The organism is Actinokineospora xionganensis, from assembly GCF_014323725.1.
Taxonomy (GTDB): domain Bacteria; phylum Actinomycetota; class Actinomycetes; order Mycobacteriales; family Pseudonocardiaceae; genus Actinokineospora; species Actinokineospora xionganensis.
Map to the genome: position 1 here is coordinate 1 of NZ_JABVED010000028.1, position 48,298 is coordinate 48,298.

The 48,298-nt window shown below is 68.5% G+C and carries 42 protein-coding genes, 1 tRNA gene and 1 pseudogene; 18 read left to right on the forward strand and 26 right to left on the reverse strand.

Annotated features, from left to right (window positions below; genetic code table 11):
* Positions 1-125: 125 nt before the first annotated feature.
* The 6 genes from rho to argS form a co-directional block, all read right to left on the reverse strand.
* Entirely contained in the window at positions 126-2,222 is a 2,097-nt protein-coding gene (rho, locus tag GPZ80_RS29590; protein WP_187224407.1) for a transcription termination factor Rho, read from the reverse strand.
* A gap of 436 nt (positions 2,223-2,658) precedes the next feature.
* On the reverse strand, positions 2,659-3,531 hold the full coding sequence (gene thrB / locus GPZ80_RS29595) for a homoserine kinase (RefSeq protein ID WP_312880649.1): 873 nt from the start codon (positions 3,529-3,531) through the stop codon (positions 2,659-2,661).
* Positions 3,528-4,598 carry a threonine synthase gene (gene thrC, locus GPZ80_RS29600; protein ID WP_187224408.1) on the reverse strand — a complete coding sequence of 357 codons (1,071 nt, stop codon included), beginning with the start codon at positions 4,596-4,598 and terminating at the stop codon, positions 3,528-3,530. Before thrC ends, thrB begins: the two co-directional genes overlap by 4 nt.
* A gap of 73 nt (positions 4,599-4,671) precedes the next feature.
* Positions 4,672-5,982: a homoserine dehydrogenase gene (locus GPZ80_RS29605; RefSeq protein WP_187224409.1), complete on the reverse strand. Its 1,311-nt coding sequence runs from the start codon at positions 5,980-5,982 to the stop codon at positions 4,672-4,674.
* On the reverse strand, positions 5,979-7,415 hold the full coding sequence (gene lysA / locus GPZ80_RS29610; RefSeq protein ID WP_187224410.1) for a diaminopimelate decarboxylase: 1,437 nt from the start codon (positions 7,413-7,415) through the stop codon (positions 5,979-5,981). Before lysA ends, GPZ80_RS29605 begins: the two co-directional genes overlap by 4 nt.
* 7 nt (positions 7,416-7,422) lie before the next feature.
* On the reverse strand, positions 7,423-9,078 hold the full coding sequence (gene argS, locus GPZ80_RS29615) for an arginine--tRNA ligase (RefSeq protein WP_187224411.1): 1,656 nt from the start codon (positions 9,076-9,078) through the stop codon (positions 7,423-7,425).
* Positions 9,079-9,151: 73 nt separating this feature from the next.
* On the opposite strand from argS, the gene GPZ80_RS33095 reads away from it, so the two are divergent.
* The 3 genes from GPZ80_RS33095 to GPZ80_RS29630 all read left to right on the forward strand — a co-directional run bounded on the left by GPZ80_RS33095 (position 9,152) and on the right by GPZ80_RS29630 (position 11,447).
* Positions 9,152-9,847 (forward strand): thioredoxin-like domain-containing protein, encoded by a 696-nt coding sequence (locus GPZ80_RS33095; protein ID WP_187224412.1) that lies wholly within the window; start codon positions 9,152-9,154, stop codon positions 9,845-9,847.
* A gap of 107 nt (positions 9,848-9,954) precedes the next feature.
* Complete coding sequence (locus tag GPZ80_RS29625; protein WP_187224413.1) at positions 9,955-10,779, forward strand: thioredoxin-like domain-containing protein; 825 nt, start codon at positions 9,955-9,957, stop codon at positions 10,777-10,779.
* The gene (locus GPZ80_RS29630) at positions 10,776-11,447 is read left to right on the forward strand and encodes a DUF305 domain-containing protein (RefSeq protein WP_312880650.1); all 672 of its coding nucleotides are present in this window, start codon (positions 10,776-10,778) and stop codon (positions 11,445-11,447) included. The genes GPZ80_RS29625 and GPZ80_RS29630 overlap by 4 nt, the downstream gene beginning before the upstream one ends.
* Before the next feature lie 87 nt (positions 11,448-11,534).
* On the opposite strand, the gene GPZ80_RS29635 is transcribed toward GPZ80_RS29630, so the two are convergent.
* A complete protein-coding gene (locus tag GPZ80_RS29635; RefSeq protein WP_187224414.1) occupies positions 11,535-12,440 on the reverse strand; it encodes a cation diffusion facilitator family transporter in 906 nt (301 codons plus the stop codon).
* A 188-nt stretch (positions 12,441-12,628) separates the two neighbouring features.
* Here GPZ80_RS29635 and GPZ80_RS29640 point away from each other — a divergent pair, with 188 nt between their 5' ends.
* From GPZ80_RS29640 to GPZ80_RS33520, 3 genes are all read left to right on the forward strand, one after another.
* Positions 12,629-14,059, forward strand: a complete 1,431-nt coding sequence (locus GPZ80_RS29640; RefSeq protein WP_187224415.1) for a lytic transglycosylase domain-containing protein — start codon at positions 12,629-12,631, stop codon at positions 14,057-14,059.
* A gap of 62 nt (positions 14,060-14,121) precedes the next feature.
* Positions 14,122-14,193, forward strand: a tRNA-Arg gene (locus GPZ80_RS29645).
* Between the two features lie 186 nt (positions 14,194-14,379).
* Entirely contained in the window at positions 14,380-14,505 is a 126-nt protein-coding gene (locus GPZ80_RS33520) for a hypothetical protein (protein ID WP_281401522.1), read from the forward strand.
* Between the two features lie 570 nt (positions 14,506-15,075).
* Here the strand turns inward: GPZ80_RS33520 and GPZ80_RS34145 are convergent.
* A pseudogene (locus GPZ80_RS34145) lies at positions 15,076-16,446 on the reverse strand (recombinase family protein); the annotation flags it as partial.
* Positions 16,446-17,510, reverse strand: a complete 1,065-nt coding sequence (locus GPZ80_RS29660) for a DNA-methyltransferase (protein ID WP_312880651.1) — start codon at positions 17,508-17,510, stop codon at positions 16,446-16,448. The pseudogene GPZ80_RS34145 and the gene GPZ80_RS29660, both read right to left, overlap by 1 nt.
* 285 nt (positions 17,511-17,795) lie before the next feature.
* Here GPZ80_RS29660 and GPZ80_RS29665 point away from each other — a divergent pair, with 285 nt between their 5' ends.
* From GPZ80_RS29665 to GPZ80_RS29715, 11 genes are all read left to right on the forward strand, one after another.
* Complete coding sequence (locus GPZ80_RS29665) at positions 17,796-18,578, forward strand: hypothetical protein (RefSeq protein ID WP_187224417.1); 783 nt, start codon at positions 17,796-17,798, stop codon at positions 18,576-18,578.
* A gap of 172 nt (positions 18,579-18,750) precedes the next feature.
* Positions 18,751-19,110 carry a pilin gene (locus tag GPZ80_RS29670; protein WP_246477616.1) on the forward strand — a complete coding sequence of 120 codons (360 nt, stop codon included), beginning with the start codon at positions 18,751-18,753 and terminating at the stop codon, positions 19,108-19,110.
* 17 nt (positions 19,111-19,127) lie between these two features.
* Positions 19,128-20,912: a TrbL/VirB6 family protein gene (locus GPZ80_RS29675; protein WP_187224418.1), complete on the forward strand. Its 1,785-nt coding sequence runs from the start codon at positions 19,128-19,130 to the stop codon at positions 20,910-20,912.
* A gap of 3 nt (positions 20,913-20,915) precedes the next feature.
* Positions 20,916-21,809: a PrgI family protein gene (locus GPZ80_RS29680; protein WP_187224419.1), complete on the forward strand. Its 894-nt coding sequence runs from the start codon at positions 20,916-20,918 to the stop codon at positions 21,807-21,809.
* 2 nt (positions 21,810-21,811) lie between these two features.
* On the forward strand, positions 21,812-23,575 hold the full coding sequence (locus GPZ80_RS29685; protein ID WP_222720059.1) for a VirB4 family type IV secretion system protein: 1,764 nt from the start codon (positions 21,812-21,814) through the stop codon (positions 23,573-23,575).
* A gap of 14 nt (positions 23,576-23,589) precedes the next feature.
* Entirely contained in the window at positions 23,590-26,067 is a 2,478-nt protein-coding gene (locus GPZ80_RS29690; protein WP_187224420.1) for a DUF8128 domain-containing protein, read from the forward strand.
* A gap of 2 nt (positions 26,068-26,069) precedes the next feature.
* Positions 26,070-26,927: a replication-relaxation family protein gene (locus tag GPZ80_RS29695; protein ID WP_187224421.1), complete on the forward strand. Its 858-nt coding sequence runs from the start codon at positions 26,070-26,072 to the stop codon at positions 26,925-26,927.
* Positions 26,927-27,901, forward strand: a complete 975-nt coding sequence (locus GPZ80_RS29700; RefSeq protein ID WP_187224422.1) for a lytic transglycosylase domain-containing protein — start codon at positions 26,927-26,929, stop codon at positions 27,899-27,901. The genes GPZ80_RS29695 and GPZ80_RS29700 overlap by 1 nt, the downstream gene beginning before the upstream one ends.
* Positions 27,902-28,529: 628 nt before the next feature.
* Positions 28,530-29,294 (forward strand): Hachiman antiphage defense system protein HamA, encoded by a 765-nt coding sequence (locus GPZ80_RS29705; protein WP_222720060.1) that lies wholly within the window; start codon positions 28,530-28,532, stop codon positions 29,292-29,294.
* An 85-nt stretch (positions 29,295-29,379) separates the two neighbouring features.
* The gene (locus tag GPZ80_RS29710) at positions 29,380-29,622 is read left to right on the forward strand and encodes a hypothetical protein (protein ID WP_222720061.1); all 243 of its coding nucleotides are present in this window, start codon (positions 29,380-29,382) and stop codon (positions 29,620-29,622) included.
* Positions 29,606-32,836, forward strand: a complete 3,231-nt coding sequence (locus GPZ80_RS29715) for a DEAD/DEAH box helicase (RefSeq protein ID WP_187224425.1) — start codon at positions 29,606-29,608, stop codon at positions 32,834-32,836. Before GPZ80_RS29710 ends, GPZ80_RS29715 begins: the two co-directional genes overlap by 17 nt.
* A gap of 95 nt (positions 32,837-32,931) precedes the next feature.
* On the opposite strand, the gene GPZ80_RS29720 is transcribed toward GPZ80_RS29715, so the two are convergent.
* From GPZ80_RS29720 to GPZ80_RS29800, 17 genes are all read right to left on the reverse strand, one after another.
* A complete protein-coding gene (locus GPZ80_RS29720) occupies positions 32,932-33,390 on the reverse strand; it encodes a hypothetical protein (RefSeq protein ID WP_187224426.1) in 459 nt (152 codons plus the stop codon).
* A 3-nt stretch (positions 33,391-33,393) separates the two neighbouring features.
* Positions 33,394-33,861 carry a hypothetical protein gene (locus GPZ80_RS29725; protein ID WP_187224427.1) on the reverse strand — a complete coding sequence of 156 codons (468 nt, stop codon included), beginning with the start codon at positions 33,859-33,861 and terminating at the stop codon, positions 33,394-33,396.
* Positions 33,858-34,577: a hypothetical protein gene (locus GPZ80_RS29730; protein WP_187224428.1), complete on the reverse strand. Its 720-nt coding sequence runs from the start codon at positions 34,575-34,577 to the stop codon at positions 33,858-33,860. The genes GPZ80_RS29725 and GPZ80_RS29730 overlap by 4 nt, the downstream gene beginning before the upstream one ends.
* Positions 34,578-34,592: 15 nt before the next feature.
* Entirely contained in the window at positions 34,593-35,480 is an 888-nt protein-coding gene (locus tag GPZ80_RS29735) for an ArdC-like ssDNA-binding domain-containing protein (RefSeq protein WP_222720062.1), read from the reverse strand.
* 20 nt (positions 35,481-35,500) lie between these two features.
* Positions 35,501-36,316, reverse strand: a complete 816-nt coding sequence (locus tag GPZ80_RS29740; protein WP_187224429.1) for a class II glutamine amidotransferase domain-containing protein — start codon at positions 36,314-36,316, stop codon at positions 35,501-35,503.
* Positions 36,304-37,422, reverse strand: coding sequence for an amidoligase family protein (locus tag GPZ80_RS29745; protein ID WP_222720063.1), 1,119 nt, complete (start codon positions 37,420-37,422; stop codon positions 36,304-36,306). Before GPZ80_RS29745 ends, GPZ80_RS29740 begins: the two co-directional genes overlap by 13 nt.
* A gap of 137 nt (positions 37,423-37,559) precedes the next feature.
* Entirely contained in the window at positions 37,560-37,955 is a 396-nt protein-coding gene (locus GPZ80_RS29750; RefSeq protein ID WP_187224430.1) for a hypothetical protein, read from the reverse strand.
* A 725-nt stretch (positions 37,956-38,680) separates the two neighbouring features.
* The gene (locus GPZ80_RS29755; RefSeq protein ID WP_187224431.1) at positions 38,681-41,458 is read right to left on the reverse strand and encodes a BTAD domain-containing putative transcriptional regulator; all 2,778 of its coding nucleotides are present in this window, start codon (positions 41,456-41,458) and stop codon (positions 38,681-38,683) included.
* A complete protein-coding gene (locus GPZ80_RS29760; protein WP_312880652.1) occupies positions 41,458-41,865 on the reverse strand; it encodes a hypothetical protein in 408 nt (135 codons plus the stop codon). The genes GPZ80_RS29755 and GPZ80_RS29760 overlap by 1 nt, the downstream gene beginning before the upstream one ends.
* Positions 41,862-42,296, reverse strand: coding sequence for a TadE/TadG family type IV pilus assembly protein (locus GPZ80_RS29765; RefSeq protein WP_187224432.1), 435 nt, complete (start codon positions 42,294-42,296; stop codon positions 41,862-41,864). The genes GPZ80_RS29760 and GPZ80_RS29765 overlap by 4 nt, the downstream gene beginning before the upstream one ends.
* On the reverse strand, positions 42,293-42,688 hold the full coding sequence (locus tag GPZ80_RS29770) for a TadE/TadG family type IV pilus assembly protein (protein WP_187224433.1): 396 nt from the start codon (positions 42,686-42,688) through the stop codon (positions 42,293-42,295). Before GPZ80_RS29770 ends, GPZ80_RS29765 begins: the two co-directional genes overlap by 4 nt.
* A 42-nt stretch (positions 42,689-42,730) precedes the next feature.
* Complete coding sequence (locus GPZ80_RS29775) at positions 42,731-42,979, reverse strand: hypothetical protein (protein WP_187224434.1); 249 nt, start codon at positions 42,977-42,979, stop codon at positions 42,731-42,733.
* A gap of 30 nt (positions 42,980-43,009) precedes the next feature.
* The gene (locus GPZ80_RS29780; protein ID WP_246477617.1) at positions 43,010-43,906 is read right to left on the reverse strand and encodes a type II secretion system F family protein; all 897 of its coding nucleotides are present in this window, start codon (positions 43,904-43,906) and stop codon (positions 43,010-43,012) included.
* Positions 43,903-44,754 carry a type II secretion system F family protein gene (locus tag GPZ80_RS29785; protein WP_187224435.1) on the reverse strand — a complete coding sequence of 284 codons (852 nt, stop codon included), beginning with the start codon at positions 44,752-44,754 and terminating at the stop codon, positions 43,903-43,905. The genes GPZ80_RS29780 and GPZ80_RS29785 overlap by 4 nt, the downstream gene beginning before the upstream one ends.
* Entirely contained in the window at positions 44,751-46,181 is a 1,431-nt protein-coding gene (locus tag GPZ80_RS29790; protein ID WP_187224436.1) for a TadA family conjugal transfer-associated ATPase, read from the reverse strand. The genes GPZ80_RS29785 and GPZ80_RS29790 overlap by 4 nt, the downstream gene beginning before the upstream one ends.
* Positions 46,174-46,962 carry a CpaE/TadZ family protein gene (locus GPZ80_RS29795; RefSeq protein WP_187224437.1) on the reverse strand — a complete coding sequence of 263 codons (789 nt, stop codon included), beginning with the start codon at positions 46,960-46,962 and terminating at the stop codon, positions 46,174-46,176. Before GPZ80_RS29795 ends, GPZ80_RS29790 begins: the two co-directional genes overlap by 8 nt.
* A 5-nt stretch (positions 46,963-46,967) precedes the next feature.
* Positions 46,968-47,537 carry an SAF domain-containing protein gene (locus tag GPZ80_RS29800; protein ID WP_187224438.1) on the reverse strand — a complete coding sequence of 190 codons (570 nt, stop codon included), beginning with the start codon at positions 47,535-47,537 and terminating at the stop codon, positions 46,968-46,970.
* Between the two features lie 412 nt (positions 47,538-47,949).
* On the opposite strand from GPZ80_RS29800, the gene GPZ80_RS29805 reads away from it, so the two are divergent.
* A complete protein-coding gene (locus GPZ80_RS29805; RefSeq protein ID WP_187224439.1) occupies positions 47,950-48,261 on the forward strand; it encodes a hypothetical protein in 312 nt (103 codons plus the stop codon).
* Positions 48,262-48,298 lie beyond the last annotated feature (37 nt).

The window sequence follows — 48,298 nt, forward strand, 5'->3', positions numbered from 1 at the left end:
GATCTTACCGCTCAAACCGGCCGATTCCCGCAGGTGAAGCCACGACCACCCGATCGTGGCTCGCGCCTTCTGCAGATGAAGAAGCCCCCGCCGCGAGGCGAGGGCTTCTTCCTTGCAGCTTGCGACTAGTCGTCGTTGCTTGACGGGGTCGTCTTCGCCACCTGCATCAGGAACTCGATGTTGGTGCGGGTCTTGCGCAGGCGGTCGAGCAGCAGCTCGATGCCCGCCTGGTTGTCGAGCGCGTGGAGCACTCGGCGGAGCTTGACCATGACCGCGTGCTCGTCCGGCGGCAGCAGGAGCTCGTCCTTACGCGTACCCGACTGGTCGATGTCGACAGCCGGGAAGGTGCGCTTGTCGGCGATCTTGCGGTCGAGCTTGAGCTCGGCGTTGCCGGTGCCCTTGAACTCCTCGAAGATCACCGTGTCACCGGCGGAGCCGGTCTCGACCAGCGCGGTGGCGAAGATGGTGAGCGAGCCGCCACCTTCGATGTTGCGCGCGGCGCCGAGGAAGCGCTTCGGCGGGAACAGCGCCGTCGAGTCGACACCACCGGAGAGGATTCGGCCGGACGCCGGGGCCGCCAGGTTGTAGGCGCGACCCAGACGGGTGATCGAGTCCAGGAGCACGACCACGTCGTGGCCCATCTCCACCAGGCGCTTGGCGCGCTCGATGGACAGCTCCGCGACCGTGGTGTGGTCTGACGGCGGCCGGTCGAAGGTGGAGGCGATGACCTCACCCTTGACCGAGCGCTGCATGTCGGTGACCTCTTCGGGGCGCTCGTCGACGAGCACGACCATGAGGTAGACCTCGGGGTTGTTCGTGGTGATCGCGTTGGCGATCGCCTGCAGCACCGAGGTCTTACCCGCCTTCGGCGGCGAGACGATGAGCGCGCGCTGCCCCTTGCCGACGGGCATCACCAGGTCGATGACACGCGTCGTCAGGATGTGCGGCTCGGTCTCGAGACGAAGACGCTCGTTCGGGTAGAGCGGCGTCAGCTTGGTGAACTCCGGGCGGACCTTGGCCGCGTCCGGCTCCAAGCCGTTGATCGTCTCCACCCGCACCAGCGGGTTGAACTTCTGCCGCTGCTGCTCGCCGTCACGCGGCTGGCGGACCAGGCCGGTGATGGCGTCGCCGCGCCGCAGGTTGTACTTGCGGACCAGCGAGAGCGACACGTAGACGTCGTTCGGGCCGGACAGGTAGCCGGAGGTGCGGACGAACGCGTAGTTCTCCAGCACGTCGAGCACACCCGCCACGGGCAGCAACACGTCGTCCTCGCGGACCTCCGTGTCGTTCTGGCCGCCCACACCGTCGACTCGGCCGCCGCGGCGGCGACGGTCGCGGAAGCGACGGCCACGACGGTCGGTGCCGTCCTCGTCGTCGTCCGGGCCGTTGTCGCGGTCCTGCTGGCGGTCCTGCTGACGGCCCTGGTCACGGCCACCCTGGTCGCGGCCACGGTTGCGGTCGCGGTCGCCGCGCTGGCCACCACGCTCGCCGCGGTCACCACGGTCACCACGGTCACCACGGTCGCCGCGCTGGCGGTCCTGGCGGTCGCCCTGCTGGCGGTCCTCACGGGCCGGACGCTCGCCCTGCTGACGCTCGCCCTGCTGACGCTCACCCTGCTGACGCTCACCCTGCTGCCGGTCCGGACGCTCGCCCTGCTGGCGGTCGTCGCGGGCCGGACGGTCCTCACGGGCCGCGCGGTCCTCACGAGTGGGACGCTCCTCGCGAGCGGGCCGGTCCTCACGGGCCGGGCGCTCGGTGGTGGCGACCGAAGCCTGCTCCCCCGCCTCGGGGCTGCCCGCGGGACGGCTGGCGCCGCGACGGCGCCGGTTCTCGCGGCCACCCTCGGCGCGCGCGGTCTCCTGCGGCGCCTCGGCGGGCTTGTCGGCACCCTCGGCTCCCGCGGTGGGCCGGACCTCGGCGGGCTGGGTGGCCTTGGGCCGCTCAGTCTTGGCCGGGGTCTGCGCGGGCGCGGCGTCGGTGCCGGTTCGGGGCGTCCGCGCGGCGGCCCCGCCCGGGCCACCACCCTGACGCTCCTTGATGGCAGCGATCAGGTCGCCCTTGCGCATGCCCGTGGTGCCGGAGATTCCCAGCTCACCCGCGAGCGTGCGCAGTTCGGCGAGGACCATGCCGGACAGCCCGGCACGGCGCTTGGGAGCGCCGTTCTTGTCCGCGGACGCGGTGTCGGTGGCTGTCTCGCCGCTCAAAAGTTCGGTATTGCTCACACAAGTCCTTCCTGACCGGTCCCCGCCTCCTACGTGGACCAGCGGACCGCCGTCCGTCGGAATGCGAGACGGCGTATCTCTCCACTGCTGGGCTTTTGTCGCCAACCTGGCCACGATTCGGGCCAGCCGAGCGACTTTGTCGCCAACAGGGAGCATCTGGTCACCACGGTCGTCGGGTACCTCCGAGCCTCGGCTCGGACCTGATTAAGGACTGAGCCGACTACTCGGCAGATGATGCGACCCGGAAAGAATCCCGGGAACGACACCGGGCGCCCGTGCGCGCGGTGACTGAACGTCCCCGAGGGTAGACGGCCGTCACTGAAGGTGCAACAACCGGCCCACAGCGCGTCGCGTGGCGACGCCTCGGATCGCGGGTGATCTGAATCACGACCACCTGTCCATATGCAACAGGCTGATCACGAAGTTTGTTCCCTGTTCAGCCGAGTGGACTGATCTGGACACCCGTTCGGTCCACCGCGACGGGGAGCACGGTGAACGCGCTGACGTCGACCGCCCGCGGCAGGGCTCCGTCGGTGGTCAGCGCCAGCACCGTCGGACCCGCGCCGGACACCGCCGCCGCGACACCCTGGGCGCGCAGCTCGCGAACCACCCGAATGGTCGACGGCCAGGCGCTTTCCCGGTAGTCCTGGTGCAACTTGTCCGCGAGCGCGGGCAGCAGCAGGTCCGGCCGGGTGCTGATGGCGTGCACGGCCAGCGCGCTGCGGCCCGCGGCGAACGCGGCGTCGGCGTGCGAGACCTTGTCCGGCAGCAGGCCGCGGGTGACGTGGGTGGCCGACGACTCGGCCGGGATGATCGCGATCGGCTGGAGGTCGGCGTGCGGCTCGACCCGCGCCGCGCCGAAGCGGTCCTCGTCGCACCAGGCGACGACGAGGCCGCCCAGCAGGCTCGCCGCGACGTTGTCGGCGTGTCCCTCGAACTGCGCGGCGAGTTGCAGCGCCTCGTCGTCGAGCGGGCGTCCGGCCAGACCGTACGCTCCCGCGATGCCCCCGACGATCGCCGCGGCCGACGAACCGAGGCCGCGGGCGTGGGGAATCACGTTGGCGCAGTGCAAAGCGAGCCCGGCGGGCGCGAACCCGATCCGCTCGCAGGCGGCCCGGAACGCGCGCACCACAAGGTTGGACTCGTCACGGGCCACGTCCTCGGCGCCCTCGCCGCTGACCGTGACCGCCAGCCCGGACTCGGTCTCCCGCACGTCGATGACGTCGTGCAGCGCGAGCGCCATGCCGAGCGCGTCGAAGCCCGATCCGAGGTTGGCCGTCGAGGCGGGCACCCGAACCCGGACGCTCACCTCAGGTCCAACGCGGTGGCCACCGCCGAGGCGTCGACCGGGATGGCCTCGACCGCGGGCATGCTCGACAGCGCGGTGTCGGGGTCCTTGAGGCCGTGTCCGGTGACGGTGCAGACCACGACCGAGCCCGCGGGCAGCCGCCCGTCGGCGTGCGTGATCAGCAACCCGGCGACGCTCGTGGCCGACGACGGCTCGACGAAGACACCCTCGCGGGTGGCCAGAAGCCGGTACGCCGCAAGGATTTGCTCGTCGGTTGCGGCGTCGAACAGCCCCCCGGACTCGTCGCGCGCGGCGACCGCGCCCGCCCACGAGGCCGGGTTGCCGACGCGGATCGCGGTGGCGATGGTGTCCGGATTGGACACCGGCTCGCCGCGCACCAGCGGCGCCGAGCCCGCGGCCTGGAAGCCGAACATCTTCGGCGTGCCCTCGACGACGCCGTCGGCGGCGTATTCGCCGTAGCCACGCCAGTACGCGGTGATGTTGCCCGCGTTGCCGACGGGCAGGCAGTGGATGTCGGGCGCGCGGCCGAGCACGTCGCAGATCTCCCACGCGGCGCTCTTCTGGCCGATCAGCCGCACCGGGTTGACCGAGTTGACCAGGCCGACCGGGAACTCGGCGGCGGTCTTCTGGGCCAGTTCCAGGCAGTCGTCGAAGTTGCCGTCGATCTGCAGGATGCGCGCGCCGTGCACGACGGCTTGGGCCATCTTGCCGAGCGCGATCTTGCCGCGGGGCACCAGGACCGCGCAGGTCAGGCCCGCGCGGGTGGCGTACGCGGCGGCCGAGGCCGAGGTGTTGCCGGTGGACGCGCAGATCACCGCTTCGAGGCCGTTGGCCAGCGCGTGGGTCATGGCCACGGTCATGCCGCGGTCCTTGAACGAGCCGGTCGGGTTGGCGCCCTCGACCTTGAGGTACACCGTGCACCCGGTCAGCTCCGAGAGGTGCGGCGCGGGCAGCAACGGGGTGTTGCCCTCGCCGAGAGTGATCACCTTCGCGCCGTCGGGGACGGGGATTCTGTTGGGATAGGCCGCGATGATGCCCGGATGTCCGGGCAGCACACCGATGGTCATGATTCCTCGCCTTCGACCCGCATCACGCTGTGCATGTGGCGCACGAAGGGCAGCCCGGCGATCTGGTCGACGGTCACGATTCCTCGCCCTCGACCCGCATCACGCTGACCACGTCGTGCACGAACGGCAATCCGGCGATTTTGTCCACAGTGGACCGCAGGGCGGCGTCGGGCGCGGAGTGGGTGACGATCACCAGGCTCGCGTCCGTCGCGCGGCCTTCCTGGCGCACCGCCGAGATGCTCACTTCGTGTTCGGCGAACACGGCGGCCACGGCCGCCAGCACGCCTGCGCGGTCGGCGACGTCCAGGCTGATGTGGTACCTGGTCGACGCCTGCGCGATCGGGCGCACCGGCAGGTCGGCGTAGGCCGACTCACGCGGTCCGCGCCCGCCGACGACGAGGTTGCGGGCTACCGCAACAAGGTCGCCCAACACGGCGCTGGCGGTGGGTGCACCGCCGGCTCCCTGCCCGTAGAACATGAGCTGTCCGGCCGCCTCGGCCTCGACGAACACGGCGTTGAACGCGCCGTTGACGCCTGCCAGCGGGTGGGTGCGCGGGATCATCGCCGGGTGCACGCGCACCGCGACGGACTCGCCGTCGGGGGTGTCGACCCGCTCGCAGATCGCCAGCAGCTTGATCGTGCGGCCCAGGGCGCGCGCGGCCGACACATCCGCCGGCGTGACCGCGGAGATGCCCTCGCGGTAGACGTCGCCCGCGGTGACCCGGGTGTGGAACGACAGCGAGGCGAGGATCGCGGCCTTCGACGCGGCGTCGTAGCCGTCGACGTCGGCGGTCGGGTCGGCCTCGGCGTAGCCCAGCCGGGCGGCCTCTTCGAGCGTCTCGGCGTAGCCCGCGCCGGTCTCGTCCATCGCGGAGAGGATGAAGTTGGTGGTGCCGTTGACGATGCCCATCACCCGGGTGATGCGGTCGCCCGCGAGGGACTCGCGCAGCGGGCGCAGCAGCGGAATCGCGCCCGCGACAGCGGCCTCGAAGTAGAGGTCGCCGCCGAAGGTGTCGGACTCGGCGAACAGGTCGCCCGCGTGTTCGGCCAACAGCGTCTTGTTCGCGGTGACCACCGACTTGCCCGCGCGAAGGGCCTCGATCAGCCAGGTGCGGGTCGGCTCGATCCCGCCGATGACCTCGACGACGACGTCCACGTCCGGCCGGGTGACCAGCTCGGCGGCGTCGGTCGTCAGCAGCTCGGCGGGCACCCCCGGCCGCGCCTTGCCCAGCCTGCGCACGGCGATCCCGGCCAGCTCCACCGGCGCCCCGATCCGCGACGCGAGATCGGGCGCCTGCTCGGTGAGCAGCCGGACGATCTCGGTGCCGACCGTGCCGCAGCCCAGTAGCGCGACCTTGATCGGCTTGGCGGGCTCGCTCGTCACGGCATCTCCAGTCTCAGCAGGTCGTCGTCGGTTTCCCGGCGCAGCAGCAGCCGCGCGGCGCCGTCGAGCACGGCCACCACGGCGGGCCGCGGCAGCCGGTTGTAGTTGCTCGCCATCGAGTAGCAGTAGGCGCCGGTCGCGGCGACCGCCAGCAGGTCGCCGGGAGCAAGGTTCTCCGGTAGCCAGCAGTCTCGCACCACAACGTCACCGGACTCACAGTGTTTGCCCACTACTCGGGACAGCACGGCCTCGGTGCCCCGCTCCCCCTCGCCGCTGGAGCGCGACGCGAGGCGGGTGTCGTAGACCGCGTCGTACAGCGCGGTGCGGATGTTGTCGCTCATCCCGCCGTCGACGCTGACGTAGCGGCGGCCGGTGCCGTGGCCGAGCGAGACGTCCTTGGTGGTGCCGACCTCGTAGAGGGTGACGGTGCCGGGTCCGGCGATGGCGCGGCCGGGCTCGACCGCGATACGCGGCACGGGCAGGCCCTCCTGCTCGCACTCCTTGCTCACGATGGAGCGCAGCTGCTCGGCCAGCCACATCGTCGGCGGCGGGTCGTCCTGGGCGGTGTAGGCGATGCCGAGCCCACCGCCGAGGTCGACGACCGTCAGCGACTCCAGGGCGTCGGCCCCGTGCTCCTTGTGCAGCGCGGCCAGCAGGCCGATGACCCGGTGCGCGGCGACCTCGAAGCCGTCGGCGTCGAAGATCTGCGACCCGATGTGGCTGTGCAGACCCAGCAGCGACAGGCCGCCCGCCTTGATCACCCGACGGGCCGCCTCGGCCGCGGCGCCGCCCGCCAGCGAGAAGCCGAACTTCTGGTCCTCGTGCGCGGTGGCGATGAACTCGTGGGTGTGCGCCTCGACGCCCACGGTGACCCGGATCAGGACCGGCGCGACGATGTCGCGGTCGCGGGCGAGCTTGTCGAGACGGGCGATCTCGTGGAACGAGTCGACGACGATCGCGCCGACGCCGACCTCCAGCGCGGTGGTCAGCTCGGCGATCGACTTGTTGTTGCCGTGCAACGTGATCCGCTCGGGCGGGAAGTCCGCGCGCAGCGCCACGGCCAGCTCGCCGCCGCTGGCGACATCGAGGCTCAGGCCCTCCTGGGCGACCCAGCGGGCGATCTCGACCGAAAGGAAGGCCTTGGAGGCGTAGTGGACCAGCGCCGGGTCGCCGAACGCGGCGGCGTGCTCCTGGCAGCGGGCCCGGAAGTCGGCCTCGTCCACCACGAACAGCGGCGTCCCGTAGGTCTCGGCCAGCTCGCGCACGTCGACGCCCGCGATCCGGATGGCGCCGTCGTCGCCGCGCTCGGCGTTACGCGGCCAGACCGGCGGGTACAGGTCGTCGAGCGCGTCGACGGTGGTGGGCCGCTCGCTCTGGGTGTTGCTCGGCGGCAGCACTTCCGCGTGCCGCGGCCCTGCCGGGTGTGCCCTCATCGCTTGCCTACATCCGTTCCGGTGCTTCGATACCGAGGACGCCCAACCCGTTGGCGATGACCTGGCGGGCCGCGCCGCACAGCGCCAGCCGGGCGAAGTTCACCGGCTGCGGGTCCTCGTCGCCCTGGGGGATCACTCGGCAGTTCTCGTAGAACTTGTGCAGCGCGCCCGCGAGTTCCTCGAGGTACCGCGCGGCACGGTGGGGCTCCCGCAGTTCGGCGGCGGTGGCCAGCACGCGCGGGAACTCGCCGAGGGTGCGCAGCACGTCACCCTCGCGGTCGTGGGTGAGCAGGCCGAGATCGACGTCGTCCGGTCCGGACACGACCATGCCCAGGTCGCCGGCGTTGCGCTTGATGTTGCACAGCCGCGCGTGCGCGTATTTGACGTAGTAGACCGGGTTGTCACTGTCCTTCTTGCTCCACAGGTCCAGGTCGATGTCCAATGTGGAGTTCGCGGACGAGCGGATCATGGCGTAGCGGGCGGCGTCCACGCCGACGGCCTCCACCAGGTCCTCCATGGTGATCACGGTTCCGGCGCGCTTGCTCATCCGCACCGGCTTGCCGCCGCTGACCAGGTTGACCATCTGGCCGATGAGGACCTCGACGGTCGCCGGGTCGTCGCCGGTCGCCGCGGCGGCGGCCTTGAGCCTGCCGATGTAGCCGTGGTGGTCCGCGCCGAGCATGTAGATGCACAGGTCGAAGCCGCGGGCGCGCTTGTCCTGGAAGTAAGCGATGTCACCGGCGATGTAGGCGGGCTGCCCGTCGCTCTTGATGACCACCCGGTCCTTGTCGTCGCCGTACTCGCTCGACCGCAGCCACCATGCGCCGTCCTCGAGGTAGAGGCCGCCGGACTCCTTGAGCGCCGTGACGGCTTTCTCGACCGCGCCGGACTTGTGCAGCGAGTCCTCGTGGAAGTAGACGTCGAAGTCGGTGCCGAAGTCGTGCAGGTCCTTCTTGATCTGCTCGAACATCAGGCCGACACCGACGCGGCGGAAGATCTCCTCGCTGTCGGGGTCGGTCAGCGCGCCGGGCTCCTGCTTGATGACCTCGGCGGCGATGTCGGAGATGTAGGCGCCCGCGTAGCCGTCCTCGGGGGCGGCCTCGCCCTGCGCGGCGGCGATCAGGGACCGGACGAACCGGTCGATCTGCGCGCCCGCGTCGTTGAAGTAGTACTCGCGGGTGACCTCGCCGCCCTGCGCGGACAGCACCCGGCCCAGCGCGTCGCCGACGGCGGCCCAGCGGGTGCCGCCGAGGTGGATCGGGCCGGTCGGGTTCGCCGAGACGAACTCCAGGTTGATCTTGCGTCCGGCGAGCATGGCGCCGTTGCCGTAGGACGTGCCCGCGGTGAGCACCTCGCGCACGATCTGCCCCTGCGCGTCAGCGGCCAGGCGCAGGTTGATGAACCCGGGCCCGGCGACCTCGGCGGAGGCCACACCGGTCGTCTCCGCGAGGGCCGCGGCCAGCGCGTCGGCCAGCTCCCGCGGCGCCAGCCCGACCCGCTTGGCGACCTGCAGCGCGAGGTTGGTCGCGTAGTCGCCGTGCTCGGGATTGCGGGGTCGCTCGACGGTCACGACGGCCGGGACGACGGAGGTGTCGAGGCCGCGCTCGCCCAAGATCGACAGGGCGGCGGAACGGACCAGGTCAGCGAGAACGTCGGGAGTCACCTGCACAAGTCTAGGTAGGGGGCTTTCACAGGGCGTCACCGCCTCGGACCGACCGTTCCCTACACTCCCGGGGGTGAAGAGGATCGCCGCGCTCGTGGCCGTCGCCTGTCTTGTCGTCACCGGCTGCACCACGGCTGAACAGGGCAAACCTGTCGCCGCCGGGACCACCACCGCCAAGGCGCCCGCGAGCAAGAAGGCGGCCTCGCGGGAGTACGTGCCGACCGAGGGCAACAAGGACCCGACGAAGAAGATCGACGGCGTCGTCGCGGTCGACTACGAGCCCGGCCTGCACGTCGACCCGACGAAGCGGGTCGCCTACGACAAGGCGCCCCCGTTCGGCGGCGCCCATGACCAGGCCTGGGCGGCGTGCACGGGGGTCGTCTACCCGAAGGCCGTGCGCACCGAGTCGATCGTGCACTCGCTCGAGCACGGGGCGGTCTGGATCAGCTACGCGCCCGATCTCGGCGAGGACGACGTGGCCGCGCTGGCGAAGCTGGTCGACGGCAAGCCGTACCTGCTGATGTCGCCCTACCCCGGCCAGGACACGGCGGTCTCCGTGCAGTCCTGGGGCAGGCAGCTCAAGGTCGACTCGGCCGACGACGAACGCATCGGCCAGTTCATCACCGCCACGCTGCGCAACAAATACCTCACGCCCGAGCCAGGCGCGCCCTGCGACGCGCTCGGCGCGCCCCACTTCGACCAGGACGATCCGCCGCCGTTCGACCCGACCCCGCCGGGTCCCGACGCGGTGCCCGTGACCGGGGGCTGACGGGGACCGAACATCGGTTCCTTAGACTGTCCGCGCACTACCATCCCTGTGCAGGTTCGCCCCCACCCGGGTCGAACCTCCCCGTCGACGAGAAGTCCGAGGACGGCATGGCCAGCGGCACCAAGAACAAAGGCAGCAAGGGCAGCGTGAAAGCGGCACGCGCGTCCGTCGTCGCCAAGAAGGGCGCGCCCTGGGGCACGATCGCCGCGGTGGTCGCCATCGTCCTGCTGGCGGGCGGCATCTTCGGCTACGCGTATACCCAGATCTCCGCGGCGAAGAAGTTCACCGTGTCCGAGGAGAACAAAGACCCGTCGGTCAACATCGACGGTGTCGTGCGCAAGGAATACCCGGCGGGCCAGCACGTCAAGGGCACGCAGCGGGTCGCCTACGACCAGAGCCCGCCCTTCGGCGGACCGCACGACGAGGCCTGGGCCGCCTGCGAGGGCGTCGTCTACCCGACCGCCGTGCGCAGCGAGAACATGGTCCACTCCCTCGAGCACGGCTCGGTGTGGATCGCCTACAACCCGGACAAGATCCAGGGTCCTGACCTGGACAAGCTCAAGGGCCGGGTCGAGGGTCAGCCGTTCATGATGCTCTCGCCGTACCCCGGTCTCGACAGGCCGATCTCGCTGCAGTCGTGGGGCCACCAGCTCAAGCTGGACAGCGCTGACGACCCGCGGATCGAGCAGTTCGTCAAGTCGCTCAAGCGCAACAAGTACCAGAACCCGGAGCCCAACGCGGCCTGCGGTCCGCTCGGCCCCGGCGTGTTCGACCCGGCCTCGCCGCCGCCGTTCGCCGCCGAGCCGCCCGGCCCGGACGCCATTCCGATGGACGGCAAAGGCACCGAGGCGCAGCCGTCGGGCCAGGCCCCGGTCCCGCCGACCGGCGCTCCGACCGCGCCCGCGACTCAGGCTCCGCCCGCCTCGCAGTGACCGAGAACAACGAAGGCACGCCGGAGAGCACGAAGCGCAAGATCTTCGTGCTCTCCGGCGCCGCTTTGGCGGTCCTGCTGGTCGGCGCGGCGGTCGGCATGCTGATCACGCTGTCGGTGGTGCGGCAGGCGAGCACCCCGACGGCCGAGTCGGTCGACGTCGGGTTCGCGCAGGACATGCAGGTCCACCACCTGCAGGCGGTCACGATGGCCAACTGGGCGCGTGATCACACCCAGGACCTGTCGGTGAAGAGCCTCGCGTTCGACATCGAGCAGACCCAGCTCGGCCAGATCGGCGCGATGAGCGGCTGGCTCGACATCTGGGGACAGCCGGAACAGGCGCCCGAGCCGGGGTACATGGCCTGGATGGCGGGCGGCAGCCACGGCCACACCACCGAGGCGTCCGGCGGGGTGAAGACCATGCCCGGCATGGCCACCAGCCAGGAGATCGCCAAGCTGCGCACCCTCACCGGCCGCGAGCTGGACGTGTACTTCCTGCAGTTGATGCTGCGCCACCACGCGGGCGGCCTCGACATGGCGCGCTACGCCAGCGAGAACGCGGCGACGTCGCAGGTGCGCAACCTGTCGGAGAAGATCCTCAAGGGCCAGGCCAACGAGATCAAGGTGCTCGAGTCGATGCTCGCCGAGCGCGGCGCGAAACCACTGTGACAATCAGGGACAATCAGGACGACCTACCAGGGCAGTTCCTTGCACCGCGCGTTCGGCAACCGACGTGATCGTCGTTGAGAATCTCAATTACCAGGACAGTTCTTGGCACCGCGCGTTCGGCGACTCCACCTGAAGCGTGGCGTGCTCTAGGCCGTAATCGGCGGTAAGCAGCTTCTGCGCCGCGCGCAGCACCTCGGCCTGGTCGGCGTCGGCGGTGATCGTCAGGTGGGCGGAGGCGACCTCCATGCCCGAGGTGAGGGTCCAGACATGCACGTCGTGCACCTCGGCCACGCCGGGGACGGCGCAGAGCCGCTTGGTCAGCTCCTCGACGTCGACCCGTTCGGGCGCGTGCTGGAACAGGATGTGCAGTGCCCGGCGGGCCAGGCTCCACGTCCGGGGCAGCACCCACAGGCCGATGGCGACACCGACGATCGGGTCGGCGTAGCGCCAGCCGAACAGGATGGTCACCAGCGCGCTGATCAGGACGCCGACGGAGCCGATGAGGTCGGCGAGGACCTCAAGGTAGGCGCCGCGAACGTTGAGGCTGTCCTTGGCGCCGTCGCGCAGCAGCAGGAACGAGACGATGTTGGCGGCCAGACCGGCCAGCGCGGCCAGCAGGACGGGCACACCGGGGACGGCGGGCGGGTTGTCGAAGCGCTGCACGGCCTCATAGACGACGTAGCCCGCGACCCCGAAGAGCAACACCGCGTTGGCCAGCGCGGCCAGAACCTCGGCCCGGTAAAGCCCGAAGGTCCGATGCGACTTCGCCTTCGCCCGACGCGCCGCCATGATCGCGGCCAGGGCGAGCCCGACCCCGACGACATCGGTCAACATGTGCGCGGCGTCGGACACCAGGGCCAGCGACGAGGTCGCGAACCCGACGACGAACTCGACCACCATGATCGCCGCGGCGATGCCGAAGGCGATCCACAACCGGCCCGCCATCCGGCCCGAAGCGCTGGCCGCCGTGCCGTGTCCGTGCCCTTGCCCCATGTCCCCAACCCTTCTTCGTCGCCGTCATATTGTCACATGCGCATGAATGCACAAGCCACTCGGACGGGCCCCCTTCGCCACCCGAACGAGGGGTACCCACGCGTGGCCAGGGGATCCCCGGTCAGCGGACTGGTAGACGGGTGATGCGGGTAACACACACCGGATCGTCACATGGAATGAGGCAGTGCGTGCGCTCTCGATCCCTTCGGCCCCACCGAGTCCGTCCGACCACAGCGCTCGCCCTGATCACCCTCTGCCTGGCGGGCGCGGCCGCCCAGGCGTCCACGCCCGCCGAGGTGGCTGTCCCCCGGCGGCTGGTCCCGGAGCCGATCCCGGTCCGCGTCCCGGCCGCCGTCCCCGCTCCCGTGGCGCCCGTCCAGGCCGCGCCGGTGCAGCAGTCGGCGCCCGAGGTCGTCCCGGCCACCTTCACCCGGACAGGCATCCCGGCGAACCTGCTCGCCGCCTACCGCTCGGCGGAGGCGCTGCTGGCCAGAACCCACGGGGGCTGCGGGCTGCGCTGGTATCACCTCGCGGGCATCGGCCACGTCGAGTCGGCGCACGCCCGCGGCGGCCAGGCCGACCCGGTGGGCGACACGTCGCCGCGGATCCTCGGCCCGGCCCTGACCGGCGGCCCCGGCATGGCGACGATCATCGACACCGACGGCGGCAGCCTCGACGGAGACCGGGTGTGGGACCGCGCGGTGGGCCCGATGCAGTTCATCCCCTCCACCTGGTCCTTCTACCGAACCGACGGAAACGCCGACGGCGCCACAAACCCCCACAACATCCACGACGCCGCCGCGGCCGCGGGCCGCTACCTGTGCTCGGGCGGGATGAACCTGTCCACCCCAACCGACCTCAGCGCGGCGGTGTACCGCTACAACCACTCGACCGAATACGTGTCGACGGTCCTGATGTGGATGCACCGCTACTCGGAGGGCGCGACGCCCCTCCCACCGCGGCCGCCCTCGTCCACCCCCGGTTCCCGCACCCCTCCCGCCGCCTACCGCCCGACCGGACAGCTTCTCGCGGGTGCTGCCCACCACCTCCCGATCCCCGTCGAGCAGCCCACACCCCTCGCCCCACCGCTCGACCCGCCCCCGCCCCCGGACATCCCCCTCCCGGAACCGATCGAACCCCCAAAGCCCGCGCCGACCCCCATGCCCACCCCCGAGCCGATCCCCGCCCCCGAACCAACCCCAACCCCACCCACAGACTGCGCAACGCAACCAGCCCCGCCCCCTACGCCGCCCACAAACCCCGAACCTGTCCCGACCCCGCCACCCTCGGACCCCGAAGTCGCCCCGACCCCGCCACCCACGAACAACGAAGCCCTCCCCACCCCGGCGCCATCCACCGACCACGAGACTCTCCCAGCGAACACCCCTGAGCCAGCGCTTCCTACGCCCAGGGAGGCGCTTGACCTCCCCCAATCAGCCCCGAACCACGAAGCCCTCCTGGCTCCCCTCCCTGGCATCGTCGAGGACCTGATCACCACCTGCTCCAGCGAACCGACAACCGCCCCCACCGCCCCCTCCAACACCGCCGCGGAGCCGACAAAGGCGGAACGCCCCCGCCCGGCCCACCTCGTCCGCCCCACCAAAACCCCGCACAAGTAGCCCGCCCAAGTTCATCCCCCGAACCCACGTGCGCTAGGCTTCCCAAGTCGCGCGAGCGATGGGCCCCCGTAGCTCAGGGGATAGAGCACCGCCCTCCGGAGGCGGGAGCGCAGGTTCGAATCCTGCCGGGGGCACACAGCAGATGGGAACAGGAGAGGCGACACGTGTGTCGCCTCTCCTGTTCCGTTGTGTTCTGGGGTGGCGGTCGGCTGCTCGACGGCCATCAGCACGCCTGCTGCGCTCGCGGTCTGCTGAAGCGCTGGCAGGGTCTCCCCGCTCAGCGTGATTCGGCACAGGGCCGTGTTTTCGGTCTTGTTGTAGTGGATCTCCAGGCGCAGCGCCTCGAACAGCTTGCGGGCGAGTTCGTCCGGCAGTGCGTCGAGGTCGCAGCTGCCGATGGGCAGCAGGTGGAGCAGGTCGGGGTTCGGCTGGTCGTGGCCCTGTAGTCCGAGAGCTTCGAGTTCGACGGTCAACTCGGCGCGTTCGGCCGCGATTTCGGCGCGGCGGTTCTTGATGTCCTGGATGAGTTCATGGTCAGGCTCGTCCTCGTCGCCACCGGCGACTTCGAGTGTTCGGGTCAGGCGTCGGCGTCGTGCGTCGAGGTCGACGATGGTCTTCTTGATCGCCGCCACGCGGTCTGTCCGCGTCTGCTCGGCCTGCGCGTCGAGGTCGCGCAGGGAGGAGGCGAGCAGGTGGTGCCGGTATCGGCCGAAGACGTGGTGGCTGAGGAAGTCGTTGAGGCCGTCAAGGAGTGCGGGTTCGCGCACCCAGAGACTGTCCGGGTGCCCGTCGGGAACGTGACCGGGCTTGGGTGCGCAGGCGTAGTAGGCGGTTCCGTGGCGGGTCTTACCGAACATGCGGCGGCCGCAGAGTTCGCAGAACAGGTAGGAGCGCAGCCGGTAGGTGCGTTTGGTCGCCGGGTGCGGGTTGGCCCCGGGCCGGGTGCGCGAGCGCTCGCGGCGGCGGACGACCTGCTGGGCGGCGATGAAGGTGTCCAAGTCAATGATCTTGTCGTGGGTGGGGTTGCTGGACCACACCCACTTCTCGATCGGGTTCGGACTGCCGTTGCGGGTCTTCATCGCGCGTCGGTTCCACACCATGTAGCCGGTGTACTTGGGCTGGGTCAGGACCTCGCGGACACTGCTGCCGGTCCAGCGACCGACCGCCCGCTCCGGATCCACCGGAGTGGGCGGCGGGTTGGTGACCAGATCAGTGTTCAGCCGTACCGCGATCGCTTCGTAGCCGAGTCGTTCGGTGATCCGCAACTCGTAGATGGTGCGGACCACCGCCGCTTCGGTGGGGTCCGGGACCAGGACGGTCTTCGTCCGTGGACCGACGCGACCCTTGCCCCGGTGGTTTGATCGGGACCTACGGACGGATCCAGTCGATGATGTGGGGGCGTCTGGGTCGTGCTTGTCGAGGCGGACTTGTACCGCGCGGAAGCCGTAGCAGGATTTGCCGACGTTGTAGCCCTGGTCGGTGTGGGTCTCGAAGCCGTCGCGGGCTCGTTTGATCATGTCCAGGGCGTACCACTCGGCGATGCCTTGTTTGACCCTGCGGGTCAGCACGGTCGTGGGATCGATGAGCATGTCGGTGTCGAGCCGGATGGGTTCATCGGCTGCCCACAACGCCACGTTCGTCGCTTGGAGTTGATGTTCGATCAGGGTGCCGTAGTAGGTGCGGCGGGCAATGCGGTCGATCTGTTCGCAGATCACCGCCTGGAACCGCCGGTCGGGGCTGGTCGCCTCGCCGAGCAGGTCGTGGATGCCGCCGTCGCGTGGGATGGGGATCGCCAGCCGCTCGTGCCGGTCGCCGTGGCCACGCTGGTCGAGGTCTGTGCGGCCGGATTCGACGTCGTAGAAGTACGCGACGATCACGCAGCCCTCGGGCAGCGCGGCCCGCGAGGTACGCAGCTGCCGCAGCAGCGACCCGACCGGGTCTTGCTGGTCGTCGGTCGAGGTGCGGCCGAGGAACGCCACCGGGAACAACACGGGCGTGATCGCGGTCGCGGCTGCGTCGAATCCTGCCCAGCCAGGTCGGTACGGGCCAGCAGCGCCGTTCAGGTCTCGCTTGCTGATCCAGTCCCGGATCGCCGCTGGGCCACCCACCGCGTCACCTCCATGATCACCCGGGCCTGTTCGAGCCGGAGTCGGTGCGCTTCGGCTCCCTCCGCTCGACGGATCTCCCACTGCATCCGCGGATCCGGGAGGGGCTCGGGAAACGCGTCGCGCTCGCGGCTCATCGCAGCGCCTTCTCCATGCTCGCGCCGCCGGGGCGACGCGGCCAGGCACGAGTGTCGGCGTGTCGCAAGTCGCGGCGCACCGGGCCCTGTCGTCCTTCTGGTGGGGCCAAGGCGGAGAACGGGACGGTCCGGGCCAGCACGACATCACCGGTCATCGCCAGCCACTGGGGCGAACCGTGACCTGGCCAATTCGTGGAACTCGGGATTCACATCGATGCCAATGAATGATCGACCCAAGGATAGAGCGGCGACGCCGGTCGTACCGGCACCGCTGAATGGGTCCAAAACGGTTCCGTCGGGTCGGCATCCTGCGGCGATGCAGCGCAACGGTATGTCGATGGGGCTGACTGCGAAATGAGCTCCCCGGTATGGTCGTGTCGGAATTGACCACACGTCGCCGGGGTTACGGCCGTGGGGATGGCTGGCGGAGTGTCGTTCACCGGTGGGTTTCATAGCCGATCCGTGCTCGTGATCACCGAATGCTTCACAGTTGTCGTATTTCGCGAACTGGTGTTGTCCGTACCGTCGTGCTTCCGCGGGTGCGCCGCGTCGGGATTTGCTCGGTCCGCCGAGAATCGTTCCTTCACGAAGTGCTACTGGCTCGCGGATGGGGTCCAGGTCGAACCAGTACCGGCGACTCCGCACGAGGAGGAAGAGCATCTCGTAGCGGCAGGACAACCGGTCGCGGACGCTTTCGGGCATGGCGTTGGGTTTGTGCCACACGATGGCGTTGCGCAACGTCCAGCCGTCATCGACCAGGGCGAAGGCGACCTGCCATGGCAGGCCGAGCAGGTTCTTGTACCGCTCGGCGGCCTGCGGCGGCAGGTGGGTTCCGCGAGACCTGCGACGCGGGTCTGCTGCCGTGGTCGCGGTGGACCCCGGGGCGACGTAGTTGTGCCAGGAGCCGCCGTAGACGTCGCCCAGGTTGAGCCACAGTGTCCCGTCCCTGGCCAGGACCCGGCGAGCTTGAGTGAACACGCCGCGAAGCCGGTTCACGTAGTCGCGGACACTGGATTCCTGCCCGTACTGGCCGGGCACGCCGTAGTCGCGCAGACCCCAGTAGGGCGGCGACGTGACGATCGAGTCGACTGACTCGTCGGCCATGCCGGCCATGACCTCGAGCGCGTCACCCACGTGTAGGCGCCACCGCACGGGCTGACGCCGGGCGGGCTGCGTGGCGGTGTCGTGGTCGAGCCGTGCTGCGGTCACAGGTTGTGTCCTTCGGTCAGGTTGGCTTACCGAGCCCTTCGGTGGAAGGGGCTGTGGGCGGATCTCGGCGTTTGGCAACTCATAACCAGGGCAGGAGTCGCTTTCGGTTCGCGTGGTCCATGCGACGGTCACTGACAGTCGACCAACAAATGATCTACACGCCACCGACACCTCACCGACACGCGTTCTAGCTGCAGGTTCATGACCGGCGTGTCGGTGGAGTGTCGGTGGTTTGTCCACGCTGGGTGAGCTCATGGGCGGTCTCCGAACGAGAGGAGGCTTGCCATGTCGAGCCAAACCTGGGGTAGAGACCACTTCGGCCCGTCGCCGTTGGATGTGGTCGACGGGGCGTTCAGGTTGTTGAGCGCAGGACCCGACGCGCTGGCGATCGACGGGCGGACGGTGAGCCCGGAGCTTCCGCAGCGGCGCGTCACGATGATGGAGTTGCGCGGCTTGATCGTGCGCAGGCAGTTGCGCCGCACTGGGCAAGACGCGGTGTGGCGGGAGTTGATCAGCCGCAGCCGCGCCCGCGACGGTCAGGTGTGGACGCTGGCGGCGGTCGGGTTGGCGCTGCCTGGCCTGCGCAACATCGCCGGAACCCTGGCCGCCGGTTACCGGGGTGACTCCGCCGATCTCGACGCGGAGATCCTCGCCGGGTTCCTGGACGCGCTGCGACTGCGCGTGAACCCGACCTGGACGTATCTGGCCTACCGGCTGATCCGGGCTGGTTTCGAGGCCGGCCGCGCGCTGCGGTCCCAGGAGGAGGACTACACCGGGCAGATCCACGCCGGGCTGGAGTTCCTGGTCGAGTCCGCCGCCCCGCCCGCGCCGTGGGGCCATCCGGATTTCGTCCTCGTCGACGCGATCGGCAAGCACGTCATCAGCCGGGCGCAGGCCGAGCTGATCGGCCGCACTCGGCTGGAGAACGTGCGACTCGGCGAGGTCGCCCGGCAGATGGGGATCAGCTACACCGCCGCGCGGCTGCGCCGCAAGCGGGCCGAGCGGCGACTTGCCGCCGCGATTCTCGCCGGCGATGTCGGAATGCCGATGAACGGTTTCCGCGGATAGCGCTGGTTATGAGGAACTGCAACACACCACCACCAAGGTACGGCCGCCCATACCGTGTCGCGGCACCTCGGGTGGAACGCCCGACTGCCACACCCGTCCGTTCCACCTAAGCCGCTTCTTGGGGCGGCCCGGAATGGCTGTCCCCACCGATAGACCGCCCGGAAATGGGGCGATGGAGATGCGTTTGCCAATACTCGTCCGCGTCGTCGCGGTGCTGATTCTTGCCGCCGTTTTCGGGTCCACCGGCTATGACGCCAGCGCGGAGGATCTGATCGCGCAACCGCCACCAGCGCCGGGCGCGCCGGCGAGTCTGGACCAGGTGATCAGCAATCTGCGCTGGTGGTTGGTCGGTTTGCTGGTGGGGTTGGCGACGCTTTTTCTCACGATCGGCGGAATCCGCTATCTGGCGGCTGACGGCGATCCGGGGCAAGTGGAGCAAGCGAAACGGGCGATGCGCAACGCGTTGATCGGGTACGCGCTCGCCGTGCTGGCTCCGCTGCTGGTCACGATCTTGCGGTCGTTAGTCGGCTGACCGAGGTGGATGCCGTCATGAGCCTGCGACCACCCGCCGACCATCACCGTCTGCCCCCGCTGCCCCCGCTGGCGCTGCCGGTGCTGGCCGGCGTGTTCCTGGTGAGCGTTCTCGCGTTGCTCACCGCCTCCGGCGGGGCGAGCCCGGTGGCTCACGCGCAGCCACCGCCATCGTCGAGTCAGCCGACCGGTCCGCCGTTCTCGCCGCGGCCGACATCACCGCAACCTGCAGCGCCTACTTCGGTGCCTGCCTCCGCGGTGCCGCCGATTGTGGTCGTCCCGACCAGCCAGCAACCACCACCGCCGACGACCGGGCCGGGTGCCCCGGGACCGGCTCCGGGATCACAGCCCGAGGATCCGGCGTGGTACGACATCCCGGGTCAGATCACGAAAGCGATCAACGGGTGGTTCCGGGATCTGGTCACCGCCGCACTGCGTCCGGTGCTGGATCTGATCGGCCGCACCGTGCTGGCCACCCCGAACGTGACCGCCGACCCGCGGGTGCGCGACATGTGGGGCACCGTCGCCCTGATCGCGAACACCATCTTCGTCCTACTGGTCAGCGCGGGCGGCGTGCTCGTCCTGTCGCACGAGACCCTGCAGACCCGGTACGCCCTGCGGGACATCCTGCCCCGAATCGTGGTCGCGTTCATCGCCGCCAACCTGAGCCTGTCCCTGGTCGGAGAAGGCATCACAGCTGCGAACACCCTGTCGCGCGCCGTGCTGGGAATGGACATCACCCCGGACCGGGTGTCCGCGCTGCTGATCACGATGCTGGTCAACCCGCTCGGAGCGGGCATCTTCCTGCTGCTGATCGGCTTGGTCGCCGCCGTGCTCGCGTTGATCCTTTTGGCCACGTATGTGGTGCGGCTCGCGTTGACCGTGCTGCTGGTGGTCGCCGCCCCTCTCGCGCTGGCATTGCACGCGCTGCCGCAGACCGATGGACTGGCCAGGCTGTGGTGGCGGGCGATCATCGGCTGCTTCACCATCCAACTCGCCCAGGCGTTGACGCTGATAGTTGCGGTCAGGGTGTTCTTCGGCGCCAGTGGGCAAGCCAACCCCCGCGACTGGGCAGGCGGTTCCAGCCCGCTGGTCGACCTGCTGGTCGCCTGCGTGCTGATGTACGTGATGATCCGCATTCCGACCTGGGTGTTCCGCCAGGTCTTCAGTGGACAGCGCTCCGTCCTCGTCCGGATCGCGAAGTACGCGCTGATCGGCAAAGCCATCGGTGCGCTGCGCGGCGGACACCTCCACCCCGGACCCACGGCGATCGCATCGCCAGGCACCCGACCACCCGGTCCCGGTGGCGGCGCACCGCGTGGCGCGCCACCACGCGGGCCCCGCCCGATTCCGTCCGGTCCGACCCGCGCCCAGACCGTCGGCCGGGCTCAACGTGGCACCGCCCTGAGCACCCTGCCGCCTCGCGCGCAGACAACCGACCATCGCGAGAGGCCGGGAGGTGACGCTGTCGTACTCCAGTTCCCCGCCCAGCAGCCCCGGCCGGCAGCGCCAGCAGATCCTCGCAAGCCGAAGCGTCCGCAGCCCGGCGCCGCTGAGCGGTCAGCCCGACCGTCGTCCACAGGGTCACGGCCACCAGGCAGCCAAGCCCCCGCAGAGGCAATTCCCGCGCCCAGGACCACGATCGCGACCGCGTCGACCTCCGCTGCGCCGCCCTCTCCGCAGTCGACGCAGAGACACCGGCGTCGAGCCAGTCCGCCGGTACCAGCCCCCCAGCCACGGGCACCTCGGCGCGTCACCGCTTCGCCGCCGCCGCCGTCCACCCTTCCTCCGAAGGAGAAGTAGGCGATGTCCCTCCGCAACGACGAACCCCCGATGTCGGCCCGCGTCCCCGCGGATGTGGAGAAGCCGGACAAGATCGCGTTCGGCCTCACCGCCCGCCAGTTGGCGATCGCCGCAGGCGTCGCAGCGGCGCTGTGGGCGTTGTACACCGCCACCGCCGCGATGGTGCCGCTGCCGGTGTTTCTCGCCGTCGCGCTTCCGGTCGTCGCGGTGACCGCCGTGCTGATCCTGGGACTCCGGGACGGTCTCACCCTGGACCGGCTCGTCGTGCACGCTGTGCGTCACCTGCGTGCGCCGCGCCGCCTGGTGCCTACCTTCGACGATGAGCCGATCGTGGGCGCGCCGGCGTGGGTGGCCGCGGACGCCGGGCCGATCCCCGCGCTGCTGCGGTTGCCCGCCGAGGCCATCGCCGGGACCGGTGTGATCGATCTGGGACGTGACGGTGCGGCACTGATCTGCGCCGCGACGACGGTGAACTTCGGTCTGCGCACCCCTGCGGAGCAGAACGCGCTGGTCGCGGTGTTCGCGCGCTGGCTCAACGGCCTCGCCGCGCCGGTGCAGATCGTGGTGCGCGTCGACCGTCTCGACATCACCGCGCTGATCGCCGACATCGAAACGCGGGCGCCCGGCCTGCCCCACCCCGCTTTGGAGGACGCCGCACGCGAGCACACCCGTTTCCTGGCCGGCCTGGGCGCATCGCGGGATTTGTTGTGCCGCAGCGTGTTCCTGGTTCTGCGTGCTCCCGCCGTGCCCAACCGCGACGCGGCGGCGCGGACACTGTTGCGCCGTGCGGAGGAAGCCGCCCGCGCTCTGGGTGCCGCGGAGATCACGCTCTCGCCGCTGGACGGCGCGGCCGCCCTTGACGTCCTTCGGGGCGCTTGCGACCCGTACCGGAGTTGACCATGCGAACGAGGTTGCGCTCGCGCCGGGCGTCTACCCGATACGACGACGGCCCAGGGCTGGGGCCCGACTCGGTCGAGGTCGGGGCGCGGCACCTGTGTCTGGGTGGCGGCTACGCCACCACGTTGATCATCACCGGGTATCCGGCCGAGGTCGGGGCCGGGTGGCTGGAGCCCCTGCTCTGCTACCCCGGACGCGTCGATGTCGCCTGCTTCGTCGACCCGCTGCCGCCCGCGGTCGCGGCGGACCGGCTGCGTCGTCAGCTCGGCCGACTGGAATCTGGTCGCCGCGCCGGCGCGGCCCGAGGGCGGTTGGAGGACTTCGAGGTGGAAGCGGCCACCGCCGACGCCCGCGACATGGCCGCCGCGCTGGCCCGCGGCGAGATCCGCCTGTTCCGGGTCGGTCTCTACCTGACCGTGTACGCCAGCACCCCGGACGAGCTGCGCGAGGAAACAGCCCTGGTGCGCGCGCTGGCTTCGTCGATGCTGCTGCAGACCCAGCCCGCGTCGTTGCGGGCGCTGCAGGGTTGGGCCAGCACCCTGCCACTGGGCGTGGACAGCCTGCGGATGCGCCGCGCGTTCGACACCCCGGCATTGTCCGCTGCCTACCCGTTCACCTCCCCAGACCTCCCCAACTCGGCCGCGTCGGCATCGGCGCCACGCGGGATCCTCTACGGGCTCAACGCGTCCTCCGGCGGGCTGGTCGTGTGGGACCGGTGGTCGCAGGACAACTACAACAGCGTCGTCCTCGCCCGCTCCGGCGCGGGCAAGTCGTACCTGACGAAGCTGGAAGCGCTGCGCTCGCTCTATCTCGGCGTCGACGTGGCGATCATCGACCCGGAGGACGAGTACCGGCGTCCCGCCGAGGCTGTCGGCGGCGCGTACCTGCGCCTGGGTGCGCCGGGCGTGCATCTCAACCCGTTCGACCTGCCCCACACCGGCGGCGAGTCCGACGCGTTCACCCGGCGCGCCCTGTTCCTGCACACCCTGGTCGGGGTCATGCTTGGCGAGCCGATCTCCCCGGCGGCGCGCGCCGCGCTCGATCGCGCGATCACCGCCACCTACGCCGCGGCAGGCATCACCAGCGACCCTCGAACCTGGCGTCGACCGGCCCCGCTGCTGCGCGACCTCGCCACCACGCTCACCGCCGACACCGACCCGGCAGGCCACGACCTTGCCGCCCGCCTCGCCCCGTACGTGTCCGGTTCACACAGCGGCATCTTCACCAATCCCACAACCGTGCGGCCCGAGTCGCACTTCACGGTGATCTCGCTCAAACAGCTCCCCGACGAACTCAAACCCGTCGGGACTCTCCTCGGCCTGGACGCGATCTGGCGGCAGGTGACCGACAGCGGCACGCAGCGGCGGCGGTTGGTGATCGTGGATGAGGCGTGGCTGCTGATGCGCGACCCCGAAGGCGCGAAGTTCCTGTTCACCCTCGCCAAACGCGCCCGCAAACACTGGACCGGACTGTCCGTGGTCACTCAGGACGCCGCCGACGTGCTCGGCTCCGACCTCGGTCTGGCCATCGTGTCCAACGCCACCACCCAGATCCTGCTGCGCCAGGCGCCGCAAGCCATCGACACCGTCACGCAGGCGTTCCGGCTCTCCGACGGCGAACGCGCCTACCTTCTGGCCGCCGCTCGGGGAGACGGGCTTCTGGTCGCCGGCACCCAACGTGTGGCCTTCACCGCACTGGCCAGCGAGTTCGAGCACGCCGCGGCCACGACTGACCCTGCCGAACTCGCCGCCCTCACCGACTCCTGAACCCAGGAACCATCATGCCCACCCCTGATGATCCGACCGATGTCCCGATCGTGCGGTTCCTCCGACATCTCGCCGACGATCCCATCGCCGCGCTCGCCGGACTCACCGGCTCACCACCGGCACGCCTGCTCGCCGCCGTCGCTTTGCTCGCGGTGACCGTCCTGCTCGCCCGATCCCTGTTCCGTCGGCACTGGTGGCGACGACAAAGCGCTGACGCCCGGCTGCTGACAATCCGCCCACCCGCCACGGTGGACCCGGCCGGGGCGATCGTGTTCTGGCGCGCGCTGACCGGACTGCTCGCCCCAGCATGGAAACGCTGGCTATGCGGACAGCCACCGCTCGCGGTGGAGTACCGATTCACCATCGAAGGTGCGCGCATCGGGCTCTGGGTGCCCGCCGCGGTCCCGCCCGGACTGGCCGAGCACGCGATCACCGCGGCCTGGCCCGGCGCCCAGATCACCACCGCGCCTGACACCACGCCACCTCACGCCGCGGCACTCGGTGGTCAACTCGTCCTCCTGCGCCCCGAGTACTGGCCGCTGAACACACGGCACGACACCGACCCGCTACGGCCACTCCTCGAAGCCGCCTCGGAACTACGCCACGGCGAAACCGCCACCGCCCAGATCCTCACCCGCCCAGCCACCGGCCGCCGACTGCGCCCCGTGCGCGCCGCCACCCGAGGCCAACCGCCGGCCCACAGCCGGACTGTCTCGGTCACCGCGCGAACCATCGCCGCGACCGTCAACGAGATCATCTCCCTGTTCCTGCCGGGCGGCAGCCCACGCACGGGCACCAGCCACCACTACCGGGCGACCGCCGGTGTCACCGACGACCTGCGTCCGGTACGGGAGAAGGCAACCCAACCGCAATGGGAAACCGTGATCCGGTACGCGATCACCACCACCGCCCGAGGAGCGCCCGCACGACAACGGCTGCGCGGCCTCACCCACGAGATCGCCGCCACATTCTCCGTCCATACAGGACACAACAGTCTGCGTCGCCGACACCTGTCCAACCCGGTCTCCGCGCTCACCGCCAGATCCATGCGCCGAGGTTTCCTGCTGTCAGTGCCCGAGTTGGCCGCACTCGCGCACCTGCCCTACGACGACAACACCCCCAGCGTGGAACGCGCGGGCGCACGATCGACGGCCCCGCTGCCGCGCATCCCCACCGCAGGCGCCGACGTGAAGACCCTCGGAATCGCCGACGCCGGGCCGTCCCGCCCGGTCGGCATCCGGGTCGCAGACTCCTGCCACCACATCCACGTCACCGGCGCCACCGGGTCCGGCAAGTCGACGCTGCTCGCGCACCTCATCCACGCCGACGCCACCGCCGGACGCGGCCTGCTGGCCATCGAACCGCGCGGTGACCTCATCCTCGACATCCTCGACCGCCTCCCGGCCCACGCAGCCGACCGGGTGGTGCTCTTCGACCCCGATGACCCGACCGCCAGGCCCGCGCTCAACGTGCTCGCCGGGCCCGACCCGCACACCGTCACCGACAACCTGGTCGGCATCTTCCGCCGCATCTACGCCGACTACTGGGGCCCCAGAACCGACGACATCCTCCGCGCCGCATGCCTCACCCTGCGCGCCAACACCGACACCGCAAGGCCCGCGACCCTGGCCGACATCCCCGACCTGCTCACCAACCCCAGCCGACGCACCGAACTCACCACCGGCCTGGACGACCCCGTCCTCGCCGGGTTCTGGGAGTGGTACCACGCCCTATCCGAACCCGCCCGCGCCCACGCCATCGCACCCCTGATGAACAAACTCCGGGCGTTCCTGCTGCGCACCTTCGTCCGCGACACCCTCTGCGCGCGGACGGACTCCGTCAACCTCGGACGACTGCTCGACGCCGACGGGATCTGCCTCGTGCGCGTCCCCAAGGGCAGCCTCGGCACCGACACCGCCCGCCTGTTCGGCTCCCTCGTGCTCGCCAAGGCCTGGGAAGCCCTCACTCACCGCGCTCGTATCGACGCCCACCAGCGCCGCGACTGCTCGATCTACCTCGACGAGGCGCAGAACTTCCTCACCCTCCCGCACGGCATCGACGACATGCTCGCCGAAGCCCGCGGTTACCGCGTCTCACTTGTTCTCGCCCACCAGGACCAGGCCCAGCTCCCGCCCGCCCTGCGCGAAGCGATCTCCGCCAACGCCCGCAACAAGATCTACTTCGCCGTCTCACCCGAAGACGCCACGTCGCTACACCGCCACGTCCACCCCCAACTCACACCGCACGACCTATCCCACCTCGACGCCTTCCACGCCGCCGCCCGCCTCATCGTCGCCGGAGCGGAAACCCCCGCCTTCACCTTCACCACCCGCCCACTCCCGCCGCCTGTCCCTGGCCGCGCGCGCCACATCCGTGCCCACGCCAACTACCCCAATCCGAGACCGATCACCACCAAGCAACGAACGACCCCGGACGCACGCTCCGAGCTCACCGGCGGCGTCGCCCCCAGACAACCCCGACAGGACTCATGACCATGCTCACCCGACACCCCCGCTACGGAGACCCACTACGCGACGACCCCGCCGAGACCACCCGGCCCCGCCTCGACGACCGCGTCATCCACGCCGCCCACAACCGGCTCACCACCCGCGACCGATGGCTGCTCGCCCTACTCCATGAACACAGAACCCTCACCAGCCACCAGATCGCCGAACTCGCCTTCGGCCACCACAGCGCCGCGAACCGTCGACTGCTGCTCCTCTACAGGCTGCGAGCAGTGGACAGGTTCCGGCCGTTCACCCGCACCGGATCAGCCCCCTGGCACTACGTGCTCGGCGACACCGGAGCCATCATCTTGGCCGCCCAGGCAGGAATGACGGTCGGCGAGTTCGGCTACCGCAGGGCAGACGCCCTCGCCATCGCGCGCTCCAGCCAGCTCGCCCACCTCGTCGGCGTCAACGGCTTCTTCACCGCGCTCGCCGCCCACGCCCGCCACCACTCCGACACCGACCTCCTCGCCTGGTGGCCCGAACACCGATGCGCCACCGCATGGGGACCCACCGTCCAACCAGACGGCTTCGGCCGATGGACCGAACACGGCCGCCAGATCGACTTCTTCCTCGAACACGACACAGGAACCGAAACCCTGCACCGCGTCGCCTCCAAGATCCCCCGGTACACGCGCCTCGCCACCACCACCGCCATCACCACCCCCGTAGTGATCTGGCTGCACTCCACCGCACGCGAGATCGAACTACACAAGCTGATCAGATCGACCCCTATCCCCATTGCCACCGCAGCTTCGTCCCCAACAGACACGCCAGCGGGCCCCATCTGGCAACTCGTCGGCAGAAGCGACCGCGTGCGGCTCGCCGAACTCGCAACCGGCTGATGTTCGTCAAAGCCGCTGGGGCCGCCGCAGCCGCCCTCGTCCTGATCACCGTGCTCATCGGAGCCGCTGCGGCAGCAGCCGTATCCGCGCTCCTCGGCGGCGGTAGCTCTTCGACCCCGAGCACAGCCGCGCTCAACGACATCCCCGCCGACTACATCGTCCTCTACCAACAGGCGGCCATCGTGTGTCCCGGACTCGACTGGGCCATCCTCGCCGCCATCGGCAAGATCGAATCCGACCACGGCCGATCCAAACTCCCAGGCGTCACCGTGGGAGAGAACCGATCCGGAGCGGCCGGCCCGATGCAGTTCCTCAAACCAACCTTCGACTCGGTGATCGCCCGCCACCCGATCCCGCCGGGTGGCGCCAACCCGCCGTCGCGATATCACCCGCACGACGCTGTCCATGCCGCAGCCTTCTACCTCTGCTACTCGGGCGCCCAGCACGATCTCCGCCGTGCCCTGCACAGCTACAACAACTCCGACACGTACGCGTCCAGCGTCCTCACCCTTGCCGCCCACTACGGCGCGACATCCGCGACGAGCCCAGGGCAACTCGGTCTCGACTGGCCGCCGGAGGCAGCCACCGTGGCCGACCCAACCTCCGGCGGGCACATCACACCCCGCACCCACACGCTGCTGCGCGCGCTGCAGAACAACGCCATGACCGGAGACGGCATCGGCTGCTTCGCCCACCGCCCCGCCAACCCCGACTCCGACCATCCGAAAGGCCGAGCCTGCGACATCATGATCAACCCACAAGACCCGCAAGCCGTCGCCCACGTCTGGACCATCGCGAACTGGCTCATCACCAACCAAGCCCGCTACGGCATCAACTACCTGATCTGGCAAGGCCAATACTGGTCAGCCCGCGAACCCCGCTGGACGCCCTACCGATCCGACAACTACGGCTGCCCGAACCCGGCTAACATCACCGGCTGCCACTACGACCACATTCATTTCTCATTGTTCTGAAAGATAGCCATATCGCATCCGATGTGATATTCGCACCTATGAGATTTTAGAACACATGGTTTACTGCGGCGATCGAGGTGGTCAACACGGCCATGGACGTCCTTGGCGGGCGTTCGTAGTTCCGCAAGCCTGCTGAACGGCACGTTTGCCGTTCCGTCCACACCGTCCTCGCATCTGATGCGATAGGAGGTTGTGCCCGCCCGACCGCACCCTCACCCGTGAACTCCACCCACCATGATCGGCAACTCCTCGGCCTCAAGCCCACACCGCCGTGTCCTGGGCGACAGCTCGCTGGCAGCGACTGGGGGCAGATATGCCGCCCACCGCAGCCGCCGTGGACGAGCGGCACCGCACACCGAACGGTTGTCTCCGATCTCCATAAGGCATCCGGCCGAGAGGGCAGCCTCACGGTGAGACGCCGATCGATCTCTGCACGTAACAGCTATCGCGGCTCACGCGATGCATCATCCATGGTCGGAGACGGCGCCGAGCGTGAAGCACAGTTGGCGGCGGAGTCGGTCGAAGATCTAGGCGTGCAGCTCTTGTGTGAGCAGGGCGAGACCCACCCAACTTCGGGAGGAAGGCGGCACGTCGACCTCGTGGAGCGGCCTATTGTAGGGGCGGCCAGGTGACGAACTACAAGCAGTGGTGTGGGCCCCCCAATGTAATATCTGTCGGCTCTCACAGCATCGGCGTCCTCGTGTCGATGGATGACGAGGTCGGAATCGGAGCCGTCGCAGCTCATCTGCCTAGTCGCTACGCCGAGACCGAGTCGCTGGCACGCATAGCGAAACGGTTCGGCAAGGCCAAGGTCTCTGAGTTCCTACGAAACAAGCTTCCGCAGACCCAACGCGCCCGATCAGGGGATCTCGGCGAGATTCTCGCCACCACCTATCTTGAGGAAGACTGCGGATACATAGTTGGCCCCAGTCGCTTGGTCCACCGCGACCATCAGGAGTGGGCAATGCGTGGCGACGATGTCCTCGGGGCAAAGTTCGACTCTGCGTCGAACGTCCTCCTGATCAAGGGCGAAGCGAAGAGTCGCGCGAACGCAATGGCTTCGGCGGTGGGAGACGCCCGGGAAGGTCTGCAGCGGGAGGGCGGGCTGCCCTCACCACATTCATTGACCCAGTTCGCGGAACGCTTGCTGAACACGGCCGACGATGACTTGGGCGAGGCCATCCTCACGCTACAGCTCACACGTGGCGTCCGGCCTGGGATTGTCACCCACCTTATGTTCCTGTTTGCAGGCAACGATCCGAGTATCCACGTCAAGGCCGACTTGACTACCTACGGGGGTGTCATCGCCCAGCAGGCGGTGATCCTGCAGGTCCAGGCGCACCAGGACTTCGTCCGCACTACCTTCGAGAAGGCGATCGCAGATGGTGCGTGACCAAAGAACACTGTCTGACGACCTGGCCACCGCCGTCGCACCCCAGTTCCGCGGTCGACTCCTCGCAAGAGGCCAAGCCCAGTCCATGATCCGTCGTGATGGGATGCTGCCCGATGGTGCCCCTTCGTTCGATGCGTTCCTGGATGACGACCTTCTCGGATACGGGTACTCCTTGATCTCGACGAGCATGCGGATCATGGAGACCAGCGATCTGGCGGAGCCGAGACAAGGAACAACCATCGGCAGCAACGAAGGTCTTGCCCGCGAGGGGTGCATTCACGCCTCCTACGCACTCGAAGCGGCGACCAGAAATGCCTCAAAACGCTGAGGAGATCGCGTTTCACCGCCTGATCGCCGGTGCGGCCAGCCACCTAGGCGGCTATGCCGCACGTGCCTACTCGCTGGTCCAGGCGGGCGTGCGATCAGGACGGCTGACGCCGATGGAACACACGCTGGCTGACTTGGTCATGCGCTCCCTCGATGGCATCGAGGAACGGACGCGACGCCTGAGGTCATCACCCAATTTAACGGACGACGCCCTGCTGGCCGCTCTGCTCGACGAGAAACACCCCGCCACGCACGAGGATCCCGCTACATCGACAGGCGAGCTAGGCCCCATCGCGTTACTGCTCAGCGAGAACTACATGTCGGCGGTCTCCACCGCTCTCTTCGCCTTGGCGCATGGGCAGCCAGACCTCCTGGCAGCAGCCCTCGACGATCTCCAGACGGGCGAGCGCGCGTCACATGACATGAGCGCACCAGGACCGTGGTGGGTCTACCGCCTCACACGGCGACTGCTCGACGACCTCGCCGGGACCAGCATCAGCGCCCACATTCCCGCCCATCCACCACCGGTAGGAACTGCGACGCTCGAAGTCCCCGACGACCGGCGCGCGCGTCGGTGGCGCTACCTGCGTCGAACGTTCGTGGCGAACCTCTTTGCTCGCAACCGCTCCGAGATCGACCTGTGGCCCTCGCAGTTGCACGTTGTCGACCGAATCTTTGACAGCAACCACGACCTGGTCGTGGCGCTCCCCACCAGCGCGGGCAAGACCCGGATCGCAGAACTCTGCGTCTTGTCTTGTCTGGCGCAGGGTCGGCGGGCCGTGTACGTGACACCACTCCGAGCACTCTCCGCTCAGACCGAGCAGGTTCTGGATCGAACCTTCGCGCCTCTCGGAGTCCGCGTGTCGTCCCTCTACGGGAGCATGGGCGTAAGCGACAGCGACGAGGATGCCCTCCGGACAAGTCAGATCGTCGTCGCGACACCGGAGAAGCTCGACTTCGCGCTCAGATCGAGTCCGAGTGTGCTCGATGACGTTGGCCTGGTCGTCCTCGACGAAGGACACATGATCGGTCCGTCTGAGCGCGAGGTCCGCTACGAAGCGCAGATCCAGCGCCTCCTGCGTCGCCCTGACGCACACGCGCGGCGCATCGTGTGCCTCTCTGCCGTCTTCCCGACGGGCCAGGACCTCGATGACTTCGTTTCTTGGGTCACCGACGAGACCCCGGGCGGACTCCACCGCGAGGAATGGCGTCCCACCCAGCAACGGTTTGGCTTGGTGGAATGGCGCGGCGATCACGCCCGCCTGTCGATGACCCTGGGAGAGGACCAACCGTTCATTCCCAGGTATCTGGAGGCGAAGGAACCTACTCGCCCCCGACGGAGGTTGTTCCCCGCCGACAAACGGGAACTTGTCATTGCGACCGCGTGGCGGCTCGTCGAGGAAGGCCAGACCGTTCTGATCTTCTGCCCCCAACGGAACTCGGTCGAGCCCTACGCGCGGGAGGTCATCAGGCTTCGACGACAAGGACTCATCGACTCCGTGCTTCCCGCCGACGTTGATCTTTCCGGCGCTCTCACGATCGGCGCCGAGTGGTTCGGTGAGGGACATCCGATCTTGGAGTGCCTCAAGCTTGGAGTGGCGATCCATCACGGCGCGCTCCCCGGGCCCTTCCGCCGTGAGGTCGAACGTCTCCTTCACGCCGGAGTCATCCAGGTCACCGTCGCTTCGCCGACCCTCGCGCAAGGGCTGAACCTATCGGCATCCGTCGTGCTGTTCCACGGACTCCGCCGTGGCCAGATTCCTCTCACCGGCGCAGAGTTCTCCAACGTCATCGGACGAGCCGGACGCGCCTTCGTCGACACGGAAGGACTCGTCCTTTATCCCATCTTCGAACCCACCGAATGGCGGCGGCGCGAATGGCTGCAACTCACGGCTGGCGACGCCGGCAAGGCGCTCCGCTCCGGACTCATCGAAGTGAGCATCGCCCTCATCCGACGCATCATCGGGTCGATCAAATCTAATGAACTGCAGCCCTTCCTCGACTACCTAACCGGCGGTGCAGAATGGGCATTCCCGGTTGTCGCGGGCGAGGCATCAGACCAGCGAATGGAGGCAGCTCAGTTTTGGCAGTCGAACCTCGCCCTCCTCGATGCCGGAATCCTAAGCATCGTCGGCGACGATGGCGCCGGGCCCAGCGAGATCACCCAACTGATCGCGGACACCCTGCGGGGCTCCCTGTGGGAGCGACAGGTCGATCGCCTAAACGCGCCACAAGCCGCAGCCCTCCGTGAGGTGGTCACCAGCCGAGCACGGTTCATTTGGAACACTTCCACGCCAGCCCAACGCCGTGGGTGGTATCTAGCTGGACTCGGCGCTAACGCAGGTCGAGAACTCGCTCAGGTCGCAGGCGACGTCGTCGAGCTGATCGCTCATGCCGAGACCGCGATAGCCGACGAGGATCACACGACCGCGACATCTCGGCTGGAGCAGATCGCAACCACGATCTTCTCGCTGTCCACGTTCCAGCCCGAGACACCGGTCGGGAATTGGCGCGAGGTCCTCGCCCATTGGGTAGGTGGTCGACCCCTCGGCGACTTCGAGACCGGCAGCCCGGATGACCGCCTCAAGATCGCCCAGTTCATCGAATCGGACCTGGTCTACCGGCTGGTGTGGGGTATGGAGGCTGCCCGCGTGTACGAGGATGCACAAGGCAACCCTTCCGCCGCCGCACTCGACGGTTCGGCGTTGACTGCGATCGAGACTGGCACTTTCCTGCGGCCAGCGTCCATCCTGATCCGCGCCGGTTTCGACCACCGCAGCGCGGCAATCGCCGCCGTCAAGCAGACCAATGCGACTTTCGACTCGAATGCAGCTATGCGGGACTGGATTGCGCAACTCGACCCTGAGATGGCCAGCTCACCCGACTGGCCGACAACGGAGTCCCGCGAGGCCTGGCTGAACTTCGCAAATCGCGCACGACGGACCCGACGCCGACAATGGCGACGGCAAACCGCGCGGCTCGATGACGTGACCTGGTCCGGTCCTGTTCCGCAGGAACGCGCCTGGTTGCGAGTTACGACTGGTCCGGACGGCGAGATCGAGCTTTGGTCTCCGGGCTACGACCGCGTGGGCACCGCCGAAACTCGGCTCAACCCGGCCATGGAAGGCATACTTCACGCGCGACGACTCAGCGACGAACCAGGCATCGAGCTGCGCTATCGGGGACCTAGCGACCTGTTCAGCAACGACCAGTAAAGATGGGGCACACGGACACTTCGGTAGCTTGGCGAACCTCGGGCCGAGTTCCCGAGGGCTGGAACTCAGTGTTCATCAGTGCTCCCAGTCGTTCCTCACGACTCGCCCCATGCCGCCCACACTCTTGGCAATGGGCCGCCCTGGGAGATCCAGTCGTCGAGCGCTTGGTAGTAGCTCAGCGCGTCCTCGCGGAGCGGAGTGATCCGTTCGTCGCGTAGCTTGTCGGCCTCGATCGCCTTGTCCGCGTCCACCAGCGCCGAGTAGGTGACGCTGAGTCGGCGCGCTTCCTCAGCGCTCTGCCGGGCGAACGCCAAGACGTCGTCCGGTTCGACGATGCTGTTCTCGTCGCCGTGGCGTCGTTGCCAGAATCCTGCGGTGAACCCGTCGCGCCAGGCGTCGCGTTGCCGAGTTTCGTCGACCCATCGCGGGACTAGGTCGACCCAATCGGTTGTCCCCACCGATGTTGGCCCGTACACGCGGACATGGCCCGCACCGAAACCGGCGATCCAGCCGCAGTGCCGGGCTTTCGCCGCGCTCTCCGATTCCATGATCATGGCTCAGATCTCCTCTCCCGTGCTGTCTTCTCGGTGTTGGCATGCGTCGTCGTCGATCAGCCGTAGTGGCCCGCGGATGTGCTCGCGGAGTTGCCGGTAGAGCGCGCGCAGCGACGTCTGTTCGCGTGGTCGCATCGGCCGACCGCGCCGCACCGCGATCGCCCGCTCGGCTCTGTGCGTCAGGGCGCTCCACTGGTTGCGCTCGATCAGCGCCGCGCACTGCGGGCAGGCCGCCCAGTCCGCGAGACTGGAATGTGTCGGAGCGTGGGGAATGGTGAAGTCCCTCGCGGGCAGCACATGCGTGGGTGGTGTGTCGTTGCAGAAGTCGCAGCGGCCGAGCCACCCGAGTGGCGCTTCGACCGGCACCACCGGGTGGTCGTCGGGATCGGACACGGTGTGTTGGTAGGTGATCCCCGCTTCGGTGGCGACGATGTCGACGGCGTTGCCGCAGGCGGCGCAGATGGTGATCACGGCCCGGTTCTCCCCGGCTCGAGTCGGATCACCTCGTCAGCTGCGTTGATGGCGAGGATGGAAGCCGGGTCGTCGGCTCGCGCGCAGTCGATGACGATCAGCTCGCGGGACGTTGCGAGGCGGGCCAGCGTACGAGCGAGGATGTCGGTGGGGATCTGGCCGCGTTCTCCGGGGGTGAATCCGACGATGTCGCCGCCGAGCTGGATGGGAAGATGCTCGGCGCAGGTGGCCAGCCGGTTCTGGATCGGGGTGGTCGTGGTGCGCAGTTCGAGCAACGCTGTGGCCAGACCCATCGCGGCGGCGGCCATCGCCAGGGCCGCCGCCATGTGGGCAGCTTCATCGGGCGGGCCGATGACGGCCAGGGTCAACGCACCGGGTGCGCACTCGCTGGCGACTCGACGGGACAGGTAATCCTCGGCGGCGGGTAGGACGAGGACTCGTTCGGCGTGCAGTCGCACCGCGTCGGCCCACGCGCCGTGTGCGGTTTGGCCGAGGCTGATCAGGATGACGCGATCGCGGGCGGGCAGCTCGCGGCTGATCACCGCGTCAGCGTCGTGGGTGTCGATCAGCACCAGACGCGCTTCGTGCCACTGCATCCAACTCACCTCCCCCGGAGTGCGGGTCGTGACCATGGGAGCGGCAAACGCGGCGTAGAGGGTGAACTCCATGGATCGGGTGGTGATCAGCAGTGTCAGGATGCTGGAATCGGTCTTCATCAGTTGCCATCCGCGTCAGACCACGGCAGTGCGTGGTTCAGTCAGTTCGGGTTGGGTGAGTTCGTCGTCGATGTGGGCGAGGATGCGGTCCGCGACGGACAGGACTCGTTCGGCGGACTGCCTCACCGCAGTGACGTCAGCAGCCCATCCGGCCACGTAGGGCACCGAGTAGTCCAATGTCGATAACCCACAGACGGCGGCCACGATGCACGCCACGGACTCGGCTTCGATCTCGCCGGTCTCACGGCGCAGATCGGCGCGCTTGTCGTGTTCACACAGGATGTGCGCGAGTTCGTGTGCGAGTGTCTTGGCGGCCTGCGTGGGCTCAACGTCCGCGCGGACGCGCACAGTGCGCGCGGCGAAGTCGGTGATCCCGTTCGCGCCGCCGCACTCTCCACGATCGATCGTGAAACCAGCGGCCGCGACTTGCCTGGCGAGTGCTTCCCACAGCCCGGCTGGGGCGTCGCCGGACAACAGTGCGCACCGGTTCGGCCCGGCCGGATCCGGGAGTGGATCGCCATCGGTCTGGGCGATATCGAACACCGAAACCAGGATGAACCCAGCCAACCGACGGACGTGGTCGTCCACGCGATCGCCGTCACGGTCCGGCTGCGGTCCTGCTGTGGCGGGCGATCTCTGGAAGCGTGGTGCCCAGATCCTGATGCCGTGCTCACCCTTGCGGACGTGGCGTCCGTGCCGGTTCCACTCGCGTAGCGGGCGGACGTCGGTGGCGTGCGGGTTCTGCGCGAGGATCATCAACAGGTTGGACAGCGAGTAGCGGCGTAGCCAGGCCCGCGACTCGATCATTGCTCGCCAGCCTTGCGAGCTGGTCAGGTGCTCGATCGCGTCGCCGAGTTGCTCGTGCGCTTCCCGCAGGCGCTCGGCCCGCTCCTGCGGGCTCATGTTCCGAGGTGCCATGATGATCACGCCCGGCCGCACAGGTCCGTGCCGGACGCAACGAACGCCTCACCCGACAGGCCACCTGCAGCGTGGTCGGGCGGCGACCAGCCGCCGGGGGTGAAACACACGCAGTACCGCGCCGGAGCGCCGCAATCGGCGCAACATCCGCAGTCGTCGCACAACCCAGTGCGGGGATCGACCGATTCGACGCCCAGACACACCGGGCACGTCGTGTCCGCGCCGTAGGTCTCCCACCACTCAGCGTCCGCCGTGGTTTGGCAGAAGTCCATGTTGGAGTACCAGATACCGCCGTCCCAGATTCCGGCCCGCTCGTTGAACACATACGCGTTGGCCGGGTACAGAGGATCAACGGTCAGTAGGACGATCTTGTTGGAGGGGGTCAGCCACGCGGTAAGCCGATCCCTGCCGCTCTGGGTGCTCAGTGACCCGAACGGGTGGCGCGGCAGGTAGTCCTCGGCCGCGATCCGCGTGTCGGAACGGCGGTCACCGTTGGCGGGCCGGACCCGCTTGGGCAGGACTCCGTTGTGCGCCAGAACCGTTCGGGGGTCACCACCGATCCGGAACGGGTGGCAGTTCGTCCTGGTGATGTCCCCGTGGGTGCCCATTCGGGAGTGGAACAGGGCCGGACCGTCCGGGTGAGCCCGCCGCTGGCGGGCAAAGTCCTCGATCACCCGTTCACTGTCGAGACCGCGCTCCACGATGAGCCGCCCACCGAACACGATGGCGAAACCGTGCCCGTCGCGATTCCATCGTGCCCCGCTGCGCAGTGCGTCGGTGTCCGGCAGTACACCGCCCGGGAAGAATGTCAGCAGACACATGACCGTTCCTCCATCTCCCGCAGCAGCGGGCGGTAGGCGGGACGGTCTGCAAGCCAGTCCGCGAACCTCGCCCACTCCCAGCCACCGTGGCGGGCGATGTCGGTGACACTCAGATCGCGGGTGTACTCGACCGATGCGGCGGCCAGCGCGAGTGCCGCCTGGACGTGTTGCTGCTCAAGGGAACTGGCGAACATCCTCAGCTCGAAGGTGTCGCCGTTCTGGGTGTTGATCGCCTGATAGCGGTCTCCCCGCACGCCTTTGGCGTAGTCCTTGACATGCTCGCGGGCATCGTCGTCGAACCGCGACCACTGGTTCGACGCCCGACGGGCGATCACCGTCACCCTGTCCGCGTTGCGGTAGAAGAACTTCATCCACCTAAACACGTGGCACGGTGAGGAGAAGGCGGCACGGCTCACGTGCACGTGCAAGCCGGTCTCGACGCTGGCGTAGCAGCCGTACTCCCGCAGCTTGGTTAGCATCGCCCACGGAAACTGCTCGATCGCCCAGTCGTAGGCCATCGGGTGCGTGACGATCTCGAAGCCGTACCCGATCGAACCGTCTTCCTTCAGGTATCCCAGCTCATCAAGGCAGGACATGGCCAAATCCGCGCACTCGTGAAGATCGCCCGACGGAACGGCGATCTCCAGCTCCGCGCCCAGGAACAACGGACCCTCACCGTGAAACTCCGGGATCGGCTTGTACGAGTAGTCGAAGATCCACTCGCTGGAATCCTCAGCGGATTCTTCGCACGATTCGCAGCAGTCGCCCTCATTGATCAGTTCACCGCACCCGTCGCACCCCCAATAGCGGGAATCAGCGCAACTTTCACACACCCACCATCCATACGCGGTCGACGTTGCGCATCCGGTGAGGATCTCGCAGTCGTCACACTCACGGAAATGCCACGCGCATTGATCACAAACACTCTCGCCGTCATCGGTCGACCGGGTGTTCTTCACCCGCGTCTCGCATCGATCACATTTGACGTAAAACCGTTCGATGCAGTCGTCACAGACGACACCGTCGACGCACAAACAGTCCAAATCGCCGAGATCAGACGTGCCACACCGGACGCACGTCACCTGATCTACAATATTGTTGGACATGACGGAACCACGCTTCCGTTGTGTCAAGGGCCCCGAGTGGGACGGCAATCCCACTCGGGGCCCGCCTTAGTTCCTGCCCATGCGGCGGGCGACAGGGCACCGGACGATCACCGGTGCGCCATCGTCAGCACACGGACTCACGCCGCGACCCGCGCACCGTATTCGATCCGAACCGACTCCATCGCCGCGAAATCGAAGATCGCGAGCTGCCCCGCCTCACGCGCCAACGCGACTGCGATCGAGTAGTCGGACACCACGACGGACACATCCAGATACACCTTGCCCGTCTCGGGATCACGCCACCCACCGAGCACACTCCCTGGCAACGTCAACACATCCGCGTAACGCGCCACATAGGCGATCAAGTCGCCAACGGCAACGGGATGATCAAGAACCCGCTCGCACTCCGTATGAACCGCAGCCGCGTAACCAGAACGAACATCGGCACCCGTCACCGGGTCGACAGAAAACCCACCATCCGGCACCGAGAGCGCATCGATCATCGCCAACAGCTTCACCGTCAAGCCGGTCATCGTGAGCACATTTCCGGATTGAGTCCCCATGACAGACCACTCCCGCAGAACGCTTTCCAAGGATTGGAGATATGAGCCGGTCCGACTCGCATCTTCCGTCGGCACCCTTAATTCTCGCGCCGCAACCCGAAAAGCACAAGCCCACGTGAAGACTTTCCTGCCGCTTTTCCGTTGGATTGATCCGACAGCTCCAATAGATCCTGACTGCAATTATCTGAGCCGCCACGCAAATTGGCTCAACCTGAGCAATCTGCACAGCAGACCCAAATCATCGCGCTGACACTTCAGCCTCTTCTTCGCAACTCCCGACACTCGCCGCCCAGCGCTTAATGACCCCTTATGTCGGGTTAAGCGTCGACACGGGGCCGAACGCCCGCAACCGGCGGAAACGTGGATGGACGGATGTAGCAATCTGACAGCGACACCCATCGAGACACCTATTAGGACATGCAGAATTCAGTGACCGAATTTGCAGATAATCGCAAAGGAGTGTGGCGAATCCGCCGGACTGTCGGTTTACGTTCAATACAAGCGTTTCCGGTCCCGCGTACAATCCAGGACCCGATGGGGCAGATTCAGGCGGCCGATTCGCCAGAATCTAGGATTGTTTGAATGCTGGCCTCATTGTCCGCGGACTGCGGTAATTGAACCGCAGGTAGCAGCCGCGCATCGGGCGGGAGGTTCTGCCGTGGCACCCGACAGTCGCCGGGTACCCGTCACAGGGATCAGTGCTGGCGTGGTGGACTCGATCCCGATCTCGCGGTCCTGAGCAGGTTCTGGAAGAGCTCGTAGGTGGTCTCGTCGGGATCGGCTCCTATTTCAGCCAGGCGCGCCTGTAGGAGGCGGTAGGTCCGGTGGATGGCGTCGCGACGCCCCAGTAGTGCCTGGGTGCGCATGATCCGCGCATACAGGTCCTCGGCGTAGGGGTCGTAGTTGATGGCCTCCTCCAGGACGGTAAGGGCGCGATCGGGATCGTTGGGCTCATGGATGTCGGCTATGGCGGTGCGAGCGTCGAGGGCCCGTCGGCGGAGGTGTTCACGTTCGACATCGAGCCACTCGAAACCCAGCTCGGCGCCGAGCTCGCCGGTGTGCTGCTCGGTCGCCTCGCGGAGGGCGTCGAGGCGATCAGTGGGTTCAGTAGCGCGTGCAGCTTGATCGAGGGCGCGCTCGAATCGCCAGAGGTCGACGTCGAAGACCACAGGGTCAAGGCTGTAGCGGTCGGCCGTGAACAGGAGGAACTTCTCGTCGGGTTGGCCGGTCGCCCCGCGGAGCACCTTGCGGGCGTTGCTCACGGCGGCATGGAGAAGGTCTTTCGCCCGGCTGATCTCGATGTCGGGCCACAGGGCTTCGAGCACCTGGTCCTGGGTGGCACCGCGACGGTGCAGTGCGAGGTACAGCAGGAGTTCTCGGGTTTTGGTACGGAGGCCGGTGGCGATCTCGGTGTCGTGGACGGTGAGTTTCTGAGGGCCGAACAGTGCGAGGCTCACCGAGTGTTGGGTCCACGAGGGCTCCGGTGTGTCGATGGCGGGCGATTGCTGCGTGAGCGACTCCGGGAAACCGTGTCGTGTTTCGTGATCGGAAACAGGCTCGACTGGCACCGTGATGTCGTCGGCAGGGGTGACGGGCGGGCTTCCCTGAGCTTCTGCGAGCACGGCGAGAAGGTCGAGAGCATCCTGGCCCGACAAGGTGAAGAACCGCAGGTTCGTCGTGAGTTCCGGTTCGTGTGCGCGTGTGGTGGCGAATCCGTCTGGCCCGACGGTGTAGGTCGGGCCGGTTGGGGATTCACCGAACAGCACGGCACCGATGTCTCGATCGGCTGCGAACTGCAGGATTGCCGTGAGGCGGCGGATGTGGCGTTGTTCTGGGGTGGCAGCCAGCAACGTGATCGGCAGTGGCTCGCTGGGATCGGCGGCGCGCACCGCCGCCATGTCGGTGGCGTGGTTGTCATCGAGCAGGCGTGCTCGGTGGATTTGCTCGACCTCGAGGCGATTGAGGGCGGCATCGAGTGAGTCGACGATGGTCAGGTTCTCGGGTAGTGGCACGGCCTGGTCGTCGATGCTGGGGAAGATGCGTGTGAAGTCGGTGCGGGGTATCAGGATCTCCAGCTCGTGGGCCTGGTGGTGGGCGAGCTGAGCTGTCAGTACAGCGCGCGCCGCGGCGTGAGTGCCTGGACCGGTGAGGCCGACTCCACGAAGCGCGACGGGATCGATCTGGATCTCGGTGTGGCCGGTGAACGCGATGGGCGCCGCCGGGGAGGCTGGGTCCGTCGCGTGTGGTTTCGAGTCACGGGATGTGTTGTGTGCGTGCGCTCTACGTAGAGTGCGCACGGACTCGGGCAGTGGGGCCGGTCGCGTGAGCTGCTCGATGGGGCGCGGCTGATACCGGCGCCGGCGGTGGATCCACAGCAGAGTGGTGGCCGCGGTGATGGCGGCGGCAAGGCTGAGCCCGACGACGGCTCCCGAGGGCATGGTGACCTCATGTGACTCGCCTTGTTGATCCGTTGTGGACGCCGGGGGCGGCTGTGTTGTCGGCGTCTCCAGAACCGGATTCGAGGTCGATGTCGGTGGTCGTGTCTCACGCGGGGAAGGTGAGACCGCGGTTGGTGGCTGCGCCGTTGGGGTGTTCTGCGATGTGGCTGGGCTGGTCGGCGGGAGGAGGATGGTGAAGCCGGCGTGCAGCTTGTCCGGGTTGGTGAAGGGTGTCCCGTTCGGTTGAATTCGTCCTCGGTTGGCGTCGAAGACGGTTGGCCACAGCGTGGCCTCACCGAGTTCGCGCTGGGCGATCGCGGACAGGGTGTCGCCAGGCCGGACGGCGACTTCCCGTAGGACGGTGTGGTCCAAGCCGGTCGCGTCGGCGGGCAGGAGCAGGATCATGCCGGGCTCGATGCGGTCGGGGTTGGGCAGGCGGTCGGCGTTGAGGGTGTGGATCTCGCGCCAGCGCAGACCGTCGCCGAGGTGCCGTTCGGCGATGCGCCACAGGCTGTCATAGCGGCGCACGGTGTATCGGGGCAGTTCGGTGGCTGGCTTGGCCTCTTGGATCGCGGGCTCGGCGACCGTTCGCGGGACTGCCTCAGGGTCGTCGGGTGCGGTGGCGACGATCGTCGCGGCGGCGTGCAGTGGTGTCGTTGCCGTGTTGATGGCCACGAGGACTGCGGCCGCGGTGACGAGCGCTGCCGCTGGTTGTTGAAGAAGGGCTAGGCCGGGCACCCGTGGGAGGGTGCGTCCGCGGAGTTGGCTGACCGCTTCGGCCACGACGAAGCCGGTGAAGATGGCCCAGAGGAGCCAGACCGTGATCTGCAGGACGGCCAGCAGCAGGGTGCCGTCGTCGGGGCGCAGCAGGGTGGTGCGGATGTCGGTCCAGTTCGGCAGGTCTGAGGACAGCGGGTTGGTCCCGTAGGTGATCAGCGCGGCGGGGACGCCGAGGACGATGGTGGCCAGGCATGCCGCGGCGACGAGTCCTCGGGTGATGGTTGCCGCTCGTGCGCGGATGCGGTGCCGGGTCATCACGGGTCTCCTGTCCGCACGCCGACGTTGAGTTCGCCGGTCGCGGTGCCGACGGCGTCGTAGCTGCCGCCGAAGATGCCCAGCGGGTAGGGGCCGGTGACGTTGACGGTGACGCGGACTGTCCGTGGTCCGGTCACCTCCACGGTTCCCGGATAGCCTGCCCGGCTGAGGTATGACTGTCCGAACTGGACGGCTGTGGGCGCGTCCAGGGTGGTGGTGGGTCCGCGGGCGTCGACGGCGGTGAGTGCGGCGCGGACGGTTTCGGCGGCGATGGTGTCGGCTCGAGCGAGTGCCTGGAGTTTGGCTGCGCCGTCGGCGACGAGTCCGAGTAGCAGGATGATTCCCGCGACCAGGATCACGGCCATGATGGTGATCTGACCGGAGTCACTGCTGCGCGCGCCGGTCACGATCGACTCCGGTAGGGGTCCAGGACACTGACGAAGTCGGCCCGCAAGGACTTGCTGCCGGAGATCCCCGGCAGCCCCAGATCCGAAAGCCGCACAACGCACACCACTTCCGCCCGAACCTCGGCGGGTTGGCCCAGCGGAGCGGAGAACCCTGTGGTGTCAACGGAAACGTTCGTGCTCTCACAGTGCAGGCCGCCCTGCAGCAAGGTGGCGCGAGCGACACCGGCTGCGGCGTTCTGTGCCTCGGCGGGGGTACGGGCCAGGGACGCGGCCCGCGCTGCCGCGGCGGCGGCGTCGGTGACGGTGCCGCTGGCCACGGCGACGCGGCCGAGCCCGGCCGCGAGGCCCATGAACGCGAGCAGCACCGTGCCGATCACGACGAGTTCAAGGCTCGCCGACCCCGCGTCCGTCGTCCTGCGCCGGGTGGTCACGGTCCGCTCCCGACTCCGGGTGTGGTGAACACCTCGCGCGGCCCCTCGACGACCTGGGTGACGGTGAAGTCCAGGCCAGGTATGGGGAAGACCCGCATGGCGGTGGCTGTGACCTCCACGCGCATGGTGGTCGAGGTGGTGGTGACGCTCACGTGCGGGTCGTTGGCTGCCGAGCCACCGGCTCTGGCGAGGAACGAGTGCGCCGATGCTTCCGCTTGGGCGGGTGTGCCATGGGAGATCCGACCGGCTTGCAGTCCGGTCTGAGCGGCGGACAGGCACAAATTGCGGGCGTGCCACCACATGGCGGCCTGCACCGCGGAGAAGACGATGGCGAGGAAGACCGGGAACACGATGACGAGTTCCAGAGTCGTCGACCCACGATCGCCCCGCAAGCGGCGCCACCGTGGCGCATGGGAAGCGCGCATCGCTGCGTCCTATTTGAGCGGGCCGGAGTGCTTGTTGAACGCGTTCCACAACAGGAGGCCGCCAGCGAGTGCGATGGCCACAGTGATTCCGGCGATGATGACCTTGTCCAAGGTCTCCATTCCGGAATCCTTCGTGGATCTGACGATGCGCCACCGGCGATCCAGCTCGGCGTGCCAACGCTCGATGACGCCCATCACCAGGATGACCAAGGCGAACTGGGCGCGTCTGCCAGCGGCAGACATCTCCCGACGGGTCATCGTGATCAACCTCCTTCCATCTTCTCGTCGTCATCCCGCGAGAAGGGACGCGGCGGGGTAGAGCACCAGCAACAGGAACCCGACACCGAGCAGCGCCACCGGGAGGACGAGCTTCTCGGAGCGTTCGTTCGCGCGCGCCTTGTCGGTGGCGAGCGCGGCGGCGCGTAGTGCGGCTGCCTTGCTGGTGAGGGTCCTGTAGACGGCGGCGCCGTCGGCGGCGGCCGCGACGATGTCGGCCAGGTCGGTCAGTTCCGTCACCCCAACCTGCTTGGCCAGGTGGGACAGCGCGTCCCACGGGGTGATGCCAGCGCGGAAGGCGTGAGTGAGGGTCGCCTGGATGCGGCGGAACACCCAGCCGTCCGCGACAGTGGCTGCCTCGGACAGCGCCTGGATCGGGCTGGATCCGCGGGCGCGCTCCTGGGCCACCAGATCGAGGTATGCCGCCACTGCCCGGCCGAAGTCTTCCCGCGCCTGCTTGGCCTCCTGCGCCACCACGCGGGTCGGCAACATCGACATGCCTACCGCCAGCCCAACGCCGACGATCGCGGGCAGGGTGATCGGGACGTCCACATTGGCGATGGCGGCGAGTGCCCACAATGCGGAGGGCGTGGCCAGTCCCAGGGCGGCGTAGCCGAGACGGCGCAGGACGAACCAGTCGATGCGGCGCCCGATCAACTCCAGATCCGCGACCGGCACGCCCAGAAGCACGCTGGTGTTGGCGCTCATCCGATTTGCAATCCAGCCGACAACTCGATCCGACCGGGACGACGACGCGCTGAAATCAGGCTGGGCGAGGTGGGTGCGGTCCCAGCGCTGTAACACAGCGGCGAGGTCGACAGGGGCTGCCGGCGCGACTGCCCACAGGGCTAGCACGATGGCGAGCCCAGCCAGGGCTCCGAGCAGGGCCGCGATCTGCGGGGTGGTCATCGTCGATCACCGTCCCGCAGGAATCGGTGGCCTGTCTGGGGTCGGGCCAGTGATCTCATCCAGATGAACGATGTTGCGACGACGACGCCGATGACGGCCAGGGCAACTTGACCAGCTGCCGTTCCGAACGGTGCGAGGTAAGTGCGGGCGAATGCGAACAGCCCGGCGATCACGATCAGGGTGAACACCATGATCGCGCGAGTTGTGGTGCGTGGCTTGGCGCGGTCGGCTTCGACCTGTTGGCGGGCGGCCACGTCCTCGCGGAGTGTGTCGGCCAGGTTCTCCAGCACCTCGACGAGCCCCTTGCCGCCGGCGCGGGCGCGCAGGATCAGGCTCGCGGCCACCCGGTCGGACGCTTCGTCGCCGAGGTCGTCGGCGAACATCCGCAACGCGGGTTCCAGCCCACGCACTCGCGCGCGGGCCGCGAGCGTGGCGACCTCGGTGTCGATCGCGGCTGGCGCGGTGCGCACGCTCATCGCGACCGCCTGCTCCAGCCCGCCCGCACCGGACTTCAGGATGTCGACCAGGCGGCGGGTCCACTCGGCCAGTCCCTCGAGCCGGGCGATCACCCGTTGGGCCTCGTCCTGGCGCCACAGCGGCGGCACCGCGACCACGGCGACCGCCGCACCGAGCGCCGCTACCGGCCAGCCGGTCACAGCAAGCACCAGGAGGCCGGTGGCAACGGCCGTGACCACGGTGCCGGCACGCCAGCGGCCGACCCGAGCGCGCAGGACGGTCCACGTCGACGCCGGGTGTGCTGGCCGGGGCTGCGTGCCGCGGATCGCAACGACCAGCAGGATCACCGCGCCCGCAAACCCGCCACCGGCGAGCACGGCGAGCGTGGTCACGGCGGGCCGCCCGCGAAGGCGGTGTGCTCGAACCCGGCGCGTTGTAGATCGTCGGCGAGCTGCTGGCTCGGCGGGTAGATCAGCTTCGCGCGTCCGTCTTCCGGACTTGGCGCGAACACGCGAGTGATGTCCGGCCTGCCGGAATCGCCGACCTGGCCGACCTCCAGGATCTCCGACACCATCCGCTCTCGCCGGGGCGGGTCGCCGGGCTGGTGGTGGTCGACCTTGCGGACATGCACAACCAAGTCGATCGCACTGGCGATCCATCGGTAGGCGGCCTCGATCGGCAGCGGCGGCCGTGCGAGCTGGCCGAGGCTGGCGATGCGGTCGAGCACGTCGGAGGCGGACGCGGCGTGCAGCGTGCACATCCCGCCAGCCGCGCCGTTGCCGAGCGCGCGCAGCATCGCGGTGACCTCACCGGCCCGAACCTCGCCGACGATCACCCGCGACGGGCTGTGCCGCAGTGCCTGCTTGAGCAACGTGTCCAAGTCGATCTCGCCTACGCCCTCAGCGTTGGGCAATCTGGCTTCGAACGGACTGACCAACGGGTGGCGGGCGGGCGTCAGATGCAGGCCGAGTTCGTACTCATCCTCCACGGTCACCAGGTGCTCCTCGGGCCGGATCTCGTGGCACAACGCCCGCAGCAGCGTCGTCTTGCCCGCCGCCGGACCGCCCGACACAATCAGGTTCTTACCTGCTTTTACCGCGGCGGCAAGGAAATCCCGCACGACCGAGTCCAACGTGCCGTTGCCGACCAGAGTGTCTAAAGTGGTCTCGACGAGCCGGTAGCGGCGGATCGTCACCCGCGGCCGATCGGTCACCTCCATCACCGCGGCCAACCTGCTGCCCAGCGGTCCACCCGCTGGCAGCCGCAGGTTCAGAATCGGCGAGGCCTGCGAGAACTCCCGACTGGTCTGCCCCAACCGGGCGGCATAGGTGGCGAGCATCCCGACCAACTCGGCGTCCGAGGCAGCGACCGGATACGGCCACCACTCGATCGTGCCGTCGGCCAACTCCAGCGCGACCCGGTCGCAGCCGTGGATGTGGACGTTCTCCACATCCTCCCGATCCAGCAGCGGCTGAATCCTGCCGAGCCCGTAGAGCGCGGCGAACACCGCGTCAGCCAGTGCCCGCTCCTGCGCGAACGACAGCGGCGGCTCCCCATCCGCGCCGCGGCGGATCACCCAGGCCTCAAGCTCATCGCCGATGACCGCCTTCGCCCGCACCCGCTCGTCCTCACCCGACAGCACCCGCTCGGCCGAGCGGTCCGCGGTCTCCGCCGCCTCCAGCCTCGCCGCGACGGTCTCCCGGAGCCGCGCCACGTCGGTCAACTCCGGCCCGTCGGGGGTCTCGGTGACGGCGGCGAACGGCTTGAGCCCGTTCCCGCCCACGGGATCGAGGAAGGTGAACCGGTCGGTGCTACGCATCGCTGCCAACCTCCTCGGCCCGCTGTTCGCGCTCCGACGCGACCGGAACCGCGGCCAGCCGGCTTGCCGCTGTTCTCGCGGACCGCGCGAACAGCGACCGCGACAGGCCGAACGGCTCGTCCATACCGTCGCTGAACACCGACGCGGCAACGTGATCCTCAGGAAGCTCCGCCCGGACCGACACATCGAGCGCGTGCTCCAGCGATGAGATGGTGCTCGTGCGTGCAGCACATGCTAGGAGCCCCAGGCGAGCAGGCTCGACGTGCCGACGCAGCATCGCCAACGCGGCGCGCGCGGCGATCACATGCCGCGGCAGTGGACGCACCGCCACCAGCACAAGATCCGCGACCCACGCCAGCGGCCAGGGTGTTCCCGGACCAAGCCGCCCGCAGTCCACGATGGCGGCGGCATCCGTTTCCGCCAACGCCTCAGCCAGGCGCCGCCAACCGAGCTCGCCGACCGACGCGGCGTGCGAGGCCTGCTGCAACCCGGTCAACACCCGAACTCTCGGCACACCAGGCACCGCTTGCAGGTGCTCGGTCAGCGACCCGGCCGTCGCCGTGCTGTCGTGGCGGGTCGCGGTGGCGAAGCTCAACACCCCAATGTCGCGGCGCAACCAGCCGGACAACACCCACGGCGACAACCACCCCGCGGTCAGGTCACCACCAACGGGGTCGCAGTCGGCCAGCACCACCGCGGACGGCCAGGCCCACGCCAGCGCGGCCGCCGACGTCGTCGCTCCCGGCGACGCCTTGCCCGACACGATCACGATCACCGGCATGCCGATCAGCCACCCCGGGGCAGCAACACCAGCGCCACTTGCCCAGCCGACGAGGCCGACGCCAACGGCGGGCCGTTCGGGACCGACACCACCACATCGACAGTGACCGACCCATCCGAGCTTGGCGGCCCCACCCGCACCACCTGCGCCCGCACACCGTCACCGCCCGGCACAGCAGATGAGCCCGGCTGCTCCGAGGCCACGGTCACGACCAGCACCATGTCCCCCGGGACGACGCCGCCTCCCGGCATCTGCCCCGGCTTCACCGCCAAGCCGACCAACTGCTGACCGGGAAACGGCGGCCGTGCCTCGGTGACCTGTTCCCGAACCACCAACGTGCCAGGCCGCAACTCCACCGCCGCGACCTTGCCGACGACCGAAGCCCGCTCACTGGCAGGGACCGGACGCAGCCCCGGATCGGCGGCGATCCTAGCCACGCCCAGGTCGGCATCAGTGATCCGCTCGAACGCCGGCACCGTCCGCACCACCGACAGCACCTCGACCCGATCATCCAGCCGGTTGACCAGCACCACGTTCGCCCACGCGGCGAGCGCCACGATCAACGCGGCAAGCACGATCAACCATGGGCGACGTCGACGAGGTAACCGGACACGGGAGGACTTACCGCGGCTCTCCTGGACCTCGTCCTGAACCCGCTTCGCCGTAACCGGGGCGTCCGCCAAGCCGCCACCTGCCTCCCGCTAACCGTTACGCAAGCCCTGCACCTCTGCCACGGCGAACCGAATCGTCGTCTCCGACCGCATCGCAGGCAGCGAACCACCAGCCGGTGCGGCGCCAGTCGACCCGGTCCAGGTCACCTGCCACGTGATCGCGTACGTCGCGCTCACCTGATCACCCGGCATCCCGTACGACGAGCGCCGGTACACATACCCACAGTCCGGCGACGCCGCGTGCACCCCGAACCGCGTCCGGTCGTACGGCGTCCCTGGCCCACTGCATGTGACCGCCGGACGACCGTCACCCGGTGTGAACGTCAACGACGTCGGTGCGGCCGTGACCTCAGCCCACACCGACCCCGCCTGCACCCGCTCACTGCGCGGCCCGAACACTCCCGGCTCGACCCAGATCCACGTGTTCTCACCGACGATCACCGACGAGCGCCCATCCCGCAGGCGAACATCCGGCGAATGCCGCGCCACCGGAGCAGGCATCGTCAACCGCGAGTACGCCTCCTGCGCCAGCTGCCCCGGCGTCGGCAACGCCGCTGCGACAGGTACTGCGCCACCGGAGGGGAGCGCGCTCGCCCAGCCCAACGCCACTCCGTCGCACACGAGGTAGTAGTGTCAATGGCCAGTTCGTTCTCCCCGTAGGCGGC

Excerpts from the sequence above, each read along its gene's own strand:
- thrC (WP_187224408.1), bottom strand. The coding sequence starts at position 4,598 with ATGACCATCGGTGTGCTGCCCGGACATCCGGGCATCATCGCGGCCTAT.
- lysA (WP_187224410.1), bottom strand. The coding sequence starts at position 7,415 with ATGAGGGCACACCCGGCAGGGCCGCGGCACGCGGAAGTGCTGCCGCCG.
- GPZ80_RS29625 (WP_187224413.1), top strand. The coding sequence starts at position 9,955 with ATGGCCAGCGGCACCAAGAACAAAGGCAGCAAGGGCAGCGTGAAAGCG.
- GPZ80_RS29635 (WP_187224414.1), bottom strand. The coding sequence starts at position 12,440 with ATGGGGCAAGGGCACGGACACGGCACGGCGGCCAGCGCTTCGGGCCGG.
- GPZ80_RS29665 (WP_187224417.1), top strand. The coding sequence starts at position 17,796 with ATGTCGAGCCAAACCTGGGGTAGAGACCACTTCGGCCCGTCGCCGTTG.
- GPZ80_RS29670 (WP_246477616.1), top strand. The coding sequence starts at position 18,751 with ATGGAGATGCGTTTGCCAATACTCGTCCGCGTCGTCGCGGTGCTGATT.
- GPZ80_RS29675 (WP_187224418.1), top strand. The coding sequence starts at position 19,128 with ATGAGCCTGCGACCACCCGCCGACCATCACCGTCTGCCCCCGCTGCCC.
- GPZ80_RS29680 (WP_187224419.1), top strand. The coding sequence starts at position 20,916 with ATGTCCCTCCGCAACGACGAACCCCCGATGTCGGCCCGCGTCCCCGCG.
- GPZ80_RS29685 (WP_222720059.1), top strand. The coding sequence starts at position 21,812 with ATGCGAACGAGGTTGCGCTCGCGCCGGGCGTCTACCCGATACGACGAC.
- GPZ80_RS29690 (WP_187224420.1), top strand. The coding sequence starts at position 23,590 with ATGCCCACCCCTGATGATCCGACCGATGTCCCGATCGTGCGGTTCCTC.
- GPZ80_RS29695 (WP_187224421.1), top strand. The coding sequence starts at position 26,070 with ATGCTCACCCGACACCCCCGCTACGGAGACCCACTACGCGACGACCCC.
- GPZ80_RS29700 (WP_187224422.1), top strand. The coding sequence starts at position 26,927 with ATGTTCGTCAAAGCCGCTGGGGCCGCCGCAGCCGCCCTCGTCCTGATC.
- GPZ80_RS29710 (WP_222720061.1), top strand. The coding sequence starts at position 29,380 with ATGATCCGTCGTGATGGGATGCTGCCCGATGGTGCCCCTTCGTTCGAT.
- GPZ80_RS29715 (WP_187224425.1), top strand. The coding sequence starts at position 29,606 with ATGCCTCAAAACGCTGAGGAGATCGCGTTTCACCGCCTGATCGCCGGT.
- GPZ80_RS29720 (WP_187224426.1), bottom strand. The coding sequence starts at position 33,390 with ATGATCATGGAATCGGAGAGCGCGGCGAAAGCCCGGCACTGCGGCTGG.
- GPZ80_RS29730 (WP_187224428.1), bottom strand. The coding sequence starts at position 34,577 with ATGAAGACCGATTCCAGCATCCTGACACTGCTGATCACCACCCGATCC.
- GPZ80_RS29735 (WP_222720062.1), bottom strand. The coding sequence starts at position 35,480 with ATGAGCCCGCAGGAGCGGGCCGAGCGCCTGCGGGAAGCGCACGAGCAA.
- GPZ80_RS29740 (WP_187224429.1), bottom strand. The coding sequence starts at position 36,316 with ATGTGTCTGCTGACATTCTTCCCGGGCGGTGTACTGCCGGACACCGAC.
- GPZ80_RS29745 (WP_222720063.1), bottom strand. The coding sequence starts at position 37,422 with ATGTCCAACAATATTGTAGATCAGGTGACGTGCGTCCGGTGTGGCACG.
- GPZ80_RS29750 (WP_187224430.1), bottom strand. The coding sequence starts at position 37,955 with ATGACCGGCTTGACGGTGAAGCTGTTGGCGATGATCGATGCGCTCTCG.
- GPZ80_RS29755 (WP_187224431.1), bottom strand. The coding sequence starts at position 41,458 with ATGACCCGGCACCGCATCCGCGCACGAGCGGCAACCATCACCCGAGGA.
- GPZ80_RS29775 (WP_187224434.1), bottom strand. The coding sequence starts at position 42,979 with ATGACCCGTCGGGAGATGTCTGCCGCTGGCAGACGCGCCCAGTTCGCC.
- GPZ80_RS29780 (WP_246477617.1), bottom strand. The coding sequence starts at position 43,906 with ATGACCACCCCGCAGATCGCGGCCCTGCTCGGAGCCCTGGCTGGGCTC.
- GPZ80_RS29790 (WP_187224436.1), bottom strand. The coding sequence starts at position 46,181 with ATGCGTAGCACCGACCGGTTCACCTTCCTCGATCCCGTGGGCGGGAAC.
- GPZ80_RS29795 (WP_187224437.1), bottom strand. The coding sequence starts at position 46,962 with ATGCCGGTGATCGTGATCGTGTCGGGCAAGGCGTCGCCGGGAGCGACG.